The sequence below is a fragment of the Streptomyces sp. NPDC050704 genome (assembly GCF_040654355.1).
Taxonomy (GTDB): domain Bacteria; phylum Actinomycetota; class Actinomycetes; order Streptomycetales; family Streptomycetaceae; genus Streptomyces.
Genome location: NZ_JBFAHW010000071.1, coordinates 1 through 52,548 on the forward strand (window position 1 = coordinate 1; position 52,548 = coordinate 52,548).

The 52,548-nt window shown below is 71.7% G+C and carries 50 protein-coding genes; 23 read left to right on the plus strand and 27 right to left on the minus strand.

The genetic code is table 11. The features are described 5' to 3' along the window. The first annotated feature begins 152 nt into the window (after nucleotides 1-152). Nucleotides 153-1,580, plus strand: coding sequence for an MFS transporter (locus AB0I18_RS33380; protein ID WP_363109394.1), 1,428 nt, complete (start codon nucleotides 153-155; stop codon nucleotides 1,578-1,580). A gap of 74 nt (nucleotides 1,581-1,654) precedes the next feature. Here AB0I18_RS33380 and AB0I18_RS33385 read toward each other — a convergent pair whose 3' ends face one another. The 4 genes from AB0I18_RS33385 to lnt form a co-directional block, all read right to left on the minus strand. Next, entirely contained in the window at nucleotides 1,655-3,580 is a 1,926-nt protein-coding gene (locus AB0I18_RS33385; RefSeq protein ID WP_363109395.1) for a helix-turn-helix domain-containing protein, read from the minus strand. Between the two features lie 58 nt (nucleotides 3,581-3,638). Beyond that, a complete protein-coding gene (locus AB0I18_RS33390) occupies nucleotides 3,639-4,439 on the minus strand; it encodes a 3-hydroxybutyrate dehydrogenase (protein ID WP_363109396.1) in 801 nt (266 codons plus the stop codon). A gap of 61 nt (nucleotides 4,440-4,500) precedes the next feature. After that, a complete protein-coding gene (locus tag AB0I18_RS33395) occupies nucleotides 4,501-4,974 on the minus strand; it encodes an NUDIX domain-containing protein (protein WP_363109397.1) in 474 nt (157 codons plus the stop codon). A gap of 67 nt (nucleotides 4,975-5,041) precedes the next feature. Beyond that, nucleotides 5,042-6,655, minus strand: coding sequence for an apolipoprotein N-acyltransferase (lnt, locus tag AB0I18_RS33400; protein ID WP_363109398.1), 1,614 nt, complete (start codon nucleotides 6,653-6,655; stop codon nucleotides 5,042-5,044). 229 nt (nucleotides 6,656-6,884) lie between these two features. Here lnt and AB0I18_RS33405 point away from each other — a divergent pair, with 229 nt between their 5' ends. After that, complete coding sequence (locus tag AB0I18_RS33405) at nucleotides 6,885-7,970, plus strand: O-antigen ligase family protein (RefSeq protein ID WP_363109441.1); 1,086 nt, start codon at nucleotides 6,885-6,887, stop codon at nucleotides 7,968-7,970. A gap of 89 nt (nucleotides 7,971-8,059) precedes the next feature. On the opposite strand, the gene AB0I18_RS33410 is transcribed toward AB0I18_RS33405, so the two are convergent. Together AB0I18_RS33410 and AB0I18_RS33415 are read right to left on the minus strand one after the other, a co-directional pair. Beyond that, nucleotides 8,060-8,617, minus strand: a complete 558-nt coding sequence (locus tag AB0I18_RS33410; protein ID WP_363109399.1) for a hypothetical protein — start codon at nucleotides 8,615-8,617, stop codon at nucleotides 8,060-8,062. A gap of 96 nt (nucleotides 8,618-8,713) precedes the next feature. Continuing rightward, entirely contained in the window at nucleotides 8,714-9,499 is a 786-nt protein-coding gene (locus AB0I18_RS33415; protein ID WP_363109400.1) for an aspartate/glutamate racemase family protein, read from the minus strand. 58 nt (nucleotides 9,500-9,557) lie between these two features. Here AB0I18_RS33415 and AB0I18_RS33420 point away from each other — a divergent pair, with 58 nt between their 5' ends. Then, nucleotides 9,558-10,733 (plus strand): glycosyltransferase, encoded by a 1,176-nt coding sequence (locus AB0I18_RS33420; protein ID WP_363109401.1) that lies wholly within the window; start codon nucleotides 9,558-9,560, stop codon nucleotides 10,731-10,733. A 16-nt stretch (nucleotides 10,734-10,749) separates the two neighbouring features. Here AB0I18_RS33420 and AB0I18_RS33425 read toward each other — a convergent pair whose 3' ends face one another. After that, entirely contained in the window at nucleotides 10,750-12,036 is a 1,287-nt protein-coding gene (locus AB0I18_RS33425; RefSeq protein WP_363109402.1) for a TerD family protein, read from the minus strand. A gap of 294 nt (nucleotides 12,037-12,330) precedes the next feature. Here AB0I18_RS33425 and AB0I18_RS33430 point away from each other — a divergent pair, with 294 nt between their 5' ends. The 4 genes from AB0I18_RS33430 (at nucleotide 12,331) to AB0I18_RS33445 (ending at nucleotide 17,016) form a co-directional block, all read left to right on the plus strand. Then, nucleotides 12,331-12,765, plus strand: coding sequence for a DUF6643 family protein (locus AB0I18_RS33430; protein WP_363109403.1), 435 nt, complete (start codon nucleotides 12,331-12,333; stop codon nucleotides 12,763-12,765). Nucleotides 12,766-12,810: 45 nt separating this feature from the next. Continuing rightward, nucleotides 12,811-13,635 carry an MOSC N-terminal beta barrel domain-containing protein gene (locus tag AB0I18_RS33435; protein WP_363109404.1) on the plus strand — a complete coding sequence of 275 codons (825 nt, stop codon included), beginning with the start codon at nucleotides 12,811-12,813 and terminating at the stop codon, nucleotides 13,633-13,635. Nucleotides 13,636-13,799: 164 nt separating this feature from the next. Next, complete coding sequence (locus AB0I18_RS33440; protein WP_363109405.1) at nucleotides 13,800-14,405, plus strand: hypothetical protein; 606 nt, start codon at nucleotides 13,800-13,802, stop codon at nucleotides 14,403-14,405. Nucleotides 14,406-14,583: 178 nt separating this feature from the next. Beyond that, a complete protein-coding gene (locus AB0I18_RS33445; RefSeq protein ID WP_363109406.1) occupies nucleotides 14,584-17,016 on the plus strand; it encodes a right-handed parallel beta-helix repeat-containing protein in 2,433 nt (810 codons plus the stop codon). Nucleotides 17,017-17,252: 236 nt separating this feature from the next. Here AB0I18_RS33445 and AB0I18_RS33450 read toward each other — a convergent pair whose 3' ends face one another. Then, nucleotides 17,253-19,643 carry a hypothetical protein gene (locus tag AB0I18_RS33450; protein ID WP_363109407.1) on the minus strand — a complete coding sequence of 797 codons (2,391 nt, stop codon included), beginning with the start codon at nucleotides 19,641-19,643 and terminating at the stop codon, nucleotides 17,253-17,255. Between the two features lie 291 nt (nucleotides 19,644-19,934). Here AB0I18_RS33450 and AB0I18_RS33455 point away from each other — a divergent pair, with 291 nt between their 5' ends. Further along, entirely contained in the window at nucleotides 19,935-20,792 is an 858-nt protein-coding gene (locus AB0I18_RS33455; RefSeq protein WP_363109409.1) for a DeoR/GlpR family DNA-binding transcription regulator, read from the plus strand. A gap of 110 nt (nucleotides 20,793-20,902) precedes the next feature. Next, nucleotides 20,903-21,382, plus strand: coding sequence for an SRPBCC family protein (locus tag AB0I18_RS33460; protein ID WP_363109410.1), 480 nt, complete (start codon nucleotides 20,903-20,905; stop codon nucleotides 21,380-21,382). A 60-nt stretch (nucleotides 21,383-21,442) separates the two neighbouring features. Here the strand turns inward: AB0I18_RS33460 and AB0I18_RS33465 are convergent, their stop codons facing one another. Continuing rightward, nucleotides 21,443-22,576 carry a PLP-dependent cysteine synthase family protein gene (locus tag AB0I18_RS33465; protein ID WP_363109411.1) on the minus strand — a complete coding sequence of 378 codons (1,134 nt, stop codon included), beginning with the start codon at nucleotides 22,574-22,576 and terminating at the stop codon, nucleotides 21,443-21,445. A gap of 333 nt (nucleotides 22,577-22,909) precedes the next feature. Between AB0I18_RS33465 and AB0I18_RS33470 the strand changes: the two genes are divergently transcribed. Both AB0I18_RS33470 and AB0I18_RS33475 read left to right on the plus strand, forming a co-directional pair. After that, entirely contained in the window at nucleotides 22,910-23,233 is a 324-nt protein-coding gene (locus AB0I18_RS33470) for a hypothetical protein (protein WP_363109412.1), read from the plus strand. A gap of 185 nt (nucleotides 23,234-23,418) precedes the next feature. After that, the gene (locus AB0I18_RS33475; RefSeq protein WP_363109413.1) at nucleotides 23,419-23,952 is read left to right on the plus strand and encodes an ATP-binding protein; all 534 of its coding nucleotides are present in this window, start codon (nucleotides 23,419-23,421) and stop codon (nucleotides 23,950-23,952) included. Nucleotides 23,953-24,020: 68 nt separating this feature from the next. On the opposite strand, the gene AB0I18_RS33480 is transcribed toward AB0I18_RS33475, so the two are convergent. Genes AB0I18_RS33480 through AB0I18_RS33490 form a run of 3 tightly spaced genes read right to left on the minus strand, consistent with a single transcriptional unit; the run spans nucleotide 24,021 to nucleotide 27,660 of the window. Further along, nucleotides 24,021-26,582 (minus strand): FtsX-like permease family protein, encoded by a 2,562-nt coding sequence (locus tag AB0I18_RS33480; protein WP_363109414.1) that lies wholly within the window; start codon nucleotides 26,580-26,582, stop codon nucleotides 24,021-24,023. Further along, nucleotides 26,579-27,358 carry an ABC transporter ATP-binding protein gene (locus AB0I18_RS33485; RefSeq protein ID WP_363109415.1) on the minus strand — a complete coding sequence of 260 codons (780 nt, stop codon included), beginning with the start codon at nucleotides 27,356-27,358 and terminating at the stop codon, nucleotides 26,579-26,581. The genes AB0I18_RS33480 and AB0I18_RS33485 overlap by 4 nt, the downstream gene beginning before the upstream one ends. Beyond that, on the minus strand, nucleotides 27,355-27,660 hold the full coding sequence (locus AB0I18_RS33490; protein ID WP_363109416.1) for an SHOCT domain-containing protein: 306 nt from the start codon (nucleotides 27,658-27,660) through the stop codon (nucleotides 27,355-27,357). The genes AB0I18_RS33485 and AB0I18_RS33490 overlap by 4 nt, the downstream gene beginning before the upstream one ends. 178 nt (nucleotides 27,661-27,838) lie before the next feature. Here AB0I18_RS33490 and AB0I18_RS33495 point away from each other — a divergent pair, with 178 nt between their 5' ends. From AB0I18_RS33495 to AB0I18_RS33505, 3 genes are read left to right on the plus strand one after another with little or no spacing between them, the layout of a single operon-like run. Further along, complete coding sequence (locus AB0I18_RS33495) at nucleotides 27,839-28,417, plus strand: TetR/AcrR family transcriptional regulator (protein WP_363109417.1); 579 nt, start codon at nucleotides 27,839-27,841, stop codon at nucleotides 28,415-28,417. A gap of 17 nt (nucleotides 28,418-28,434) precedes the next feature. Beyond that, nucleotides 28,435-29,019, plus strand: coding sequence for a DUF4865 family protein (locus AB0I18_RS33500; RefSeq protein ID WP_363109418.1), 585 nt, complete (start codon nucleotides 28,435-28,437; stop codon nucleotides 29,017-29,019). Beyond that, nucleotides 29,016-29,972, plus strand: a complete 957-nt coding sequence (locus AB0I18_RS33505) for a phosphotriesterase (protein ID WP_363109419.1) — start codon at nucleotides 29,016-29,018, stop codon at nucleotides 29,970-29,972. Before AB0I18_RS33500 ends, AB0I18_RS33505 begins: the two co-directional genes overlap by 4 nt. Before the next feature lie 43 nt (nucleotides 29,973-30,015). On the opposite strand, the gene AB0I18_RS33510 is transcribed toward AB0I18_RS33505, so the two are convergent. Further along, complete coding sequence (locus AB0I18_RS33510; protein WP_363109442.1) at nucleotides 30,016-31,440, minus strand: ketol-acid reductoisomerase; 1,425 nt, start codon at nucleotides 31,438-31,440, stop codon at nucleotides 30,016-30,018. Nucleotides 31,441-31,615: 175 nt separating this feature from the next. Between AB0I18_RS33510 and ilvY the strand changes: the two genes are divergently transcribed. Further along, nucleotides 31,616-32,473: an HTH-type transcriptional activator IlvY gene (gene ilvY, locus AB0I18_RS33515; protein ID WP_363109420.1), complete on the plus strand. Its 858-nt coding sequence runs from the start codon at nucleotides 31,616-31,618 to the stop codon at nucleotides 32,471-32,473. 27 nt (nucleotides 32,474-32,500) lie between these two features. On the opposite strand, the gene AB0I18_RS33520 is transcribed toward ilvY, so the two are convergent. Together AB0I18_RS33520 and AB0I18_RS33525 are read right to left on the minus strand one after the other, a co-directional pair. Continuing rightward, nucleotides 32,501-33,742 (minus strand): ROK family protein, encoded by a 1,242-nt coding sequence (locus AB0I18_RS33520; RefSeq protein WP_363109421.1) that lies wholly within the window; start codon nucleotides 33,740-33,742, stop codon nucleotides 32,501-32,503. 27 nt (nucleotides 33,743-33,769) lie between these two features. Continuing rightward, nucleotides 33,770-34,468: an alpha-ketoglutarate-dependent dioxygenase AlkB gene (locus tag AB0I18_RS33525; RefSeq protein ID WP_363109422.1), complete on the minus strand. Its 699-nt coding sequence runs from the start codon at nucleotides 34,466-34,468 to the stop codon at nucleotides 33,770-33,772. 86 nt (nucleotides 34,469-34,554) lie between these two features. On the opposite strand from AB0I18_RS33525, the gene AB0I18_RS33530 reads away from it, so the two are divergent. Then, nucleotides 34,555-35,706, plus strand: a complete 1,152-nt coding sequence (locus AB0I18_RS33530) for a methyltransferase (RefSeq protein ID WP_363109443.1) — start codon at nucleotides 34,555-34,557, stop codon at nucleotides 35,704-35,706. Between the two features lie 134 nt (nucleotides 35,707-35,840). Here AB0I18_RS33530 and AB0I18_RS33535 read toward each other — a convergent pair whose 3' ends face one another. Further along, nucleotides 35,841-36,617 carry an AraC family transcriptional regulator gene (locus AB0I18_RS33535; protein WP_363109423.1) on the minus strand — a complete coding sequence of 259 codons (777 nt, stop codon included), beginning with the start codon at nucleotides 36,615-36,617 and terminating at the stop codon, nucleotides 35,841-35,843. A gap of 70 nt (nucleotides 36,618-36,687) precedes the next feature. Here AB0I18_RS33535 and AB0I18_RS33540 point away from each other — a divergent pair, with 70 nt between their 5' ends. Both AB0I18_RS33540 and AB0I18_RS33545 read left to right on the plus strand, forming a co-directional pair. Beyond that, nucleotides 36,688-37,518 carry a phytanoyl-CoA dioxygenase family protein gene (locus AB0I18_RS33540; protein WP_363109424.1) on the plus strand — a complete coding sequence of 277 codons (831 nt, stop codon included), beginning with the start codon at nucleotides 36,688-36,690 and terminating at the stop codon, nucleotides 37,516-37,518. After that, entirely contained in the window at nucleotides 37,515-37,790 is a 276-nt protein-coding gene (locus tag AB0I18_RS33545; protein WP_363109425.1) for a hypothetical protein, read from the plus strand. Before AB0I18_RS33540 ends, AB0I18_RS33545 begins: the two co-directional genes overlap by 4 nt. Nucleotides 37,791-37,793: 3 nt before the next feature. Here AB0I18_RS33545 and AB0I18_RS33550 read toward each other — a convergent pair whose 3' ends face one another. Both AB0I18_RS33550 and AB0I18_RS33555 read right to left on the minus strand, forming a co-directional pair. After that, nucleotides 37,794-38,651 (minus strand): class II fructose-bisphosphate aldolase, encoded by an 858-nt coding sequence (locus AB0I18_RS33550; RefSeq protein ID WP_363109426.1) that lies wholly within the window; start codon nucleotides 38,649-38,651, stop codon nucleotides 37,794-37,796. 44 nt (nucleotides 38,652-38,695) lie between these two features. Beyond that, a complete protein-coding gene (locus AB0I18_RS33555; protein WP_363109427.1) occupies nucleotides 38,696-39,580 on the minus strand; it encodes a sugar isomerase in 885 nt (294 codons plus the stop codon). A gap of 125 nt (nucleotides 39,581-39,705) precedes the next feature. Between AB0I18_RS33555 and AB0I18_RS33560 the strand changes: the two genes are divergently transcribed. Further along, complete coding sequence (locus AB0I18_RS33560; RefSeq protein WP_363109428.1) at nucleotides 39,706-40,485, plus strand: DeoR/GlpR family DNA-binding transcription regulator; 780 nt, start codon at nucleotides 39,706-39,708, stop codon at nucleotides 40,483-40,485. Nucleotides 40,486-40,521: 36 nt separating this feature from the next. Here the strand turns inward: AB0I18_RS33560 and AB0I18_RS33565 are convergent, their stop codons facing one another. The 5 genes from AB0I18_RS33565 to AB0I18_RS33585 all read right to left on the minus strand — a co-directional run bounded on the left by AB0I18_RS33565 (nucleotide 40,522) and on the right by AB0I18_RS33585 (nucleotide 43,819). Then, on the minus strand, nucleotides 40,522-40,959 hold the full coding sequence (locus AB0I18_RS33565) for a PASTA domain-containing protein (RefSeq protein ID WP_363109429.1): 438 nt from the start codon (nucleotides 40,957-40,959) through the stop codon (nucleotides 40,522-40,524). A gap of 68 nt (nucleotides 40,960-41,027) precedes the next feature. Continuing rightward, nucleotides 41,028-41,579 (minus strand): SigE family RNA polymerase sigma factor, encoded by a 552-nt coding sequence (locus AB0I18_RS33570; RefSeq protein ID WP_363109444.1) that lies wholly within the window; start codon nucleotides 41,577-41,579, stop codon nucleotides 41,028-41,030. A 176-nt stretch (nucleotides 41,580-41,755) separates the two neighbouring features. Beyond that, entirely contained in the window at nucleotides 41,756-42,583 is an 828-nt protein-coding gene (locus tag AB0I18_RS33575; RefSeq protein ID WP_363109430.1) for an SAM-dependent methyltransferase, read from the minus strand. Nucleotides 42,584-42,674: 91 nt separating this feature from the next. Beyond that, nucleotides 42,675-42,950: a DUF397 domain-containing protein gene (locus AB0I18_RS33580; protein ID WP_363109431.1), complete on the minus strand. Its 276-nt coding sequence runs from the start codon at nucleotides 42,948-42,950 to the stop codon at nucleotides 42,675-42,677. Then, complete coding sequence (locus tag AB0I18_RS33585; protein ID WP_363109432.1) at nucleotides 42,947-43,819, minus strand: helix-turn-helix transcriptional regulator; 873 nt, start codon at nucleotides 43,817-43,819, stop codon at nucleotides 42,947-42,949. Before AB0I18_RS33585 ends, AB0I18_RS33580 begins: the two co-directional genes overlap by 4 nt. A gap of 312 nt (nucleotides 43,820-44,131) precedes the next feature. On the opposite strand from AB0I18_RS33585, the gene AB0I18_RS33590 reads away from it, so the two are divergent. Then, a complete protein-coding gene (locus AB0I18_RS33590) occupies nucleotides 44,132-44,578 on the plus strand; it encodes an ATP-binding protein (protein WP_363109433.1) in 447 nt (148 codons plus the stop codon). Between the two features lie 69 nt (nucleotides 44,579-44,647). On the opposite strand, the gene AB0I18_RS33595 is transcribed toward AB0I18_RS33590, so the two are convergent. The 4 genes from AB0I18_RS33595 to AB0I18_RS33610 form a co-directional block, all read right to left on the minus strand. Beyond that, entirely contained in the window at nucleotides 44,648-45,607 is a 960-nt protein-coding gene (locus AB0I18_RS33595) for a PDR/VanB family oxidoreductase (RefSeq protein ID WP_363109434.1), read from the minus strand. A gap of 256 nt (nucleotides 45,608-45,863) precedes the next feature. Further along, nucleotides 45,864-47,054, minus strand: coding sequence for an acetyl-CoA C-acyltransferase (locus tag AB0I18_RS33600; RefSeq protein WP_363109435.1), 1,191 nt, complete (start codon nucleotides 47,052-47,054; stop codon nucleotides 45,864-45,866). Between the two features lie 31 nt (nucleotides 47,055-47,085). Then, complete coding sequence (locus AB0I18_RS33605; protein WP_363109436.1) at nucleotides 47,086-47,700, minus strand: histidine phosphatase family protein; 615 nt, start codon at nucleotides 47,698-47,700, stop codon at nucleotides 47,086-47,088. Between the two features lie 36 nt (nucleotides 47,701-47,736). Then, entirely contained in the window at nucleotides 47,737-49,281 is a 1,545-nt protein-coding gene (locus tag AB0I18_RS33610) for an AMP-binding protein (protein WP_363109437.1), read from the minus strand. Nucleotides 49,282-49,490: 209 nt separating this feature from the next. On the opposite strand from AB0I18_RS33610, the gene AB0I18_RS33615 reads away from it, so the two are divergent. The 3 genes from AB0I18_RS33615 to AB0I18_RS33625 all read left to right on the plus strand — a co-directional run bounded on the left by AB0I18_RS33615 (nucleotide 49,491) and on the right by AB0I18_RS33625 (nucleotide 52,400). Beyond that, the gene (locus tag AB0I18_RS33615) at nucleotides 49,491-50,756 is read left to right on the plus strand and encodes an acyl-CoA dehydrogenase family protein (protein ID WP_363109438.1); all 1,266 of its coding nucleotides are present in this window, start codon (nucleotides 49,491-49,493) and stop codon (nucleotides 50,754-50,756) included. Between the two features lie 93 nt (nucleotides 50,757-50,849). Next, entirely contained in the window at nucleotides 50,850-51,614 is a 765-nt protein-coding gene (locus tag AB0I18_RS33620; RefSeq protein WP_363109439.1) for an SDR family oxidoreductase, read from the plus strand. 3 nt (nucleotides 51,615-51,617) lie between these two features. Then, nucleotides 51,618-52,400, plus strand: a complete 783-nt coding sequence (locus tag AB0I18_RS33625; protein ID WP_363109440.1) for a ThuA domain-containing protein — start codon at nucleotides 51,618-51,620, stop codon at nucleotides 52,398-52,400. Nucleotides 52,401-52,548 lie beyond the last annotated feature (148 nt).

Sequence of the window (52,548 nt, forward strand, 5' to 3'; positions counted from 1 at the left end):
GCGCAAGCTCGCCCCGGCCGACGCGGTTTGTAGGGGCAACACGCACACCCTGCCCCCAAACTATGGTGTCCCACCACATGTCATGTTGACCTGCTGCTTTCTACCTTGTGCCGGTACGTACACGTCCCCGCCAATGCCTGGAAGTGGTGCACATGGCCTCCGCAGCAACCGCTCCCCCACCACCCTCGAACCTCCGCCGTATCGTCGCCGCGAGCCTGATCGGCACCACCATCGAGTGGTACGACTTCTTCCTGTACGGATCCGCCGCCGCGCTCGTCTTCAACAAGCTGTTCTTCCCCGACTCCGACCCGCTCGTCGGCACGCTGCTGTCCTTCCTGACGTACGCGGTGGGCTTCGCCGCCCGGCCGCTCGGGGCGCTCGTGTTCGGGCACTACGGCGACCGGCTCGGGCGCAAGAAGCTGCTGGTGCTGAGTCTGCTGCTGATGGGCGGGGCGACGTTCGCGATCGGGCTGCTGCCGACGCACGCGACCGTCGGCGCGTCGGCTGCCGTCCTGCTGACCGTGCTGCGCCTGGTACAGGGCTTCGCGCTGGGGGGCGAGTGGGGCGGCGCCGTGCTGCTGGTGTCGGAGCACGGGGACGCGCGGCGGCGCGGCTTCTGGGCGTCGTGGCCGCAGACCGGCGCGCCCGCCGGGCAGTTGCTGGCGACCGGTGTGCTCTCGCTGCTGACCGCCGTCCTGTCGGACGCCGCCTTCATGTCCTGGGGCTGGCGCATCCCGTTCCTGCTGTCGGGCGTGCTGGTGATCGTCGGTTTGTGGATTCGTCTGTCTGTCGATGAATCACCTGTCTTCAAGGCGGCTCTGGCACAGGCCGAGGAGCGCAGGGCGACCCAGGCCGGGGCCGCCGAAAAGCTCCCGCTGGTGTCCGTGCTGCGGTACCACTGGCGGGACGTCCTGATCGCGATGGGCGCACGCATGGCGGAGAACATCAGCTACTACGTGATCACCGCTTTCATCCTCGTGTACGCCACCACGTCGGCCGGCCTCTCCAAGCAGACCGCGCTGAACGCGGTGCTCATCGCCTCGGCCGTGCACTTCGCCGTCATCCCGGCCTGGGGCGCCCTGTCGGACCGGGTGGGCCGCCGGCCGGTGTATCTGCTGGGCGCGGCCGGTGTCGGTCTGTGGATGTTCCCGTTCTTCGCCCTCATCGACACCGGGACCTTCGGGAACCTGATCCTCGCCGTCACCGTGGGCCTGATCCTGCACGGGGCCATGTACGCGCCGCAGGCCGCGTTCTTCTCGGAGATGTTCGCGACCCGTATGCGCTACTCGGGCGCGTCGATCGGCGCACAGTTCGCGTCCGTCGCGGCGGGCGCGCCCGCGCCGCTGATCGCGACCGCTCTGCTGGCGGACTACGACAGTTCGACTCCGATCGCCCTGTACGTGATCGGGGCGGTCGTACTGACCTTGATCGCGGTGGGAGTGGCGAAGGAGACCCGGCACCGCGACCTCACGGAGTGGGAGAGCGACGACGGCGACGGCGACGGCGACGATGGCGACGGCGAGGAGGAAGCGGAGCCCGCGACGGCGTCGGCCCGCGCCGCCGACGCCCGTACCGTCTGAGCCTGTTGCCCGGAGAGCTTCCCGCGGACCGACCCCCGTGCGCCCGTGCGTGCGGGGGTCAGTACGTGCGGCGGTCAGTGCTGCGTGGCGGACGCCAACCGGTGCAGTCGCAGGGCGAGTTGGATCTCCAGTGCGCGGGCCGGACTCTGCCAGTCGGGGCCCAGGAGCCGGCCCACCCGCTCCAGGCGCTGTGCGACCGTGTTGACGTGGACGTGCAGCTCGTCCTTCGTGCGCGCCGGGCTCATGCCGCACGCGAAGTACGCGTCGAGGGTGCGCAGGAGATCGGTGCCCCGTCTCTCGTCGTAGGTCACGACCTGGCCGATGGTGCGCTCGACGAAGCCGGAGATGTCCCGGCTTCCGGCGAGGAGCAGCCCCAGGAACCCGAAGTCCTCGGCGGCCGCACCGTCCCCGGCCCGGCCGAGCAGGCGCAGCGCGTCGAGGCATCGCTGCCCTTCCGCGTAGGCCTCGGCCACGGTGTCCGGGCCGGCGGCGAGGTCCCTCACGGGCGCGGACGCCCCTACGGTGACGGCCTCGTGGACTGCCGTACCCAGGTCTCCGGCCGTGCGCCGGGCCAGCTCCGTCGCGGTGTCGTCCGGGTCCAGGGGCAGCAGCAGGACGGTGCCGCCGTCGCGGGCGGCGGCCAATCCGTGCCGGGTGGCGGCGAGATGGGACGCGGCGGACCACAACCTGCGGCGGGCAGCGGCCTCCTGGTCCGCGTCGGCGGCCATGGCGTCGAGACGGGCGGCCAGCACCACATGGGTGGCGTCGAGGTCCGCGTCCAGTCGCGCGGCGCGCTCCCGCAGCAGCCGGGAATCGCGGTCGCGCGCGTCGAGCAGGTCGTCCAACAGCTCGCCGCGGACCCGCTGTTCGGCCTCGGCGGCCGAGCGGCGGGCCAGCAGGAGGAGCGAGGTGACCATCGCGGCCCGCTCCAGGGTGCGCTGGTCGACGGGGTCGAGCCCCGGATGGCCGCGCAGCACCAGCCCGCCCAGCAGCTCACTGCCCGCGGCGACGGCGGCGACCCAGTCGCTCCCGTGCCGCACGGCGTGTCCTTCCGCGCGTGACACCTCCAGGGCCTCACCGGGTGCGGCACTCGCCTCGGCGAAGTCCACGGTGCCGTCGAGGACCTGGGAGACCGCTGCGGCCACGTCGTGCACCCCGCCGCCGCGCAGGACGAGCTCGGCGAGCCGGTCGTGGACGTCGGAGGCCCGCTCGATGACCCCGCTGCGGTCCCGGATGATCTCGTTGGCCCGCTCCAGGTCCGCCAGCGCTCCCCGGGTCTCGGTGAGCAGGTTGGCCGTGTCGATGGCGGCGGCCGCCAGGGCGGCGAACGAGCCGAGCAGCGCGATCTGCTCCCGCTCGAAGACCCGCGCACGGCGATCGGCCGCGAAGAGCACGCCGATGACATGCGGCCCGAGCATCAGGGGCACGCCGAGGATCGCCACCAGGCCCTCGTCCCGTACACCCGCGTCGATGGCCTTGGTGTGCTGGAAACGGTCGTCCTGGAAGTAGTCGTCGGTGACATAGGGACGGGCGGTCTGCGCGACCAGCCCGCCGAGCCCCTCCCCCATACCCAGCCGGAGCTGCTGGAAGCGCGCCGCCACCGAGCCCTCGGTGACCCGCATGTACGTGTCGCCCTCGGCCGGGTCGTTCAGGCTCAGATACGCGACGTCCGTGCTCAGCAGCGAGCGGGCGCGCTGCACGATCGCCCGCAGTACGGCGTCGAGGTCGCGCAGTCCCGCCAGGTCGTGGGCCGTCTCGAAGAGCGCGGACAGTTCGGCCTCGCGTCTGCGGCGCCCCTCCATCTCGGAGCGCACGCGCAGGGCCAGCGCCTTGGCACGCTCCAGCGCGGAAACCCGGTCGGGCGGCAGCCCGTCGGCACGGGCCAGCAGCACCGGCTGCTCGTACGCGTCGGCGGACGCGCCCCGGGCCAGCAGCTCCAGGAACGGCGCCTCGGCGCTCGCCTCGGAGCGCCCGGCGGACTGCAGTTGATCGCGAGACATGTCCACCAGGATTACCCGCCGCACCGACAGCCTGACCAGCCCTGTGGACAACTCACGCTCAGTGCGCCGTCCAGCCGCCGTCCAGAACCAGTGAGGTCCCGGTGACGAAGGACGCCGACGGGCCGCACAGGTACGCCACGGCCTCGGCGACCTCCGCCGGCTCGATGAGGCGTTTGAGGGCGCTGTCCCGCAACAGGACCTCGGTCAGTACCCGCTCCTCGCTGATCCCGTGGGCCGCGGCCTGGTCGGCGAGCTGTTTCTCGACCAGTGGGGTGCGCACATAGGCGGGGTTCACACAGTTCGAGGTGACTCCGTGGGGTGCGCCTTCCAGGGCGGCGGTTTTGGAGAGGCCCTCCAGTCCGTGTTTCGCCGCCACATACGCCGACTTGAATGCGGAGGCGCGCAGCCCGTGGACGGACGACACGTTGACGATGCGGCCCCACCCCTGCCCGTACATGTGGGGCAGCGCTCCGCGGATGAGCCGGAACGGTGCCTCCAGCATCACGGTCAGCACGGTGTGGAAGGTGTCGGGCGGGAACTGCTCGATCGGGCGCACCAGTTGCAGCCCGGCGTTGTTGACGAGGACATCGGTACCCGCGGCGGCGGACTCCGCGGCGTCCAGGTCGGTGAGGTCCAGGACGTGCGGCTCGACGGTGCCCGCGAGGCCCCGGGCCAGTTCGGTGAGTGCCGCCAGGCCCGCGGCCTCTCTGTCGACCGCCCGCACCTTGGCCCCGGCCGCGGCGAGCCGCAGGGCGCACGCGCGGCCGATGCCGCCTGCCGCGCCGGTGACGAGGGCGGTACGGCCGCCGAGGTCGAGGGACGGGGTGTGGGAGCCCGGAGGGGCGCTGGGCGCGGTCATGCCACCGACCCTAGACAGCAGCCACGCCTCCACCGATGTGGCCGGCACCCACAGTTCGGTGTCAGGTCATGGGTTCGAACCACGTGGGGCCGTCGGTCAGCGCCTGCTTGATCCGCGTCAGCGCGAACTCGTTCAGCTCCGGCAGCGCGTCCAGCCCGAACCAGCCGACCTCCAGCGACTCGTCGTCGTTGACGCACGCCTCGCCGCCGACGGCCCGGCAGCGGAACGTGATGTCCATGTACTGGCAGGTGTCACCGTTGTCGTAGGTGACCGGGTTCAGGGCCTGGACCAGCACGACCCGCTCGACGACGCAGCGCACCGCCGTCTCCTCGAAGACCTCGCGCACGGCACAGACCGCCGGCTGCTCGCCCGGGTCCGGGATGCCGCCGATCACCGACCACTTGTAGTTGTCGGAGCGGCGCCCCAGCAGCACTCTCTGCTCGTCGTCGAAGACGATGGCGGTGACGCCCGGGAGCCAGAGCAGCTGCTGCCCGGCGGTGGCCCGGATCTCGCGGATGAAGTCTGGAGTAGCCATGGTTCGACCCTAACGGCCCGGTTCCGTCACCCCTGACGCGTTCCCAAAGCGCACAACAGGCGTACGGCTACAGATCACCGGCGCGTCGCCCGCGCACCGCCGAGGTCACGGCCCAGCCCAGCCCGCCCGCCGCGATCAGCACCAGGACCATCTCCGGCAGGATCCCGAGCCGCGTGGCAGGGGTCTCGGAGGAACGCAGCGGCACCTTCTGGACCAGGGAGTCCGCCACGAACATGCCGGTCCGCTGAGTGATCTCCCCGTCCGGCATGATCACGGCGCTCACCCCGCTGGTCACCGGAACGGTGACGGTGCGGCTGTGTTCCACGGCGCGGACCCGGGACATGGCGAGCTGCTGGTAGGTCATCTCGCTGCGGTCGAAGGTGGCGTTGTTGCTGGGCACGGAGATCAGCTGGGCGCCGTTGGTGACGGTGTCGCGCACGGCCCAGTCGAAGGCGGCCTCGTAACAGGTCGCGAGGCCGACCTTGGTGCCCGCCATGGTGAACACGCCCGGCTTGCTGCCGCGGCTGAAGTCCTGGCGGACCATGGACGTCCAGTCCTCGTTGATGGCGCCGACGAGCGACCGCAGCGGCAGGTACTCGCCGAACGGCTGGACCTGGCGCTTGTCGTAGGTCTCGCCGGGTCCCTTCTCCGGGTCCCACAGGATCTGCTCGTTGTAGAGCTTGCCGTTCTTCTCGACGACGCCGCCGACCGAGATGGGCGCGGCGATCGCCTTGGCCGCCCGGTCGATGACGGCGCGGGCGTCCGCATTGGCGAACGGGTCGATGTCCGAGGAGTTCTCCGGCCACAGCACGAAGTCGGGCTGGGCGACCTCGCCGGCCTTGATCCTCGCGGCCAGGCGCTCGGTCTCCCGCGCGTGGTAGTCGAGGACGGCGCGCCGCTGGGCGTTGAAGTCGAGGCCCGCGCGCGGCACGTTGCCCTGGATGACGGCGACCGTCGCGGTGCCGTCCTCGGCCTTGTCGCTGACCAGGGGTCGCGCGGCGAAGGCACCCGCCACCGGGAGGACGAAGCTGAGCAGTGCCACCGCGGCCGCCCCGCGGCGTACGACACGGGTGCGCCGCGCCTCGACGGCCTGGCGGACGATCTCGCACAGCCCGAAGCCGCACAGGACGACGGCGAAGCCGAGTACCGGAGTGCCGCCCAGCGCCGCGAGCGGCAGGAAGACCCCGTCGGCCTGGCCGAAGGCGATCTTGCCCCAGGGGAAGCCGCGGAACGGCACACGCGCGCGTGCCGCCTCACCGGCGATCCAGAGGGCAGCCGCCCACAGCGGCCACCCGGGCAGCTTCGAGACCGCCGCCACACCGGCGCCGACGAGCGCGACGAACACCGCCTCGATGACGACGAGCCCCAGCCAGGGCCCGGGCCCGACCTCCACACCGGTCCACACGAGCAGGGGCAGCAGGAAGCCGAGGCCGAAGAGGTAGCCGAGGCCCAGGCCCGCCTTCCAGGTGCGGCCGCGCAGACACCAGCCGAAGGCCGCGAAGGCCGGCAGGGCCAGCCACCACAGGGTGCGCGGCGGGAAGCTGACGTACAGCAGCACTCCGGAGAGTGCCGCGGTGGCGGCCGGAAGGAGCCGCCGCGCCAGCCGGACCCCGCGCGATACGGGCCTGGGCTGCGGTTCGAGCTGATCCGGCTCGTCCACGGAGGTTGCTGTGACGGTCACTCCGGGAGTGTACGGCGCGTGCCCTCGACGCCGACAGCGCGGCCCTCGTCACCGGGCCGGGTCCCCTCCAGCCCTCCGCTCCCCTCTGGTGCATCGTTTCTGCGCAACTCCGCCACAAACCGGCGCATCTCCCGTTACGGTGTGCCGAAGCCTCTGACGTGCGGGTCGTATCCGGCCAGGCGGCGGGGCCCGTCACAGGTCGGGGGGCTACGGGGTGGGGTCCACGGGGATGGCGTCGGCGGCCGGTCCGGTGTCGGCGTACGAGAGACGCAGTGCGTCGGACGCGACCGGCATCGTCGTGCTCGGGGCCTGCGCGGTCTGGTCCTTGATCACGGCCGGGACAAACGGCGGCCGGCCCGAGGGCGTGCTCCTCGCGGTGCTCGCCGTAACCGCCGGTTACGCGTCGGGGCGGATCTGCGGGGCGCTCCTGCCGGTGGCCGCGCCCTGTGCGGGCGCGCTCGCCGGGCTCGGTCTGGCGGTGGCCGCACCGCACACCACCCCGGGCCCCCAGGTCACCTCGTCACCGCTCGGGCAGACCGGCGCCACCGCCGCACTCCTGACCCTCTCCGCCGGAGCCGCGTGCTGCGCGGCCTGGGCGGCCCGCCCGCCGGGCCTGCGGCTCGTACTGCGCCTGCTGGTCGCCGGCATCGCGGTGACGGCGGCCGTACTGGGCTCGACAGCGGGCTTCGTGGCCTGTCTGGGCGTGCTGCTGTGCTCGCTGGCCGCCGACCGTATGCGCCGCCGGGCCCTGGGACTCGGCGGCCTCGCCCTCGCCGCGGCGCTGGTGACCGGAGCGACCTGGGCGATCACCGAGAACCTGCTGCCGGACGGCCTGACCACGTCCCTGGAGGGCCAGCTCACCCAGCACCGGGTTCTGCTGTGGCACGACGCACTCGACATGGTCCGCCAGGAGCCGGGGCTGGGCGTCGGCCCCGGACGGTTCGCGGAGCTGAGCCCGACCGTCACACAGTCGCTGCTCGTCGACGGCAAACCCCACTCGGCGCCGTTCCAGCAGGCGGCCGAGCAGGGCGTCGTCGGCGTGGCCCTGCTGGCCGCGGTGTTCTGCTGGGTCCTGTTCGCCCTGTGGCGATCGCAGCGCCCCACGCCGGTCGTCCTCACCGCGGGCGCCGCCCTGACGGCGCTGGCCGCCATCGCCGCGGTCGGCAACGCGCTGAGCTTCACGACGGTGACGGCGGGCGCGGGCCTGCTGGCGGGCCTCGCCACGGCGCGCCCCCTGCTCGACGAGGCGGACGAGGTGCCGGAGAGCGCGGTGGACCCGGGCGGGCACACCCGCAGTGACCGACTGGCACCGTGAGATTCAGCGCCGATCGGTGTCCTGAGGCGGGCTGAACCGCCTGCGAATCGGTCCCTCGGCGCCCGTGGCCGGCGGGCCGGAACCAGTGGTCAGCGGGCCGGGCCCGGCGCGGCCGCCCGCAGCCGGCCGCGGATGACCCGTACGGCCGCCTCCGCGTTGTCCACCGTGATCGTGAACGTATGACCGTCCCCGAGGCGGAGCACCAGGCCCTCGCCGCGCCGGACGACCACGGCGGTGCCCTGCTCGGGCCGCCAGCGGTAGCCCCAGCCGCCCCACTGCCGCGGGGTGACCCGGGGCGCGAAATCGGCACCGGTGATGTGCGACAGGGGGATGCGGCGGCGCGGCAGGCCCATGTGGCCGCAGCGCACTTCGAGGCATTCCCTGTCGACCTTCACGGCGACGTGCACAAAAGCAAGCGTGCCGAAGAGGACCAGGAGTCCCGCGGCGATGCAGCCGACCACGGCCATGGCGAGCGGGGCGATGCCCGACGTCCAGGCCGAGTCGACCGCCAGTTCAATGCCCAGTGCCAGGCAGGCGGCGCCGCCCGTCGCGAGCAGCCACTGCACACGGTTGGACGCGCGGCCGTGCCAGACCTCGGGGTGCGGGGCGTCGGCAGCGCCCTGTTCGCCGTGGGGGTGGTCCCTCATACCTACGAGCGTACTCACGTTCCGCAGTGCGGGCACCGGGTCGCGGAGTGTTACTGCTCCGGGTGGACGCCGGATGTCCGGTTCGTGCCAGGACGTTCAGCGTACGGGGCTGACCGCCTGCAGCAGCCGGCCCTCCTCGTACGTCAGCGCGGCCGCGGGCAGTGTTCCCTCGCGTCCGCCGAGCAGCACCGTGAGAGCGCCGCCGCCGGGTCCTTCGGGAGCGGGGCGCTCGCCGATCCGGCGCAGTGCCTGAGCTGCCACCGCGCCGGCGGAACCGTGCAGCACCAGCGGCGCGCGACCGGGCCGCTGCACGGCCGCGCGGATGCGCTCGGCGACCAGTTCGTAATGGGTGCAGCCCAGGACGACGGCCCTTACGTCGTCGGGGGTGCGCGCCGCGGCCGCGGCGATCGCGGCGTCGATGGCCGCCTCGTCCGCGTGTTCCACGGCGTCGGCGAGGCCGGGGCAGGCCACTTCGGTGACGGTCGCTCCGTCGGCGAACTCGCCGATGAGACCGCGCTGGTAGGGGCTGCCGGTGGTGGCGGGCGTGGCCCAGATCGCGACGGGTCCGCCGCCCGCCGCGGCCGGCTTGATCGCCGGGACCGTGCCGATGACGGGCACGCCCGGTTCCAGACGGGCGCGCAGTGCGGGCAGGGCGCGCACGGAGGCGGTGTTGCAGGCGACGATCAACGCGTCGGGGCGGTGCGCAGCGGCCGCCTCGGCGACGGCGAGGGCACGCGCGGTCACGTCTTCCGGCGTACGTGGTCCCCACGGCATGCTGCCGGGGTCGGAGGAGAGCACGAGGTCCGCGTCGGGCCGCAGACGACGTACGACCGCGGCCGCCGCGAGCAGTCCGATTCCGGAGTCCATGAGCGCGATCTTCACCCGGTCACCATAGACGATCCGCCTCAACGGGCCGCCGGGGTGGGGCAGACTGCGGCGGATGAGCGCCGTTGCGTGGACCGCTGTGGGATCGCTGGCCGCCTGGTTGTGGCTGCTGCTCGGCCAGGGCTTCTTCTGGCGTACGGATCTGCGGTTGCCGCCGCGCCGGGAGCCGGACAGCTGGCCGTCCGTGTGTGTCGTCGTTCCGGCCCGGGACGAGGCCGCCGTCCTGCCCGACAGTCTGCCCTCGCTCCTCGCGCAGGACTATCCGGGGCGGGCCGAGGTCTTCCTCGTCGACGACGGCAGTTCGGACGGCACCGGGGAGCTGGCCCGTGAGCTGGGGCGCCGCCACGGCGGGCTGCCGCTCACCGTCGGCTCTCCCGGGGAGCCGCCCGCGGGCTGGACGGGCAAGCTGTGGGCCGTGCGCCACGGCATCGGCCTGGCACGCGCGCGTGCACCCGAATATCTGTTGCTGACGGACGCCGACATCGCCCACGCTCCGGACAGCCTCAGGGAGTTGGTGGCCTCTGCGCGCACCGGCGGCTTCGACCTGGTCTCGCAGATGGCCCGGCTGCGTGTGGAGAGCGTCTGGGAGCGGCTCGTGGTGCCCGCGTTCGTGTACTTCTTCGCGCAGTTGTATCCGTTCCGCCGGATCGCCGTGCGGGGGTCGCGGACGGCGGCTGCGGCGGGCGGCTGCGTCCTGCTGCGTACCGACGCCGCCGAACGGGCACGGATTCCGGACGCCATCCGGCAGTCGGTCATTGACGACGTGGCGCTGGCGAGGGCGGTCAAGGGCTCCGGAGGGCACATCTGGCTGGGACTGGCCGAGCACGTCGACAGCGTGCGCCCGTATCCACGGCTGCACGACCTGTGGCGGATGGTCTCGCGCAGCGCGTACGCCCAGCTGCGGCACAACCCGATCCTGCTGGCCGGCACGGTGGCCGGCCTCGCCGTGGTGTACCTGGTGCCGCCCGTGGCGCTCTTCGTGGGCCTCGCGGCGGGCGGCGCCGGGACGGCTGCGGCAGGGGGACTGGCGTGGCTGCTGATGACGGCGACGTATCTGCCGATGCTCCGCTACTACCGACAGCCCCTCCTGCTTGCCCCGCTGCTCCCGGTCACCGCGTTTCTGTACCTCCTCATGACGGTGGATTCCGCGGTGCAGCACTACAGGGGGCGCGGCGCGGCCTGGAAGGGCCGCACCTACACCCGTCCCGACACGGCGTCCGAGCAGCCGTGAGCGAGCCCGTGAGCGGTCACTTCCTGCCGGGGGTCCAGTTCATGCCCCACCCGTAGGCGTAGTCGACGGTGCGCTGCGGGCTCACGCCGCGATCGGGGACGAGGAAACGGGCCTCGCGCTGGACGACGAGGTCGCTGCCGGTGTTGGTGATGAGCGCGAGCGCGCACACCGTCGAGGGCACCGTGCACTCGCCGAGCGAGAAGTCCACGGCCGCGCCGTGCGACGGCTGGAGGGTCACTGTGGCGTCCAGGTCGGCGAAGGAACGCGCACCTTCGTAAATGGTCACGAAGATGAGGATGCGGCGGAAGGCCTGCTGGTGGTCGAGGTTGATGCTCATGTTCTCGCCACTCGCCGAGGCGCCGGTGCGGTCGTCCCCGTCGAGATGGATGTACGGAGGCTGGTGCAGCGCTCCGAAGGCGTTGCCGAGCGCCTGGACGACGCCCTTCTGTCCGTCGGCGAGCTCGTACAGGGCGCACAGGTCGAGGTCGAGGTCCGCGTGCATGGCCACGGCCCGCCCCAGCTTGGCCTGCCAGCCCGAGAACTGCTTGCGCACCTGCCAGTTGAGGTTCACCCGCATCGCCCCCGAGGTGCCGCCCTGCTTGGTCAGCGAGACCGACGGGGCTTCCTTGGTCAGCGTGACCTTGGTCAGGCGCACGGGGGCCGCGGGCGGTGCCGGCGGTGTGGGCGGCGGCGTCACCGGCCGCGCGGCCGTGACGGGCGGGGCCGCGGGCGCGGGTGCGGGAGGGGCAGGGGGCGTCACGGGGGCCGGCGCCGCCGCCTGCTGCGGTTCGTCCACCGAGATCCCGAAGTCCGTGGCCAGCCCTTCCAGGCCGCTGCTGTACCCCTGTCCGACGGCACGGAACTTCCAGGCACCCTGGCGGCGGTAGAACTCCCCGAGCACGAAGGCCGTCTCGACACTCGCGCCCTCGCTGTCGAAGCGCGCGATCTCGGTGCCCTGCTGTGCGTCGAGGACGCGAATGTACAGTCCCGGCACCTGGCCGAAGGCGCCGCCGTCCGAGGAGGCGGCCAGCACGATCGTCTCGATCGCGGGCTCCACGCGCGCGAGGTCCACGAACAGCGTGTCGTTCACCTGCCCGTCGGCGTTCCGCTTGCCCTCGTGCCGCACCGCGCCGGAGGAGTGCGCCGGCTGGTTGTAGAACACGAAGTCCGCGTCGGAGCGGACCTTCCCGGAGGCCAGCAGCAGGGCGGAGGAGTCCGCGTCGGGTACGCCCGGGCCGGCCCGCCACCCCAGTTCGACGCGGAGTCCGCTCGTCGGCACCGGCACGTTCGATCCTTTAGGCATTGACATGTCCGCCCCCATCGGGTGTCTCCGCGCAAGAACGCGCCTCGATACGTTCAGTAGTTCTTCGCCAACCTATGCCCCCGAGTGACGAACGCCCATGACCCGGCAGGGCAGATCATTGGCCAACTCGCCGGTAACCCCTCCGGAACTCGGCTTTTACACGATCTCAACCTCGCCCGTCGTCCTTTTTCACCAAGTTCGCTCGCATTGGGGATCCCACGTCACTGCCGACACGGAAAACAACCCTCTTATCGGTCTCCCCAACCAGCACATCGTGGGCTTAACTTATGTGCCATGACCTCCCCCCGCTCCACCTATGGCGGTGGTTACTATTCCGCCTCCTTCCCGGACACTCCGATCTACGACTCCCTCGTGGCCGAGCGGGGAACCCCGCAGATCGCCCCGATCCGGGTCCCCGCGGCATACGACACGGGCAGTCACCTGCCCGCGCTGCCGGCAGCGCTGCCCGCCCTGCCTGCCGCTCCCTCGCCGCAGTACGGCTACCCGCAGGCCCAGCAGCCCGCCCCGCTCCAGCAGGCCGCCGCACCGTACATCCCGCAACAGGGCGGCGCGCCGCGCGGCTACCCGGGCCCCCAGGCCCCCCAGCCGCAGCGCCCCATGACGGGCGGCACGGGCTACGAGGCGATGCGTCCCGCGGCGCCGCGTCCCGCCCCGGCAGCTCCCTACCAGGAGCAGCCGTACAACAACCAGCAGTACCGCGGCTACTGAGGTTGTCCGGCGGAGGTTGTCGGTGCCCGCTGGCAGGATGACCTCATGTCGAAGCCGGTGCTGCACTCGATCCACATCTATCCGCTCAAGGCGGCCGGGGGCCGGGCCCCGCGTGAGGCGGTCGTGGAGCCGTGGGGTCTGGCGGGCGACCGGCGCTGGGTGCTGATCGACGAGGCGGGCAGGGTCATCACCCAACGCGTCCATCCGCGCATGGCGTTGACCGCCGCCGAGCCGCTGCCCGGCGGCGGAATTCGGCTGTCCGCGCCCGGCCGTGAACCGCTGACCGTCCCCGTGCCCGAGCCGACCGGGACGACGACGGTGGAGATCTGGCGCGACAAGGTGGAGGGAGTCTGCGCCGACGCCGCGGCACACACCTGGTTCAGCGATTTCCTCGGCACCGAGGTGCGTCTCGTACACCTCGACGACCCGGCCACGCGCCGGCCCATCGACCCGGAGTTCGCGCGGCCCGGCGAGACCGTCAGCTTCGCCGACGGCTATCCCCTGCTGCTCACCGCCCTCGCCTCGCTCGACGCCCTCAACGCGCTGATCGCGCAGGGCGACCGGCCCGACGAGGGCCCGCTCCCCATGAACCGCTTCCGGCCGAACGTGGTCGTCGAAGGCACCGACGCCTGGGCCGAGGACGACTGGTCCCGGATCGCCGTCGGTGAGGTCACCTTCCGGGTCGCCAAGATGTGCGGGCGGTGCGTCGTGACCACCACGGACCAGCGAACCGCCGAGCGGGGCAGAGAACCGCTGCGGACCCTCGCACGCCACCGCCGCTTCGGCGACAAGCTGGTCTTCGGCCAGAACCTCGTACCGGAGTCCCCGGGCACGGTCCGCCCGGGCGATCCGCTCAGGATCCTCGAATAGGCCCTCCCGTGGGGAACACCGACGCCCGGCACGGCCGTTGAGCCTGTGCGGGAAGTTCATAAGAGGCCGGCCGAACGAGGGGTGATTTCGCTCTCTCTTCCCCGGCCCCGCGCGTGAACGGCTCCGTTCGGGGTTATCACGGACGCGGAAGGGGGTGCGGGAGAGTGCGGGCAATCAGGGGACTCTGGCGCTGGCGCCACAACCCGCTGCGGCGTACGACGGATCTCGCCGAGGCGTGGCTGGCACTGGCGGCCCTGCTGCTGATCCTCACCGCCGCGCCTCTGATCGGTGTGCTGGTCGGAGGGGTCGCCCAGGACGCCCTGCAGCGGTCCGTGCGGGAGCAGCGCCTGGACCGCCATCCGGTGGTCGCGACCGTCGTCAGGAAGGTCGACCGCACGCCGCTCGACCCCGACCCCGAGACGGCCTCGGGGCGTGACTCCCACAGCCGGGTGCTCGCCGACTGGACGGGCCCTGACGGCACCCCGCAGCACGGCACGGCCATGGCCGCCCTCGCCTCCCCGCAGCGCGGCGACCGCTTCACGCTCTGGACGGACGAGCACGGCCGGATAGTCAGCCGGCCGCTGGACACCGCGACCGCGACGACGCATGCCGTCCTGGCCGGATTCGGCACGGCCGCCGTCTGGGCGGGCCTCGTCGAGGGTTCCCGGCGGCTGCTGGTCTGGCGCATGGTGCGGCGCAGGTACGACCGTTGGGACCAGGCATGGGCGCAGGCCGGGCCGGACTGGGGCAGGACGGGCACGGGCAGCTGACGGCCTCTGTGCTCCGGTCAACCGAGCAGCTCCGCGCACGCTACGGTGGACCGGCCGAAGTGTTCGGCACCGTCGTGAGAGGCTGTTCTCGTTGCCCGCAGGCCGAGTTGATCCGGACCGGTATCGGGAAGCGGCCTCTCAGGACCCGCGTACGACGAGGTGGGGGCACAACAGCGCCATGGCACAGGGCACGGTCCAGGTGACGCACACCGGTACGTCGCGGTGGCGGCGCCGCACGGGTGAGTACGCCTCGCTCGCCGCCGCCCTGGAGGCCGCGGCCGACGGTGACGTTCTCACCGTCGCGCCCGGGACCTACCGGGAGAACCTCGTGGTTCAGCGGGCGGTGACGCTGCGCGGCCCCGAAGGCTCCCCCGGTTCCGTGCGCATCGCGCCCGTCGACGGAGTGCCGCTGACGGTGTGCGCCTCCGCCGTCGTCCAGGACCTGCTCGTGGAGGGCCAGGACTCGGCCGCGCCCGCGCTGCTCGTCGAGGGGGGCACGCCGGAGCTCACGGACATCCGGATCGTCACCCGGTCCGCGGCCGGGATAGAGGTGCGCGGCGGCGCGCGTCCGACGGTCCGGCGCTGCACGGTGGACAATCCGGCCGGCATCGGCATCGCCGTACTGGACGGCGGCGGCGGGGTGTTCGAGGAGTGCGAGGTCGTCGCGGCCGGCCAGTCGGGCATCGCCGTGCGCGGGGGCGCCCATCCGCGCCTGGAGCGCTGCCGGGTGCACCACACCTCGGGCGCGGGCCTGTCGGTGACCGGCGAGCAGTCCGCCCTCGAAGCCGTCGGCTGCGAGGTGTACGAGGTTCGGGGCAGCGGCGTGCAGGTCACCGCCCGGGCCACGGCGCATCTCACCGACTGCGATGTGCACCGCACGACCGCGGACGGCATCACCCTCGACACGGACGCCGTGCTGACGCTCGCCGACTGCCGCATCCACGACATCCCGGAGAACGCGGTCGACCTGCGCTCCCGCTCGGTCCTCACCATGACCCGTTCCACCGTGCGGCAGTTCGGGCGCAACGGCCTGTCGGTCTGGGATCCCGGCACCCGCGTGGACGCCAACCAGTGCGAGATCCACGACAGTACGGGCGACTACCCGGCGGTATGGGTCAGCGACGGCGCGACCGTCGTGCTCGACTCCTGCCGGGTGCACGACGTGCCGGACGCCCTCTTCGTCCTCGACCGCGGCTCGCGCGCGGACGTCGTCGACAGCGACATCTCGCAGGTGCGCAACACGGCCGTCTCGGTGAGCGACGGCGCCACCGCACAGCTCGACGACTGCCGGATCCGGGACGCCGCGACGGGCGCCTGGTTCCGCGACCACGGCAGCGGCGGAACCCTGTCGGGCTGCACCGTGGACGGCACGCAGACGGGCGTGATCGTCACCAAGGGCGCCGACCCCACGGTCGAGCGGTGCACGGTCACCTCCCCCGCCGAGGCGGGCTTCTACGTGTCCGCCGGCGGCCGCGGCAGCTTCCACGGCTGCCGGGTCACGGACAGCGGCGGCTACGGCTTCCATGTGATCGACGGCTCCCGTACGACGCTCAAGAAGTGCCGTACCGAGCGGTGCGCGCGCGGCGGGTACGAGTTCGCGGACGCCGGAGGCCAGGCGTCCGGCACCGGCCCCATGGTCGAGGACTGCACGAGCGACGAGAGCGCCAGTGTGTCGCCGCCCGCCCCGGAGACCGCCGTACAGACCACGAGTCAGTCCGCCGGCCTGCTGGGTACGATCCCGGGCCAGCGCGCCACCGAGCAGGAGCAGCTCGCCGCCTCCCAGGAGCCCGAGCAGCCCGCGCGGACGTCGAAGGCGGTGCTCGGCGAACTCGACGCGCTGGTGGGCCTGGACAGCGTCAAGCGCGAGGTGCGGGCCCTCACCGACATGATCGAGGTGGGCCGCCGCCGTCAGCTGGCGGGCCTCAAGGCGGCCTCCGCCCGGCGCCATCTGGTCTTCACGGGCTCCCCCGGCACCGGCAAGACGACGGTCGCCCGCCTGTACGGCGAGATCCTGGCCTCGCTCGGTGTCCTGGAGAAGGGGCATCTCGTCGAGGTGTCCCGGGTCGACCTGGTCGGCGAGCACATCGGCTCCACGGCCATCCGTACGCAGGAGGCCTTCGACAAGGCGCGCGGTGGTGTGCTGTTCATCGACGAGGCGTACGCGCTCTCGCCGGAGGACTCGGGGCGCGACTTCGGCCGCGAGGCCATCGACACGCTCGTGAAGCTGATGGAGGACCACCGGGAGGCGGTCGTGGTCATCGTCGCGGGGTACACGGCCGAGATGGAGCGGTTCCTGTCGGTCAACCCCGGTGTGGCGTCCCGCTTCTCACGGACCATCACCTTCAGCGACTACGACGCCGAGGAACTGCTGCGGATCGTGGAGCAGCAGGCCGAGGAGCACGAGTACCAGCTGGCGCCCGGCGCGTCCGAGGCGCTGGTCAAGTACTTCACGGCGATCCCGAAGGGGCCCGCGTTCGGCAACGGCCGCACCGCGCGGCAGACCTTCGAGGCGATGGTCGAGCGGCACGCGGGGCGGGTCGCCCAGTTCGCCGAGCCGAGCACCGACGACCTCACCCTGCTGTACGCGGAGGACCTGCCGGAGCTGCCGTGAGGCCCCAGCCCATCGTCGAACCGTCGAACCGTCGGGCTGAGGCCCACGTCGGCTAGGGCGCTTCTGATGGATCTCCGCGGGAGAAGGAGCGGCGTCCGGTGCGTGCTCTCGGCGTGCCGCGCGGAAACCCTCGTACTGGGCGTACTTGGGCTTTCGCGCGGTGCGGCGAGAGGGCGTGCCGGGCGTCGCGACGCCGCGGAGATCCATCAGAAGCGCCCTAGAGGACCGGCCGAGGCTCACGCCGGCGCCGGGTCGAGCTGCGGCTCATGCGGCCCGTCGGACTCGCTCTCCGAGGGGCGCTGCCCCGGCACCTCCGGCCTGAGCCGCGCGAGCAGCTTCTCCCGCTCTTCGGCGAACGCCGGGTCCGCCTGGTAGTCGGAGTGCCCGAGGATCGGCGCGGGCAGCGGGTGCGCTTCCGTGCGGCCGTACGCCAAGGGGTCCGGAAGAGGCTCGCGGTCCACCTGAGGGCCGCAGTCGCCGGACAGTCGTACGGGGCCGCCGATCGGGTCGGTGGCCCGGTACAGGTTGCGCCAGCAGTCGACCTCACGGTGCAGGCCGCTCAGTGCGGCAGGCCCGAAGTGGGCCGGGAACCAGCGCCCGTAGAGCCGCTCCAGGGGCGAGCCGTAGGTCAGCAGCGCGACCCGCTTGCGCACCGACGGCTTGAGCTGCCAGGCCGCGGCGGCCGCCAGCACACTGCCCTGGGAGTGCCCGGAGATGACGAGGCGTCCGCCCGTCTTCCGCGTCCAGGTGGCTATGCGCCAGGTCAGGTCGGGCACAGCCCGCTCGGCGTAGCACGGGGGCGCGAAGGGGTGCGCCGCGCGCGGCCAGAACGTACCGACGTCCCACAGGATGCCTATGGTGCGCCGCGCGGAGGGGTCCTTGTAGGCGCGGCGGCCCCAGGTGACGAACAGTATGAAGCCGACGCCGATCAGCCAGGAGCCGAGCGCCTGTGCGGTTTCGGCCGCGCTCTCCATGAAGTCGTACGCCCCGTGCGCGGCCTTGCCCGGCACCTTCTCGGTGGTCATGGCGCCCACCAGGGCCACCGCGCCCAGGAGCAGCGTCACGGTGGAGGTGATCCCGACGATCAGGGGCGCCCGGTCGGTGAGGGTGGCCATCGCACGGGTGCGCGCGATGCTGCGGGTGCGCGCCGTGTCCTTGGGCTCTCCGCGGTAGTCGAGTTCCACCGCGCCCGTCTCAGCGCGGCGCAGCAGCACGGTGCGCCAGGCCAGCCAGCCGACCAGCGCCAGGACGACGACGATGAGGGGCGGGATGACGGACGCCTGCCAGGTCAGGAGGACCGGCGGGCCCGGGATGGTTCCGCCGGTGCCGTCCAGCCAGTCGGCGACACGCTGGCCCACGCCGCCGGACATCACGCCGCCCAGGGCGCAGGCCAGCATCGCGACGGCTGGTCCGGCGAGGCCGCGCATCGCGGTACGGGTGTCGCGGTGGGCGCGGTACAGCAGGTGCGCCACCACGCCGAGCGCGATCACGAGCAGGCCCTGGACGAGGGCGATGCCGCCGAAGGTCGCGTCGCCCGGCAGCCGGCCGCCCGAGCGCCACTCCGGGCGCGACCAGCCCGCGTACAGGACGGTGAGCGCGAGCAGGATGAGCGAGCCTGCGGGCAGCCAGCGGACCAGGGCCTGGTCGAGCTGCCGGTCGAGCCGGTTCTCGCTGCGGCCCCGGCGGCATACCGCCCCCACCACGACGATCGCGCCGACGACGAGCGTGGCGTCCAGGAGCCGGCCGAGCGCCTCCAGGACGGCCGGTCCGCCGTACTCGCGGTCGTAACGGGCGGCCGAGGTGCCGACCGCGGCGGTGACCGTCAGCAGGCCCGCGGCGGTGTGGGCGGCGCGCAGCCGGGCCACCAGCCTGCGTCCGTACCAGAAGCCGGGGCGGCTGAGCCCGCTGTGGCCGGTGTCCTCCTCGGGGTCGTCCTGGTGGGACATCGGCTGCTGGGACTCGTACGCGCTCCAGGTGCGCTGGGAGAGGTACCACAGCAGGCCGGTGAGGGCGGCGGGCACCAGGGAGGCGAGGGCGAGCCGGCGGCCGGGCTGGCTCCACCAGCCGTCACCGGAGGCGACCGGCGAGAGGAAGCCCAGCCAGGAGTGCTCCTCGGCGCACCTGCGGGTGCCCGCGCACTGCCAGGCGGTCAGGTCGAGGGCGACCTCGCAGGCGGCGGCGACCAGCAGCACCGTGAGGGTCAGGCCGACCAGGCGGACGAGCAGGCCGTAGAGGCGTACCGTCCGCGTCCGGTTGTCGCTCACCGTGGGCCGCATCCAGTGGGCGAGGTTGACCACCATGAACGGAAGGAGCAGTAGCCACAGTGCGCGGGAGCCGTTGCCGGAGGTGAGGTTGCACCAGACGTACGCTTCGGGAACCGTTTTGCCCCGGTTCTCCTCGGGCCGTTCGTTCGCTTCCTTCTCCGCTTCGGCGTCGTCGACGCGCCGGAAGACGGCTGCCGTGTCGTCGCCGGTGATCCGGACGACGCGCGGATCGTTCAGCATGTCCTCGGGCGTCGTGCCGCCGACGCCGTGGACCAGGAGTTCGAGTGAGGTGTCGGCCCCCGCGGGCCGCTGCTCGGAGCCGGTGGCCTCACCCGTCGAGGCATGTTTTTGTAGACGCTCCACTGTTGTGTTCCCCCGTGATGCCCGTATGGCATGTGTGTCATGTTCAAGAACAAGGATGTCCCGTACGGGGCCTGCGCGCACCGCTCGTCACGGAATCTCCCCGATCCGTGTGACAGTGCGGAACGGAGGATGGCAGCGTGACGTGTGCGGTTGGGCACAGGCAGTGGCACGACCTGCGGTGACCCATGCGAGGATGGGGCGTCCTACGGACCGGAGGCGAGAAGAATGTCCTTGTCGGAGGGGGTTCGGGGACGTGTCGGACAGTTCGAGGCGAAAGGAACCGGAGCGGACGTGAGTGAGAATCAGAACCTCCTCGCGGAGCAGCGGCGCGCTCTGATCCTCGACGAGGTCCGGCGGCGCGGCGGGGTCCGCGTCAACGAACTCACCAGGAAACTCGGCGTGTCCGACATGACGGTCCGCCGCGACCTCGACGCGCTCGCCCGGCAGGGTGTGGTGGAGAAGGTGCACGGCGGTGCGGTCCCGGTGGTCGAGGCGAGCACCCACGAGCCGGGCTTCGAGGCCAAGTCGGGGCTGGAACTGACCGCCAAGGAGGACATCGCGCGGGCCGCCGCGGCGCTGGTCGCGCCGGGCACGGCGATCGCGCTGTCGGGCGGTACGACGACGTTCGCGCTCGCCCATCAGCTCCTGGACGTGCCGGATCTGACCGTGGTGACCAACTCGGTGCGGGTGGCCGACGTGTTCCACGCGGCGCAGCGCACGTCGGGGCAGCGGCAGGGCGCGGCGACGGTCGTCCTGACCGGTGGTGTGCGCACACCGTCGGACTCGTTGGTGGGGCCCGTCGCGGACCAGGCGATCGAGGCGCTCCACTTCGACCTGCTGTTCCTGGGTGTGCACGGCATATCGGTGGAGGCGGGCCTGTCGACGCCGAACCTGGCGGAGGCCGAGACCAACCGGCGGCTCGTGCAGTCCGCGCGGCGTGTCGTCGTGGTCGCGGACCACACCAAGTGGGGCACGGTGGGGCTGAGTTCGTTCGCCGCGCTGGAGCAGATCGACACACTGGTCACCGATGCCGGGCTGCCCGCCGAGGCGCGTACGGAGATCTCCGAGCATCTGCGGCGCCTGGTGGTGGCGGGCGAGCCCGACAACGGTACGGACGACGGAGACGACGCGGACGGTACAGACATCTGACGGACCGCCAGTTATGGTGATTCGGCTTATGGTGATTCGGCCCGCACGCCGCCGCTTCGCCTCGGGTTGAGGTTCCGTTCGGATTCGTTCCCGCGAGGGGGTTTTCGTCCATGACTCGCCGACTGCGCCCGGTGGGACTCGACTTCATCGAAACCGCTCCGCTGCGTCTGGTGTTCGCCAGAAAGGTGACCGCGCCCCCTGAGGCGGTCTTCCGGGCGCTGGCCGAGGACGTGGCCGGCTGGCCGGAGTGGTTCTCGGCGGTGACACTCGCCCGGTCGACCGAGGACGGCGCCGGGCGGCAGATCCGGCTCAAGGGCGGGACACGTTTCCAGGAGACCGTCATCGCGGCCCAACCGGCCGAGGTGTACGCGTATCGCGTCGACGAGACCAATGCTCCCGGGGTCCGGGCCCTCGTCGAGGAGTGGCGGCTGACGCGGGACGGGACGGGTACGCGGGTGCAGTGGACCTGGGCAGCCGACGGAACGGCGGCGTTCCGGTTCGCGGTGAAGCTGGGGCGGCCGGGCCTGGGCCGCGCCTTCCGCGACGCGGTGACGAAGCTGGAACGGCGGCTGAGTTCCACGCACGCGTGAGTCCCTGTCAAGGACACGGGACAGTGACAGTCAGCTGCTGTACCGGACTTCCCGCGGATATCAGTCCGGCCAGCCCCCCGTGGCCAGCAACGACTCGATGGTCGCCGCGTACGGGGCGATGTCCAGCCCCTGGCCTGCCAGCCACTCGTCCGAGTAGTACTTGTCCAGATAGCGGTCCCCGGGATCGCACAGCAGGGTGACCACACTTCCCGTACGCCCCGTCGCCACCATCTCGGCGACGATCTTCAGCGCGCTCCACAGACCCGTGCCGGTCGAACCGCCGGCCCTGCGTCCGATGGCCTGTTCCAGTGCCCGTACGGCGGCCACGCTCGCCGCGTCCGGCACCTTCATCATCCGGTCGATGGCGCCCGGCACGAAGCTCGGCTCCATCCGCGGCCGGCCGATGCCCTCGATGCGCGAACCGCAGTCGGTGGTGACGCTCGTGTCGCCCGTGGTCCAGCCCTCGAAGAAACAGGAGTTCTCCGGGTCGGCCACGCAGATGCGGGTGTCGTGCTGCATGTAGTGCACATAGCGCGCGATGGTCGCCGACGTGCCGCCGGTGCCGGCCGTGGCGACGATCCACGCGGGTTCGGGGTAGCGCTCCAACTCCAGCTGGCGGTAGATCGATTCGGCGATGTTGTTGTTGCCGCGCCAGTCCGTGGCCCGCTCCGCGTAGGTGAACTGGTCCATGTAGTGCCCGCCGGTCTCGGCCGCGAGGGACGCCGACTCCTCGTACATCTTCCGCGGGTCGTCGACGAAGTGGCACTGCCCGCCGTGGAACTCGATCAGGCGGCACTTCTCCGGGCTGGTCGTGCGGGGCATGACCGCGATGAAGGGCACTCCGATCAGCTTGGCGAAGTACGCCTCGGAGATGGCGGTGGAGCCGCTGGACGCCTCGATGACGGGGCGGTCGCGGCGGATCCAGCCGTTGCACAGGCCGTAGAGGAACAGCGAGCGGGCCAGGCGGTGCTTGAGGCTGCCCGTGATGTGGGTGGACTCGTCCTTGAGATACAGGTCGATGCCCCACTGCTCGGGCAGCGGGAAGCGCAGCAGGTGGGTGTCGGCCGACCGGTTGGCGTCGGCCTGGACCTTGCGTACGGCTTCTTTGAGCCAGTGCCGGTACTCCGTGTCGCTGTGATCGACATCGAGTGTGGCCGTCGGCTGATGGACACGGGCCTGCTGCGGGGTGGTCACGGCGGGGCTCCTTCGGGTCGCGCCGACGCGGTTCACGCGGTCGGGCACCTCCGATCATAAACACCTTCCGCACGCTTCTCACCTGCATAAACATGCCTTTGAGGACCCCAAAGGAACCCCTGGTGCACATGAGGCCCGGGCGGTGAGGGGGCGCATCCGCGTGAGTGCGCCGGAGGGCATATGTGACGTCGCCATGCGCACTGGTGCTCGAAGCCGGTGGCAGGCAGACTGCACCGCACGGGCCGGCGATCCCTCGCGGGGAGGCACACTGGACCGGGATCCACGCCGGATCACGACAGAGCACCACCGAAGCGCACAAGGGGGCGGGGCACAATGGCGGAGCCGGAGTTCACGGCCACGGGCGTGCGGATCGGAAAGAGGCTGCGCTCGCTCACGCGGGCCGGACAGGTCCGGATCAGCGGCGGCAGGCTGGAGTTGCTCACCAGTTACGGCAGCGAGATCGACAGCGCGCCCGTACAGGCGGTCCGGGCGTCCAAGCCCTGGTTCGCCCATGACGACCGGGCGTTGGCGGACGTCAACGGCACGCGCTATCTGCTGACGCTGGGCGACCACGACCCGGCCCCGGGGGAACCCGGTCCACCGGCGGCTCGCCGGTTCATCGAGGCCGTACGCAAGGCGGCGGGGCGCGGACGCTGAGAGTGCCGCGAGTTGCAGGACCTGATGCCCTGGGTCACTCTGTTCTCACGTCACTCTGGGTTTACCGGCGATAACGCTGCGAACCAGCCCGCCGGTCACCACACAGCAGGCGGCCGTTGCACGCAGGCAGCCCGCTGGATCCGCACTCCGTCTTCTTCCGGACCTCAATTCGGGGAGTCGCAGCCGTGATCAGCCAGCCAACCAGGCATTGCACGGTGGAGCTCCAAGCCCTGCCGTCGCGGATCGGCCAGGTCCGCAGAATCGTCTCTGCGCAATTGCGCTACTGGCATCTGGATCCGTTGATAGACCGGGCCGCGCTCGGCGTGACGGAGCTGTTGACCAACGTCCACCGGCACGCCAGCCCCGACAAGCTGTGCACCGTGGAGATCGAGCTGCTGCTCGACCGGCTCACGGTCTCGGTGCACGACCATGACCCACGCCTGCCCGAGGTGCGGGACGCCGACCCCTCCGAGACCTGCGGACGGGGCCTGGCGATGGTCGCCGCGGTGAGCGAGAGCTGGGGTGTGCGCCCGGACGGCGAGTCGGGCAAGGTCGTGTGGTTCACCCTTCCGGCGTCCTCCTCGACGGTGGCGTTGCCCGCCTGCCCGCCGTACGGCGCGGCTGCGGAGTCTCCTGCCCGCAGCTTCGCGGAGGTGGAGCACGCCGCCGGCGCGCACAAGGCCGGACACGCTCCCGCCCGGTCGGCCGTTGCCGGCTGACCGGGCGGTGACGAAGACCTTCTCCCTCGTACGGGGGCGAGGGCCCTGGACGCGACGGGCGAAGCCCGTCATTCGGTGGCGATGGCACGCAGCACGTCGAGGCGTGCGGCCCGCCGGGCCGGGCGCCAGCCCGCGAGGGCGCCGGCCGCGAGGCCCACCAGGGCGACCACCGTGAGCTGGACCGGCGGCAGCGCGAAGGCGAAGGCGCTGTCGGACGCTCCGTCGGAGGCCTTGACCAGGACCCACCCGAGGAACCCGCCGAGCCCGAGTCCGCCGACCGTGCCGAACGCGGCGACCAGCACCGACTCCCAGCGGACCATGGCACGCAGCTGCGAGCGGGTCTGACCGACGGCCCTCAACAGGCCGAGTTCACGGGTGCGTTCGTGGACCGCGAGCGTCAGCGTGTTGGCGATGCCGAGCAGCGCGATGAGCACCGCGAGCGCGAGCAGCGCGTAGATCAGGGTGAGCATCATGTCGATGCCGCCGGCCGAGGACTGCGCGTACTCGTCCCGGGTCTGCACCTCCGGATTGCCGTATGCCGCCGAGACCTTCTCGACCGCCGTCTTGCCGTCGGCCGCGCTCACACCGTCCTTGAAGGTGACGGCGACGAGAGTGTCGGAGTCCTGGGTGCGGTGCGGGGCCCAGGCGTCGCGGGTGATGACGTAGTCGCCGGCGAGTTCCGACTGGCCGTAGACCGCGCGAACCGTGAACGTCTCCTTCTTGCCGTCGGTGAAGGCGAGTCGGGTGGTGTCGCCGGTCTTGAGGCCCTGCTTGTCGGCCTCGTTCTCGGTGATGGCGATTCCGTCGCTGCCGAGGTTCCGCAGCGAGCCCCGGACCTTGCCCAGGTCGAAGGTGCGGGCGAGCGCGGTCGGGTCGGTGACCGTCAACGCCCTTCCCTTGCCGTCGACTTCGGCCACTCCTCGGCCGAGCCCGACCGCCGTGTCGACCTCGGGCCGCTCGGCGATCGCACCGGCGAGCCCGGGGCTGAGTCCGCTGCCGCCCGCCCCGAACGACGGGGTGCTCACGGCGACATCACCGGCGAAGGACCGGGACACCGTCTGGTCCATGGTGGCCTTCAGCGAGGCGCCGAACACCGTGAACAGCGAGACGACGGCGACGCCGATCATCAGGGCGCTCGCGGTGGCGGCGGTCCGCCTGGGGCTGCGCAGGGCGTTGCGGCGGGCCAGGCCGCCGGTGACGCCGCGCAGCCGGTCGAGGGGACTGCCCAGGACCCGTACGGCGGTGGTCGACGCGACCGGGCCGAGGACCACGAAGGCGGCCAGCGCCAGCAGGGCTCCGGTGCCCGCGAGCCACAGGGAGGGGCTCACGATGACACCGGTCAGGGTGACGGCGACCGCGAGAGCGGCGAGACCGGTGCCGACGACCGCACGGGTGCGGGACGTACCGGACTGGTCGACGGACGTCTCCCGCAGCGCTGCCAGGGGTGCGGTGCGCCCGGCGCGTACGGCGGGCAGCAGCGCGGAGCCGAGGCAGACCACGATGCCGACCGCGAGCGGCAGGATCATCGACAGGCCGCTGATCACCAAGTCGCCCTCGGGGAACGGGAATCCGATGGCCGGGAACAGTATCTGCAGTCCGGCCGCGATACCGATGCCGCCCGCGAGGCCGGCGGCCGACGCGGCCACGGCGACCACGCTCGCCTCGACAAGGGTCGAGGCGGTCACCTGGCGTCGGGAGGCGCCGAGCGCGCGCAACAGGGCGTTCTCGCGGGTGCGTTGGGCGACGACGATCGCGAAGGTGTTGTGGATGGAGAAGGTCGCGACCAGCAGCGCCACGCCGGAGAACACCAGCAGGAAGGTGGTGAAGAGGCTCAGGAACTGCCCGGAGATCATGTCGTTGTTCTCCTCGGCCAGCTCCTGACCGGTGATCGCCTCAATTCCCTTGGGGAGTACGGGAGTCAGGGCGTCGACGAGCTCCTGCTGGCTGGTGCCGGGACCGGCCCGCACCTGGATGCTCGCGGCCTCGCCGGGCTTCGCGGTGAGGTACTTCTCGGCGTCGGCCTGCGTCATGCCGGTGAAGGTCACCTGAGCCATGCCGTCCTCGCCGCCGAAGGTCGCGAGGCCGACGACGGTCACCTTGACCGGGTCGGGCGTACGCAGCGTCGTCGTGTCGCCGATCTTCAGGTCGCCCGTCTCGGCGGCGCCGCGGTTGACGACGACCTCGCCGGACTTCGACGGGGCGCGGCCTTCGGCGAGTTGGTACGAGTTGAGCTTCGGATCGTCGATCCAGTTGCCCGCGAGCGTGGGCGGGCCCTGGCCGCCGATCGGCTTGCCGTTCGCGCCGACCAGTTGGCCCGCGCCCTGGATGTTGGGCACGGCGGCGGCGACACCGGGCGTCTCGTCGATGGTCCTCACCAGGTTCGTGTCGACGGGCTGACGCACGCCCTCGCTCTCGCCGGGTGTGGTGATGGTGTCGGCACTGCGGACGACGGCGTCGGTGCCGCTGGTCGCGTTGCCGAACATCGTGTCGAAGCTGGCCCGCAGCGTGTCGCCCATGACGAGGGTGCCCGCCAGGAAGGCGACGCCGAGCAGCACCGCCAGGAACGTACCGGCGAAGCGTCGTTTGTGGGCGCGCAGCGACGACACGCTGATGCGCACGGCGGCGTTCATGACGGGGCCCCCTTGGTGTCGAAGGCCTTCAGGCGGTCGAGGACCTTGTCGGCCGTGGGGGATTCCATCCGGTCCACCAGGCGGCCGTCGGCGAGGAAGACGACCTCGTCGGCGTGTGCGGCGGCGACCGGGTCGTGGGTGACCATGACGACCGTGCGGTCCATCTGGCGCACGGCCCGGCCCAGGAGGTTCAGGACCTCCTCGCCGGAGCGCGAGTCGAGGTTGCCGGTCGGCTCGTCGGCGAAGACGACGTCGGGCCGGCCGGCGAACGCCCGTGCCACGGCGACGCGTTGCTGCTGTCCTCCGGAGAGTTCGGACGGGCGGTGGTGCAGCCGGTCGCGCAGCCCGACGACATCGACGAGCGCGTCGATCCACTCCTCCGAGCCATCGCCCTTGCCCTTGCCGCCCGCGAGGTCCATGGGCAGCGTGATGTTCTCCGCGACGGTCAGCGTCGGAACCAGGTTGAACGCCTGGAAGACGAAGCCGATACGGTCCCGGCGCAACAGCGTGAGGCGACGGTCGTCGAGCTTGCCCAGCTCGGTGTCGCCGATGAAGGCCGCGCCCGCGGTGAGGGTGTCCAGGCCGGCCGCGCAGTGCATCAGGGTGGACTTTCCGGAACCCGAGGGCCCCATGATGGCGGTGAAGCGCCCGGCCGGAAAAGTGACACTCACTCCGTCCAGGGCCCGTACGGCGGTGTCGCCGCTGCCGTACACCTTCACGGCGTCGGCGACACGTGCCGCGGTCTTCGTGGCCTGTGTGGCGGTCGCGGTGTTCATGCCGCACCGCCCTTGCCCGTACGCCCGAACTGCTCGTCCAGGACGGAGAGCCGACGCCAGTACTCGTCCTCGTCGATCTCACCGGAGGCGAAGCGCCGGCCGAGCATCGCGATCGGCGAGTCGCCGGAGGTGCGGGCCTCGTCCATGCCGCGCCAGTCCGTACCGCGCCACGGGCCGCGGCGGCCTCGCCACACGGTACGGCGCAGGACGGTCACGAAGCCGAACACGACGGCGGCCCAGATCAGCGGGAAGAACAGGATCCACGGGCCGGGCCCGCCGTCCCAGTGCGCCAGGGTCTGCATCTGAAGTCATCTCCTCGAATGGCTGTTTCGGTGCTGCTTCGAGGCTCGCGCCGGGAGGGGGTCCGGGTCGTCGTACGGCCAGCGGCAGTACGCGTACCTCCCCGGGAGTAGGAAGGGAGTTTTCAGCTGCTCCCACACCCTTCCCTGTTCTGTACCTACTAGTATGTACAATGGTTTCATGAGCACCCCGGAGCGACTGATCGAGGCCACCCGCGAGCTGCTGTGGGAGCGCGGCTATGTGGGCACCAGCCCCAAGGCGATCCAGCAGCAGGCGGGCGCCGGGCAGGGCAGCATGTACCACCACTTCACGGGCAAGCCCGAGCTGGCGCTGACCGCGATCCGCCGTACCGCGGAGGAGATGCGCGCTACCGCCGAGGGAGTACTCGGCGGCCCCGGGTCTCCGTACGGGCGCATCGAGGCCTATCTGCGGCGTGAGCGGGATGTTCTGCGCGGGTGCCCCGTCGGGCGGCTGACGATGGACCCGGACGTCGTGGCGAGCGACGAGCTGCGCGCGCCGGTCGACGAGACGCTGGACTGGCTGCGCGAGCGGCTCGCCGGGATCGTCGAAGAGGGCCAGGAGCGGGGCGAGTTCGCGCCCTCCCTGGACGGCGAGGAGATCGCGGCGACGATCGTCGCGACGGTCCAGGGCGGCTATGTGCTGGCCCGCGCGTCGGGATCGACTGCCGCCTTCGACACGGGGGTTCGGGGGCTGCTGTCCCTGCTCGCGCCCAACTCATCCGCACGCACGGGCGACTAGAGCCGCTGGAGACATCGATGCACGCCATGCAGTACGAGATCACGTTGCCCGCCGATTACGACATGGATGTCATCCGCGGCCGGGTGTCCCGGGTGGGGCACCTGCTCGACGACTGGGACGGGCTCGGCCTCAAGGCCTACCTGATGCGCGAGCGCGGGGTGGACGGTTCGCCGGTCAACCAGTACGCGCCGTTCTACCTGTGGCACACGCCCGAGGGCATGAACTCCTTTCTGTGGGGTCCGGGGTTCCAGGGGCTCGCGAACGATTTCGGGCGCCCGGTGGTGCAGCACTGGATGGGTCTCGCGTACGAGGTCGGGGCGGCCGCGGGCGCCGCGCCCGAGGTCGCGGTGCGGCGGCGCGTGAGCGTTCCGGAGGGGGTGCCGCTCGCCGAGGTGACGGCGGAGGCCGTGCGGGAATCGGGGCGGTTGGCCGCGCTGGACGGTGCTGTGTGCGCCGCCGTTGCCGTCGATCCGCGTCACTGGGAGTTGGTGCACTTCTCGCTCTGGGCCCATGACACGCCCAAGGCGGCCGGCGAGGTGTACCGGGTGCTGCATCTGTCGGCGCCGCGGCGTGACCGGCTGCCGCGGGGGCGGCAGTGGTGAGCACGCCCCGGACCACCTCGACCGTCCCCGCCGCCTCTGCCGTCCCTGTCGTTCGTACGGTTCTCGGGGACGTCTCCCCGGCGGAGTTGGGGGTGTGCGACGCGCACGACCACCTCTTCCTCAGCAGCCCTCGACTGCCCGGCCAGGAGTTGCGGGACGCGTCCGCCGCGACGGCCGAGCTGGCCGCGTTCCGCGAGGCGGGCGGCGGCAGTGTCGTGCAGTGGACTCCGTACGGGCTGGGGCGACGGGCCGCCGACCTGCCGTTGCTCTCCCGTGCCACCGGCGTCCACGTGGTGGCCGCGACCGGGTTGCACCAAGCCGCCCACTACGCACCGGAGTTGCTCGATGAGCTGCGGCGGGGCGGGCTCGCCGGTCTCTTCGTGTCCGAGCTGACCGAGGGGCTGGGCACGTCGGGGGTGAAGGCCGGGTTCGTCAAGGTTGCGGGCGGCTTTCACGTACTCGACGCGCACGCCCGCTGGACGATGACCGCGGCGGCCGAGGCGCACCACGCCACAGGTGCGCCCATCGCCGTACACCTGGAACTGGGCACGGGCGCCCTCGACGTACTCGACCTGCTGTGCGGCGAGTTGGCGGTGGCGCCGGATCGGGTGATCCTCGGTCACCTCAACCGCTCGCCCGACCTGGTGGTGCAGCGGCAGGCCGCGGAAGCCGGTGCCTATCTCGCTTTTGACGGCCCGTCACGCGTGAACCACGCGACGGACTGGCGCATGCCCGATGCCGTACGGGCCCTCGCCGACGCCGGTTTCGGCCACCGGCTGCTGCTCGGCGGAGACACCACCACGGCCGGGGCACGGTCCGTGAACGGCGGGCCGGGGATGCCGTATCTGCTCCGCAGGGTGAAGCCGCGTCTCGAGGTCGAGCTGGGTGAGGACCTGGTGAGAACGATTCTCACCGAGAACCCGGGGCGGGCCTTCTCGGTGGACTGGCCCTGATGGTCGACCCCGTTGGCCGTTGTCGGTTGGCCGTTGGCCGCCTCTAGGCCACGGCGATATCCACGGACGGCCGGAGCTTCGCGGCAGCGGCCAGCGCGGCGTGCACGGGATGTGCGACGAAGGCGTCCAACAGGGCCTGGTCCGCCGGATGTCGGGAGGCGGGGAAGGCGATCTGCTCGTACGCCGCCTGGAAGCGCGGTCCCCAGCGGCGGGCGCCGAGTCGGGCGGTGCGGGAGCAGTTGTCGACCATGTACGCCACGTCGCGCGCGTGCATGTACGGCAGCAGGGAGTCGACGGCCTCGATGACCGACTCGTTGACGATCTCCGACCAGGGGTGACCGCGCTCGGCGAACTCGTCGATCTGGGCCGTCATGGTGGCGATGAACACGCCTGCCGTGAACGGGTTGACGGGCAGGGCCCGTTGGGTCCTGCGGGCGCGGACCTCGTCGCCCGCCGCCCACATCGGTGAGCCGCCGATCCCGGTCATCGGACGGCTGCCGAGCCGCCGTTCGGCCAGGATCACGCTGCGCAGTTCGGTGCCGTCGGCGACCTCGTCGTAGATCTCGGCGACGAGGTCGCGGGCGGGGCCGTAGGTGGCCGAGTACGCGCGGTCGAAGACGGCACGCCCGGTCTGGTCGAGGTTCTCGCGTACGGCCCGGAGGCCGTCGGCGGAAATGGTGCGGGCGATCGGGCCGGTGATGTTCTCACAGGACCTCTCGTAGGCCGTCACCGCGTCGTCGCCTTCGAGGCGGAAGCGCGTGTACAGGCTCTCGACGATGCCGTGGACGGCGCCGAGCAGGATGGCGCGCTCGCCGACGATGTCGGAGAGGTACTCGCCGTCGAGCGTGGTGCGGAAGGTGTACGGGGACCCCAACGCGACCGACCAGCCGAGTGCGTGGTCGACGGCCCGGCCGTCGGGGTCGGCGTGGACCGCGAAACTGCTGTTGATCCCGGCGCCGTTGATCTCCGCGCCCTGTTCGTACAGGCGCCGCACCGAGTCGCCCATGCCCTTGGGGCAGACGGCGATCACGCCGTGCCCGGTGGGGAACTCGCCGCCGGTTTCCATGAGATGGCCCAGCAGGAAGCCGTGCGACAGCCCGATGGTGGCGCCCGGCTTGAGCACGGCGAAGAGCTCCTCGTGGTGGGCGGCGAGCGCGGCGTCCGCGATCAGCAGGATCACCAGGTCACTCTCGGCGGTGACGGCGAGCCAGTCGCCGAGCGTGCCGTCCTCCTCGGTGAAGCCGTGCGCGCGGGCGTCGGCGGCCGAGGCGGAGCCGGGGCGCAGGCCGACCGCGACACGGACGTCCGTACCGGCGAGGGAGTCCCGCAAGTTGCCTGCCTGGGCGCGGCCTTGCGGGCCCCAGCCGATGACGCCGATGCGGTGGACGCCCGCGAAGGCCTGCGGGAGCAGGGGGAACAGGTGGCGGCCGCCGCGCAGGATGGTCTCGGTACCGCCGGGGACGGCCATGGTTTCGAGCGGAAAGACGGTGGAGGCGTACGTCGTCGGGGTCTTGGTCGGGGTGCGCGTGGTCGGAGTGCGCGTGGTCGAGGTCATGGTCCGAGTTGTAGGCTCCGCCGCGTGTTGCGACAAGCGCAACTTGTGCAGCGCTGTGTTGCGTGAGGTGAAAGGACCAGGTCAGGGTATGCGTGACGATCATCGGGAGCTGCGTCTCTTCCTCCACCTGGCGCAGACGCTGAACTTCGGCCGGACGAGTCTCGACTGCCATGTCAGCCCGGCGACACTCACCAGGACCGTGCAGCGGCTGGAGTCGGAGCTCGGCCACCGGCTCCTCGACCGCGGTCCGCGAGGTGTGTCGCTGACAGCGGAGGGGCACCGGTTCCGCGAATACGCCGTCCAGGTACTGGAGTTGTGGCGTTCGTACCGCGAGGAGCACCCGGACCCGGCCGAACTCACGGGCCGCCTGGCCGTGTTCGCTACGGTGACGGCCTGTCAGGCGCTGCTGCCCGATCTGCTGGGGCCGTTCAGGGCCGCGCATCCGCAGGTCCGCCTCGATCTGCGCACGGGTGACGCGGCGGCGGCGCTGGCCAGGCTCGACGAGGGCGAGGTGGACGTGGCGCTCGCGGGGATCCCGGCGCGGCTGCCGGAACCGCTGGTCAGCCGGACGGTGGCGACGACCGAGCTGGTCTTCGTGACGGCCCGGGGCCGCACGGACGACGGCCTCGACGGGCCGTTCGTGCTGCCGCACCGCGGGCTGGTGCGGGAGGCGGCGCACCGCTGGTTCCGCGCCCATGGCATCACACCCGAGGTGGCGGCCGAACCCGACGGCCACGAAGGCCTGTTGACCCTGGTGGCACTCGGCTGCGGCACCGGTGTCGTACCCCGCCTCGTCCTCGACCACAGCGCGGTGCGCGACCGTCTGACGGTGCTTGCCGCCACTCCCCCGCCGGAGCCGTTCCCGATCGGCCTGTGCGTACGCCGGAACGATCTGCGGCGGCCGTTGGTCGCGGCGTTGTGGAGCCTGACGGACCCTCAGGCCTGAGTGAGGCTTCAGGCCTGAGTGCGGCTCTCAGACCTGGGCCAGCGCCGCGATCGGATCGTCGAGCACCGGCTGCCACGCCAACTCGGCGGCTCCCACCAGGCTGTTGTAGTCGAGCGTGCAGGCGAGGATCGGAACTCCGCCGCTCTGCCCCCACAGGCTGCGGTCGGCCACGACGGCACGCAGCCGCTCCGGGTCGGCGTCGAGCAGGGTGCGGTGCAGTCCGCCGAGGATGATGCGGTCGGGGTTGAGGATGTTGACCAGGCCCGCGAGGCCGAGGCCCAGGCGGTCGATGAGTGCCTCGGTGGCTGTGCGGACGGTGCGGTCGGCGTACTGGTGGCGGATCAGGTCGTTGGCCTGCTGGAGCAGGGAAACCTCGGGGCCGGGGTCGCGGCCCGACGCGGTCAGGAAGGCGAGGGGGTCCGCCTCGACGTCCAGGCAACCGCGGCTGCCGCAGTGGCAGGGACGCCCCTCCGGGTTGACCGTGAGGTGGCCGACTTCGAGCGCGAGTCCCGAACTGCCCGTGTGCAGACGCCCGTCGAGCACCAGCGCCCCGCCGACTCCCCGGTGCCCGGTGGCCACGCACAGCAGGTCGCGGGCGCCGCGTCCCGCACCGTGCCGGTGCTCGGCGATCGCGGCGAGGTTGACGTCGTTGGCGGCGAACGCCGGTCCGGCGATCCCGGCCGCGCGGACGCACTCCGCGAAGATCCTCCGCACGGGTGCGCCCGCGGGCCAGGCCAGGTGGAGTGGGTTGAGGGCGGTGCCGTCGGGTTCGGCGACGGCCGACGGTACGGCGAGACCGGCACCCACGCAGCGGCGTCCCGTCTCCCGGAGCAGTTCGGCGCCCGCCTCCACGACCGAACCGAGCACCTTCGCCGGGTCGGCGTCGACCGTTTCGCAGCCGGGGGCGGTCGCGACGATGCGGCCGCCGAGACCGACCAGCGCCGCGCGGAAACCGTCGGCGTGCACCTGGGCGGCGAGGACGACGGGGCCGTCCTCGGCGAGTTCGAGGCGGTGCGAGGGGCGGCCCTGCGAGCCGGCGGCCGCGCCGGGGCGCGCGTCGACGCGGATGAGCCCGAGCGCTTCGAGCTCCGCGGCGACGGCGCCCGCCGTCGCGCGGGTGACTCCCAGTTCGGCGGTGAGCACGGCACGCGTCGGGGCGCGTCCCGTGTGGACGAGTTCCAGCGCGGGCCCGAGCGCACCTCGCCCTCGGTCCAGTCGCGTCCTCGTGGTTCTCTCTCCCGCCGCTCCGGGGGCCGCATTGCCGCTCATGAGGCCGAGTCTCCCATGATCCGGACGTCAGGTGACCTGTCCGGCACTCTGGAGGCCACTCACCCGAAGCGTGATGTTCAGGCGGCCGGTCAGTCCCAACTCGGGCGGCGCCGTACCCGCGTGCACGCGCGGCACCCCGTGGTACGCGAGTCGGGCCGCCCCGCCGAACACGAACAGGTCGCCGCTGCGCAGTTCCACGTCCGTGTACGGGCGGGCCCGCGACTCGGTGTTGCCGAAGCGGAAGACACAGGTGTCGCCGAGGCTCAGCGACACCACCGGGGCGGCTGACTTCTCGTCGCTGTCACGGTGCATGCCCATGCGGGCGTCGGCGTCGTAAAAGTTGATCAGCGCGACGTCGTACGGAGCGGTCGCGATCTCGTGGGGAGTGGTCGAGGTGTCGTACGGAGTACCCGCGAAGGCGTCGGCCACCGCGCGCCGGCCCAGCTCCCCCAGCCACGCGGGGAACTCCTTCACGGGCGCCCCGTCGCCGTCGACGACCGTGCGCGCATACCCGTACGGATACCAGTGCCACCCCAGACAGACCTGCCGGGACGTCATGGTGCCGCCGCCCGGTGTGCGCACGGTGCGCAGGCCGGCGGGCGGGCGGGCCCAGTCGCGGCAGGCCCCGATCAGTTCGCGCTGGCGGTCGGGGGTCAGCCAGTCCGGCAGGTGCACGGCACCCGGCGCGATTTCCGTCCGGACCCGGGGAAACAGCTCGGCGTCCATGGCCCCATCCTCGCGCAGACTCACGGAGTGAACGCCGACCCACCCTGATCTGCATGTCAGCTAGCCTGGACCCAATGACCGACCGCATGACGACCCCATCCGCCGAGCTGGCACTGGCCCGCTTCCCCGAGGAGTCCCGCGACCAGCTCCGCGCGTGGGACGCCTCCGACGAGTACCTGCTCAAGCACCTCGCGGAGAGCGACCAGGCTCTCGACGGCACGGTGGTCGTGATCGGCGACCGCTGGGGCGCCCTCACCACGGCTCTCGCGGCCCACCGGCCGGTGCAGATCACGGACTCGTTCCTCGCCCAGGAGGCGACCCGGGCCAATCTGACGCGCAACGGAACCGAGACCGTCCAGGACTCCGTACGCCTCCTGACCACCCAGGACTCTCCGCCCGACCGGATCGACGTACTGCTGGTCCGGGTGCCGAAGAGTCTCGCGCTCCTGGAGGATCAGCTGCTGCGTCTGGCGCCGGCGGTGCAGGAGGGGACGGTCGTCATCGGCACCGGCATGGTCAAGGAGATCCACACCTCCACGCTGAAGCTGTTCGAGCGGATCCTCGGCCCGACCCGTACCTCGCTGGCCGAGAAGAAGGCCCGGCTCATCTTCTGCACGCCGAACCCCGGGCTCGCGAAGCCGGTGAATCCCTGGCCGCACAGCTATACGCTGCCCGACGGCATCGGTCCCGTCTCCGGCCGTACCGTCGTCAACCACGCGGGCGTCTTCTGCGCCGAGCGCCTGGATCTCGGCACCAGGTTCTTCCTCCAGCACCTGCCCGCCGACCACGGAGCCGAGCGCGTCGTGGACCTGGGCTGCGGCAACGGCGTGGTCGGGATGGCGGCGGCGCTGGCGCACCCGGAGGCCGAGGTGCTGTTCGTGGACGAGTCGTACCAGGCAGTGGCCTCCGCGGAGGCGACGTACCGGGCGAACACCGACGACAGCTCGGAGTTCGGCAAGGCGGAGTTCCGGGTCGGCGACGGGCTGGAGGGCGTCCCGGACGCGAGCGTCGATCTGGTGCTGAACAATCCGCCCTTCCACTCTCACCAGGCGACGTCCGACGCCACGGCGTGGCGCATGTTCACCGGGGCGCGTCGCGCGCTGCGTCCGGGCGGCGAGCTGTGGGTGGTCGGCAACCGTCATCTCGGCTACCACGTGAAGCTGCGCCGCCTCTTCGGCAACAGCGAACTGATCGCGAGCGACGCGAAGTTCGTGGTTCTCAAGGCCGTCAAGCGGTAGGAGCCTGTTTCTGAACCCCCGTCGTCCGCGCGGAGCGCGGGCGCACCGACCGAGCCGAGCGAAGCCGGTTCGAGGGTGGGGGCGCGTGCCGGGCGTCGGGGCGCAGGCGGGGGTTCAGAAACAGGCTCCTACGCTCACACCGAGCCGGCCTCGCCGCGCAGGGCCCGTGGAGACGCGCCCAGTTCGCGTCGGCACGCCTTGTTGAAGGCTTGCAGGTCGGGGATGCCGACCGAGGCGGCGACCGCGGGGATCGACAGCGTCGAGGCCCGCAGCAGATGGTGAGCGCGGTCGAGTCGGCGGCGGCGGATGTAGGCGACGACCGTGCCGCCGGTCGTGGCGCGGAAGAGCCGGGTCAGATGGTTGTGCGAGACGCCCGCCGCGCGGGCCACTACCGGCACGGTGAGCGGGGCCGCGAGGTTCGCCTCGACGTACGCGATCGCGGCGGTGACGGCCGGATGCGGGCCGGGCCGTTCGGCGGCCGGAGCCAGGTGGGCGATGCGCCACAGAGCGGTCCAGATCTCGGCCCGGGTGTGTTCCGGTTCACCCGGCACGGAGGCGACCGCCTGGAGCAACAGTCCGGTAAGCATGGGGAGTTCGGGCCCGGCGTCCTGCATCACGGGCACGGTGCGCGGCGGTCCGGCGGGCGCGATGCGCAGGTGCGCGTACAAGTGTTCCGAGCGGCCTTGATACCGGTAGCGGACCGTCGTACCGGGCGGTACAAGACTGACCCGGCCGGGGCGGATGACGTGCGGGGTGCCGTCGACGGTCAGCTCGGCCTCGTACTGGTACAGGTGCAGCTGCCACAGCTCCGGCAGCCGGAAGACGTCCGTGCGGCTCGCGACGCCGTGCACGCCGACGCCCGCGTTGGCGACGACGGGCGGCTCACCGAGGTGGATCTGCGTGTCCCGCATGGTGAAAAACTACCAGCAGTGGTGAAACCGGCCCACGCGCCGGACGGTCCCCGTTCCGTACGTTCGGTCCATGACGATCCCCGAACGTCCCCCTCCCCCGACCCTCCTGAGCTCGGTGCGGATGGCCCACTTCGTGGCCCACGGCTCACTGCGCCTCGACGCGGTGGTCCCGGCCGGGATGAACGCCGAGGCGATCGGCTTCCTGCGGCAGGGCGTACCTGACGTGCCCTACGGCAGCGAGGTCCCGGACGCCTACCCCGACGGCTCCTTCGCCCGGCGCCTCCTCGGCATCCCGGCGGTGGCCGGGGCGCTGCGCAGCCTCGTCGGCCCGGACCCGCGCATCGACCACCACGCCGTCCACGTCCGCGAGCCGCACGAGGGGCAGGCGCAGCCGCTGCACGGTGACGCGATCATCGACGTCCGTACCGACGCCTTCGACGTCCAGCTGATGTACTACCCGCAGGACGTGGCCCTCGACATGGGCGGCACCCTCAGCGTGCCGGGCAGCCACCTGCGGCGCACCAACGAGTCGGACACGGGCCGCTACCAGAACCTGCTCGGCCAGTCCCGGCTCGTCTGCCCGGCCGGTACCGTGGTGTTTCTGCACCACGGCCTCTGGCACGGCGGCCGGCGCAACGACAGCGACGCCGCCCGCTACATGTTCAAGATCCGCTTCAACCCGGCCGTGCGGCAGCGGCGCCTGTGGGACACCTCGGACCTCGGCGACCCTCGGGTGACCGAGGAACTCTCGACGACCTTCCCCTGGTACGAACCGGCCACCGGCCGCCTGGAGTTGTACAACCGCGTCCTGCTGTGGCGGTCGCTGACCGGCGACGCGACCTTCGATCTCGAACACTGGGTGACCCGTGTCTCCAACCGCCCCCAGGAGGAGGTGGCATGAGTTCCCGTCAGCAGGTACTGGTGCTCTACCTGGGTACGTCCGCGCTGGACTCACCGGTGGTCGGCTGGTCGGTGTACGACGGCACAGGGCGTACGTCACCGACGACCGGCGACAGCGACGACCCCCCGTACACGTCGGGAGTCGACGCCCTGCGGGACGGCTGGCGGCTGTTCCAGGCGGCCCAGTTGATCCCGCCGTACCCGGGGAGCGAGTACGACGTGTCGTTCCTGAAACACGAGTTCTTCTTCGAGAAGCTCGTCGAGGTGGAGTGAGGGTCAGCCGGTGGCGCCGAGGACGCCGATGATCCGCGCCACCGTCTCCGCCATCGCCTCCCTGGCCGGCCGGAGGTACTTCCGTGCGTCGACCGCTTCGGGACGGTCGGCGAGGTACTCCCTGATCGCGCCGGTCATCGCGATGTTCAGAGCGGTGCCGACGTTCACCTTGGTGATGCCGCCCGCGACGGCCGCCGTCAGTTCGGCGTCCGGGACGCCGGACGAGCCGTGCAGGACGAGGGGTACGTCGAGAGCGGCGGTGAGGCGTTTGAGCAGGTCGTGGTCGAGGGCGGCGGTGCGGGTGGTCATGGCGTGCGTGCTGCCGATGGCGACGGCCAGGGCGTCCACGCCGGAGTCCGCGACGAAGGCGCGCGCCTCGGCCGGGTCGGTGCGGGCGCCCGCCGCGTGCGCGTCCAGCGGCGGCTCTCCGGTCTTGCCGCCGACCTGGCCCAACTCGGCCTCGATCCACAGCCCCTGGGCATGGGCCCAGTCGGCGGCGGCCCGCGTGGCGGCGAGGTTCTCGGCGTACGGAAGGCGGGCCGCGTCGTACATCACGGAGCTGAATCCGGCGTCGGGAGCCTGGCGCAGCAGATCGTCGCTCTGCACGTGGTCGAGGTGCAACGCGACCGGCACGGAGGCCTGTTCGGCCGCGGCGGTCGCGGCGCGGGCCAGCGGGAGGAGCTGACCGTGGCGGAACTTCACCGCGTTCTCGCTCACTTGGAGGATGACGGGGGCGTGCACGGATTCGGCGCCGGCGATGACCGCCTCGACGTGTTCGAGCGTGATGACGTTGAACGCGGGAACGGCGGTGCGTGCGGCGGCCGCCCGGGCGACCAGCTCACCGGCTGCGGTGAGGGGCATGGCCTCTCCTTCAGAGCGTTGTTCAGGGGACGTCCGGGGATCGTTCAGGGCGTGGTGAGGATGACCGAGCGGGTGAGGTGGCGGGGCTGGTCCGGGTCCAGACCGCGGGCCGCGGCGACGGCCACGGCGAGGCGTTGGGCGCGGACCAGTTCGGCGAGCGGGTCGAGACCGCCCTCGATCCACAAGCCGCCGGTGGCACGCACCTGTTCGGCCAGGCCGTCGGGTGCCCGGCCGAACATCCAGGTGGCGGTGCCCGCGGTGGTGACACTGATCGGGCCGTGTCGGTACTCCATCGCAGGATAGGCCTCGGTCCAGGCCAGCGCGGCCTCGCGCATCTTCAGTCCGGCCTCGTTCGCGAGCCCGACACTCCAGCCGCGCCCCAGGAACGTGAACTGCGTGCAGTCGACGAGCCCTTCGGGCAGCGGTTCGGACAGCGCGGTTCGGCCGTCGGTGACGACCTGGTCGGTGTGCAGGCCCAGGTGGGCTCGCAACAGGGTGAGTGCGGTGGTCGCGAACCGGGTCTGCACGACGGACAGTTCATCGGCGAAATCCAGCACGACGACGTCATCCGCCGTCTCCCGCACGGGAGTTCGCGGATCGGCGGTGATCGCGACCGTGCGTGTGCCCCCCTTCAGCCGGCCGAGCAGGTCGAGCACCTCGGTGGTGGTGCCGGAACGCGTCAGGGCGACCACCCGGTCGTACGAGCGCCGGTACGGGAACTCCGAAGCGGCGAAGGCATCCGTCTCGCCCTGCCCCGCCCGCTCGCGCAGCACCGCGGCGGCCTGCGCCATGAACCACGAGGTGCCGCACCCGACGATCGCGACCCGCTCCCCCGCGGCGGGCAGCACGGACGCGTACGCCGCGGCCTGCTCGGCGGCCCGGACCCAGCACTCGGGCTGGCTCTTCAGCTCGTTCTCGACATGACTCACGTCGTACCTCTCCCCGGCTTCTGCTTATTCTTGCAAGATATAGTGCTCTTTCAAGCATAATCAAGCATCCCCCACGCAGGAGTGTGCGCTAGGCTCGCCGGAAGATCGAGGGACGGAGAGTGCGGATGTCGCGCGACGCCCGTTGGAAGGCGCTGCTGGACCTGCTCGTGGAGCGGGGCCGCCTGGACGTGGAGGAGGCGGCGACCGAGCTGGCGGTGTCGGCCGCGACGATCCGGCGCGACTTCGACCAGCTCGCCGAACAGCAGATGCTGGTGCGCACCCGCGGCGGCGCGGTGGTGCACGGAGTCTCGTACGAGCTGCCGCTGCGCTACAAGACGGCCCGTCGCGCCTCCGAGAAGCAGCGCATCGCCAAGGCGGTGGCGGACCTCGTCGCGCCCGGCGAGGCGGTGGGTCTGACCGGCGGCACGACCACGACGGAGGTGGCCCGCGCCCTGGCCGTGCGCAGTGACCTCACGACCGGCGCGCCCGCCCTCACCATCGTCACGAACGCCCTCAACATCGCCAACGAGCTTGCCGTACGCCCCCAGTTCAAGATCGTGCTGACCGGCGGCGTCGCCCGCCCCCAGTCGTACGAGCTCGTCGGACCCCTCGCGGACGGCGTGCTCGGCCAGATCACCCTCGACGTGGCCGTGCTCGGCGTGGTCGCCTTCGACGCGGCGCACGGCGCGGCGGCGACCGACGAGGCGGAGGCCGCGATCAACCGGCTGCTGTGCGAGCGTGCCGAGCGGGTGATCGTGGCCGCCGACTCCAGCAAGCTGGGGCAGCGGGCGTTCGCCCGAATCTGCGCGACGGAGTCGGTGGACACACTGGTCACGGACGGGGCGGTGAGCGGGGACGTGGTGACGCGGTTCGAGGAGGCGGGGGTCGCGGTCGTCGTGGTGTGAGTCCGCGCGACCGCGCCCCCGAGAGGGCTCCTCAGGTCAGTCGGCGCAGAGCGTCAGGTTGATGGTGTCGCCCTTGGACGCGGTCTCCGGGCTGTGCGGTTCGACCGCGATGACGGAGCCCGGCTTGCCGTGCTTGCCGCAGGGCGTCTCGCTGACCGTGCCGATCTTGAGCTGGGCTCTCAGCAGCTGCTGCTGGGCCAAGTCCAGGTCGAGGCCCGTGAGTTCGATCTTGAACTGGCTGCCTTCCATCGAGATATTGACGTCGTCGTCGGTGGGCGCGGTGGTCGCGGCGGCAGGTTCCGAGGCATTCGAACCGCTGCCGCCGGCGGTGGCCAGGGCGGTGCCGCCGCCGATCACGATGAGGGCGGCGGCCGCGAGGCCCGCCATGGCCGCGGTCCGCTTGCGGCGGGTCCTGCGCACGATGCCGGCCGTGTCGAAGGCGGGGGCGTCGGAGGCGTTCACGAAGTCGTTCATGGCGTGTACCAGTTCCTCTTCGAAGGGTGTGTGACCGGTGCGGCCGGAAGGCCGCGAACTGGACGAAGTCATGGGGTTCCTTCCGTGGACTGCCGCGGTGAAGGGCCGGAGAGTGCGGGGAACTGGCTTCTGAGCTTCTCGATTCCGCGAGCGAGCTGGGACCGTACGGTGCTCGGTGAGATCCCCAGGTCGGCCGCGATCTCGGCATCGGACAGATCGTGGAAGTACCGCAGCACCACAACCGTGCGCATGCGCATCGGCAGCTCCTGAAGGGCGCGGACCAGCTGGTCCCTGCTGTCCACCCGCCCGTACTCGTCCCCCGGAGCCGCGCGGTCGCCGCCGTCCTGGTGCGGAACCGTGCGGCGGAACCTCCGCCACCGGTCGTTGGCCAGGTTCACCATGATCCGCCGCACGTAGGCGTCCGGAGCGTCCTTGGCGGCGATCGTGCGCCACTTGCGGCACGCCCGTTCCAGGGTTTCCTGGACCAGGTCCTCCGCCGCCTCGCGGTTTCCCGTCAGGACGAGGGCGCCGCGGAACAACGCGGCCGATCGGGCGGCGACGAACCCATGGAAGTCAATCTCCGCCTCCGCCGGCTCGGCCCCGCTGAGGCCGGCGCCCAGCTGCCACTCGGTTACCAGATCCACCCGCTCCTCCCTTCCTGTCACCCCTCCTCGACGCGGCGGCCCCCGTATCTGCTGCACGGGCGGGATGAGAGCTGGGTCACAGAGGGTGGGAGGGTCCGGAGCGCGGGGTGAGCCGCTCGGCGGTGGCTCACCCCGCGGACCCGCGGCCTCGGCTACGGCTTGATGCCCACCCCGGTCCACAGGCTGACCTGGGCGTCCGTGAGCGGCTCCGTCGTGGCGGCCTCGCCGGTCGAGGGGTCCGGGCGCCAGCGGTGGCCGACGGTGATGCCGGGATCGAGCAGGTCGAGCCCGTCGAAGAAGCGGGTGACGTCCCGCTGGGAGCGGAACTGCACAGGCGTCCCGGCGTTGGTGTAGATCTCGGTGACCTTCTCCCAGGTGGGCGGGTCGAAGTCGGGCGTACAGTGGCTCAGGGCCAGGGCGCTGCCCGAGGGAAGTACGTCCAGCAGACGGGCGACGATCCCGTACGGATCCCGGGCATCGGTGACGAAGTGCATCAGGGCGTTCAGGGACAGCGCGACGGGCCGGCCCAGGTCCAGGACCTCGGACAGCTCGGGGGCGTCCAGGAGCGCCTCGGGCTCGTTGACGTCCGCCTCGATGTAGGTGGTGCGGCCCTCGGGTGTGCTGCGCATCAGGCGCTCGGCGTACTTGAGGACGAGGGGATCGTTGTCGGCGTAGACCACCCGGGCGTCGGGGACCGCGGACTGGGCCACCTGGTGCAGGTTCGGTTCGGTGGGGATGCCGGTGCCTATGTCGAGCCACTGGCGGATGCCGTGCTCCTGCGCGAGAACCCGGGTGGCCCGGTGCATGAAGGCCCGGTTCTCCCGGGCACACACGAAGATGCCGGGATACGCGGCCGCGACGGTCTCGGCTGCCTGCTTGTCGACCTCGAAGTGGTCCTTGCCGCCGAGGTAGTAGTCGTACATGCGGGCGGAGTGCGGCCTGCTCGTGTCGATGTCCCGGGCGGCGTGGGAGTTGCTCATCAGTCCCTTTCATGGTGTGCGTCGACGTGCCGGGCAGGTCGCGGCCGGGCCGGCCGGCATCCCTCCCGGTCCTGGTCCGTCATGGTCCGGTTCAGCCGGCCGTCAGGTGATCGGCGAGGCCCTGTTTGACCCCCGCGACGAACGCCGTGATCTCCTCCGGCGTGTAGATCAGCACGGGACCGGCGGGATCGGTCGACTGCCGCACGGCCACCCGGCCGTCGGCGAGCCGCTTCATCTCCACGCACTGGCCCCCGTTGGGCCCGCTCCACGGCCGCTCCCAGCCCTGCTCACCGAGATCCGACGCGGACATCCCGTTGTGGGCACTGGCACTGCTGTGGACACTGGCACTGCTGTCCGTGATGGTCATGAGTACTCCTTGCGCATGCGGTGCAGGAGGGCCTTGCTGTCCGCCGAGGAGGCCAGCAGGGACATACGGCTGTGCGCCTCCAGATGGGCGGCGACGTCGGAGCGCTGGTCCAGGTACATGGAGCCGGAGAGGATCTCGCTGTAGACGACGTCGGGCAGTTCCGGCTCCTGGAAGCGGAAGTAGGTGAAGGGGGCGCACGCCCCGACGTGGGCGCCCGCGGTGAACGGCACGATGTCAACACCGATGTGGTCCAGCTCCGAGACCTCCAGGAGCCGGTCGATCTGCTCCCGCATCACCTCGGCGCCGCCCACCACCCGGTGCAGTACCGCCTCTTCCATCACCACCCACAGAGTGGGTGCGTCAGGTCTCTCCAGCAGGCTCTGGCGACGCAGCCGCAGATCGACCCGCCGCTCCAGGTCCTCGTCGCTGTCGTTGGGGAAGCCCCCGCTCAGGACGGCGCGCGCGTATCCGTATGTCTGCAGCAGCCCCGTGACGTACTGGGGCTCATAGGTGCGCAGGGTCCTGGCGCCGGTCTCCAGGCTCACGTAGGCGCTGAACCAGCCGGGCAGCACATCACGGTACGCGTGCCACCAGCCGGGCTCGTTGGCCCGCTCGGCCATCGCGACGAACTCTTCGGTCTCCCGCGGTCCGGCCCCGTACGTCTGCAGCAGCTTCTCGACGTAGAGGGTCTTCAGGGCGACCTCCGCCTTCTCCAGGCGGCGGATGGTCAGCGGTTTCACGTGCAGGGCCTTCGCGGCGTCCTCCAGTGACACCCCGGCGCCACGCCGCAGGTCCTGCAGCCGCCTGCCCAGGATCATGCGGAGAACGGTGGGCGCACTGGTACCGGAGCCCGAACGAGCTTCGCTCACGCCCTACCTCCTGAGAATCCGTCACCGGTACGACTCTGACAGCGACTTGCCGATGGCATCAATCAGATACCGCCTTCCTGAAATTATCAGGGAGCCGGTTGCAGTGTGAACGAAGCTGCGAGCATAGTTACTTGCGGAAACAGTCCCATCGAGCACGAGCGCATCATTCGTCAACTCCCCCCACACATTGTGGAGTTGGCGTGCCCTTGCGTTCGAGCCCAGGCCGTCCGGAGCACCCTTCTCCGGCACAGCCGTTTGCTCACCCCTCCCAGTCCCCCACAGCGCCCCGCCCCTCGCTGGAAGGCAACCACCGTGTCCCCCCACACGACTCCCTCCCCCCAAGTCTCAGACGGTGCGGTCCCGGACAGAGCACACTGGCTCGAACTCCCGGCGGACCGGACCAGCGTCAGAGTGGCCCGTCACACCATGGACGAGCGACTCGCCAGTTGGCAGCTGCCCTGCGAGTTACGCGCGGACGCGGTCCTCCTCCTGTCCGAGCTGGCCACCAACGCGATACTCCACACGGTCGGCGCGCGGATCCTGTGCGGCGCGGGGCTCATCACCGACGGGTGTCTGCGCCTCGAAGTGCACGACCACGACTACACGGGGCGCGGCCTTCCCCCGCGCGACCCGGGCCCGGACGACGAGAACGGCCGCGGGCTGCTCCTGGTGCAGCAGATCGCGGACACCTGGGGAGTCGACCGCTCGACACGCACCGGAGGCAACGCCGTGTGGGCGATCCTGACAACCGCCGTATAGACACGCCGAGTCCGAGCCGTTTGCGTACCGCTTTGCGTACTGCTTCGCGTACCGCCGTGTCGGGCTCGATCACAGGTCGAGGACCAGGCGCGGCCCGCATGAGCGGGAGACGCAGATGAGCATGGTGTCGCCGGCGGCCCGCTCGTCCTCGCTCAGGAGGGAGTCCCGGTGGTCCGGGGTGCCGTCGAGTACGTCGGTCTCGCAGGTGCCGCAGGTGCCTTCGCGGCAGGAGGAGTCCACCTCGACGCCGGCCTCCTGCACGGTTTCGAGCACCGAGCGGTCGGGCGCCACGGTGAGGGTGAGCCCCGCCCGGGCGAGCACCACCTCGAAGGCCTCGGCGGGGCGTGCTTCGGCTGCCCGCACCGGGGCGAACCGCTCGACGCCCAGCGTGCCGGGCGGCCAGTCGGCGCACTGGTCCCGCGCCGCAAGGAGCAGGGGTTCGGGGCCGCAGGCGTGCACCAGGGTGCCTTCCGCGGGCGAGCCGAGGAAGGCGGCGAGGTCCAGCAGGCCGAACTCGTCCTGCGGCCGGACGAGCACGCGGTCGCCGTAGGGCGCGAGGCGGTCAAGGAACGCCATGGAGGTGCGGGTGCGGCCGCCGTACAGCAGCCGCCAGTCGGCCCCCGCGGCCTCGGCGTCCGCGAGCATCGGCAGGATCGGCGTGATGCCGACGCCGCCGGCGATGAACAGATGGCGTGCGGCCGGCCGCAGCGGGAAGTTGTTCCGCGGCCCGCGGACGCGCACGGCGGCGCCTGCCGGAAGGAAGTCGTGGACGTACGCGGAGCCGCCGCGGCCCTGCGGCTCACGCAGGACGGCGATCCGCCACGCGGCCCGGTCGACCCGGTCCCCGCACAGCGAGTACTGGCGGATCAGATCGCCGCCCAGGAGCAGGTCGATGTGTGCTCCCGGAGTCCAGGAGGGGAGCGGCTCGCCGTCCGGGTGGCGCAGGGTGAGGGAGACGACACCGTCGGCGGCGCGGGTACGGGTCGCCACGACGAGGGTCGCCTCGTCCAGGGGCAGCTGATCGGTCATGTGCGTCAACCTGGTCTCGTACGGGGTCGGGGTCGGGGTCTGGGCCGGGGTCGGAGTCGAGATCGGGGCCGGAGTCGGGATCGGGATCGAGGCCGGGGCCGGGGCCGGGATCGGAGTCGAGGCCGGGATCGGAGTCGAGGCCGGGATCGGAGTCGAGGCCGGGATCGGAGTCGAGGCCGGGATCGGGATCAGGATCAGGATCAGGCAAGCCTCGTGCGGGTTCGGGGCAGTCGGACGGGGAGGTGGGAGGCGCGGGTCAGACCCCCGGCGGTACGTGCAGCAGCAGTGCGTCGCCTTGGCCGCCGCCTCCGCACAGGGCGGCCGCCCCGGTACCGCCGCCGCGCCGTCGCAGTTCCGCCGCGAGGGTCAGTACCAGCCGGGCGCCGGTCATGCCGACCGGGTGTCCCAGGGCGATCGCGCCGCCGTTGACGTTCACCTTCTCCAGCGGGATGCCCAACTCCCGTACCGAGGCCAGGGCCACACCGGCGAACGCCTCGTTGATCTCGAAGAGGTCGAGGTCGGCGGTCTTCAGCCGGCCGTCCCGGGACAGGGCGTCACGGATCGCGCCGGCCGGCTGGACGAGCAGGGAGGGGTCGGGGCCCGCGACGGTGCCGTAGGCGCCGATCTCCGCGAGCGGGGTCAGGCCCTCGCGGCGGGCGCGTTCGGCGCTCATCACGACGACGGCCGCGGCGCCGTCGGACAGCTGCGAGGAGTTGCCCGCGGTGATGGTGCCCGCGGCCGAGAAGGCGGGCTTGAGGCGCCCCAGGCTCTCCGCGGTGGTCCCCGGCCGTATGCCCTCGTCGGCCGCCACCACCGTCTCGCCCCGGCGTCCGGCCACGGTGACCGGGGTGATCTCCGCGGCCAGGACGCCGGACTCCTGGGCGCGCAGGGCCCGTTGGTGCGACCGTGCGCCGTACTCATCATGCTCCTCGCGGGTGAAGGCGAACGGCCGCTGGTACCGCTCGGTGGCCGCTCCCATCGAGACTCCGTCGAAGGCGCAGGTGAGCGCGTCACGGTCGAGGGCGTCCTCGGCGGCGGCCGAACCGTATTTCCAGCCGCCACGGGCACCGCGCAGCAGGTGCGGGGCGCCCGACATGGACTCCATCCCGCCCGCGACCACGACTTCGTGGCGTCCGGAGGCGATCATGAGGTCGGCCAGGGCGATGGCGTGCAGACCGGACAGGCAGAGCTTGTTGACGGTGCTCGCCGGTACGGCGAACGGAATGCCGGCGCTGACGGCGGCCTGCCGGGCCGGGTTGGGACCGGCCCCGGCCTGGACGACATGGCCCATGACGACGGCCTCGACCGCGGCCGGGTCCAGGTGCACGGCGGCGAGCGCGGCGCTGATGGCGTGCGCGCCGAGGTCGGCCGCGGACAGCGGACTCAGCGCACCCGTCAGCTTGCCGATGGGTGTTCTGGAACCGGCGACGATGACTGATCCGGGCACGGCCGGAACCTCCTGAGATGGATGGGGCAGGTCAGGCGGCGGCGTTGACGGTGCCGACCGCCCGCTCGGCGACCATGTGGGCGGTCTCGTTCACCGAGTGCAGGACGACGCGCCCGCCCGGAAGCCGCCGCACCCGGCTGACCGAGGTGTAGCCGGGGTGGAACCAGAACATGCGGGACAGGCCGAGCACCGTCGCCAGATAGGTGTTGGTGATGCCGCCGTGGCAGACGACCGCGACCCGCCCGCCGGGATGGGCGTCCAGGATGGTGTCCATGGCCCGGGCCGCCCGCTCCCGGAAGGCGTCCCAGTCGAGGTCGGGTACGAAGTCCTCGTACCGTCCCTCGGCGAGCGCCACCGAGCGGGGATCGTCCGCACGGATCTGCTCCGGCGGCGTGTAGGGGTGCGAGACGTCGGTGTCCCACTCGCGCAGGTCGTCCAGGACGGTGGCGGTCATCCCGGTGACGCGCTCCAGCGGCGCCGCCGTCTCACGGGCGCGCTGGAAGGGGCTGGCGTAGAGGGCGTCGATGTCCTCGTGCACGAGCCAGGCGGCGAGGCGTTCGGCCTGCGCGACGCCCTCCGGCGACAGCCCCGGGTCGTAGACGCCCGCCAGGGGAAGGCCGTGCCGGATGAGGAGGAGTTCGGTCATGAGCGATCCTTCTTACGGTACGAGTGGGGCGGGGGCTCAGCCGGCGATGGTCCGCTCGGAGCGCCAGTAGGGGCGGCGCATCGCGCGTTTGTCGAGCTTGCCCATCGCGTTGCGCAGGAGCCGCGGGACGAACTCGTACGACTTGGGGCACTTGTAGGCGGCCAGCCGGTCCCGGCAGAAACGGTCCAGTTCCTCGGCCGACGGCTCGTCCCCGGTGCCGGCGGCCACGACCAGCGCGCGCAGCGACTCACCGAAGTCCGGGTGAGGCACACCGATGACCGCGACCTCGGCGACCGCCGGATGCCGACGCAGCACCGCCTCGCTCTCGGCCGGGTACAGGTTGACCCCGCCGGAGACCACGACGTCGGCGGCCCGGTCGGTGATGAAGATGTAGCCGCTCGCGTCGACGTAGCCGATGTCGCCGAGCGTGAAGACGCCGGGCGAGACATACGCGGCCTTGGTCTTGTCCGGGTCCGCGTGGTAGCGCACGCCCCTGCCCTCGGGTGCCTGGAACGCCAGCAGTCCCAGCTCGCCGGACGGCAGCGGCCGGCCGTCGTCGTCGGTCACCAGGACATCGAACGGGGGCTGGACGCGGCCGACCGAGCCGGGATGGGCCAGCCATTCGGTGCTGCTGATGCGGGCCACCGTGCCCGCCTCGCTGGCTCCGTACGACTCGGTCAGCACCGGGCCGAACCACTCGATCATGGCCCGCTTCATCTCGGGCGGGCAGGCGGACCCGGTGTGGGAGACCTGGACCAGGCTGGAGACGTCGTACCGGGTGCGCGCCTTTTCCGGCAGGGCGAGCAGCCGCTGGAAGTGGGTGGGCACCATCACCGTGGAGGTGACCCGCCACTCGTCGACGCGGCGCAGGAACGCCTCCGCGTCGTATCCGCCGAGTACGACGACCTGTTGACCGGCGACCAGGTGCCGCAGCGATGTCAGCGGCGCGTTGTGCTGCAGCGGGCCGCACACGAGGTGCGGTCCCGGCGGGAAGCCGGCCCTGGCGGCGATCGCGGCCAGGTAGGCGGAGCTGTCGGCGACCGGACCGTCCACCCAGCGCACCTCGGTGCCGCGCGCCCGACCGGTGGTTCCCGATGTGTAGACGAGGGGCGGCCGGGCGGGCCGGTTCATGGGGAGGGTCCGTCCGGCGGGAACCGCCGCGAGCCACAGGTCCCAGTCGAAGGCGTGCCCGATCGCCGGGGTTCCGTGCATGACGAGCGGCAGGCCCAGTTCGCGGGCCGCCTCCAGGGCCGCGACCGCACCGGCGGGTCCGGAGACGATCCCCGTCGCGCCCGCGTCGATGAGCTGGTCGACGAGCTCGCCCACCATCAGCTGCCGGGAGGTGGCCACGGTCCCGACTCCGGCGCGCAGTCCGGCCAGGTGGGCCACCAGAGTGGGTATCGCGTTGTCCCCGAGGACGGCGATCCGGTCGTCGGGGCCGGGCGCGATCTCCAGCAGACGTGCCGCCGCCCGCGCGACCTGGTCGGCGAGCCGGGACCAGGACAGCGCCTCCCCGTCGTCCACCAGGGCGGGCTCGTCGGGTGTCTCCTGGGCGCGACGGTCGAGTGGTAGCAGGGGCATGGCTCCTCCGGCGGCTGCTCGGTCCTCTCCCGCGTCCACGGGAGAGCCGTTGCCGAGACTGTAGCGTTTATCAAGAAAGTACGGAACACTCTCACCGAGACGAAGGCATTCGCACCTGTTCCATGGGCGGTGTGGCCCCTTTCTCTCCATGGTTACTGAATCTTCCGTCTGGTAAGTGTCGGTCTTGGTAAGCGTCCTGAGGAGGACCCATGTCCCAGCCGGATGTGGACACCTGGCGCACACAGGTCAGGCAGTGGCTGGCCACCGTGCTCGAACCGGTCCGGGAGGCGGAGTCCACCGATGACGCCCCTGATCTCGCCGTGTTCCACAACCTCCCCGACGACGAGGAGCGACTCCTGCTGGAGCGCTGCCGCGCCTACCAGCGCGCCCGCTTCGACGCCGGATACCAGGCCCTCACGCTCCCCCGGGCGAACGGCGGCCCTGGCCTGAGCGCCGCCCACGCGATGGCCTTCGCCCAGGAGGAGGCGGCGTTCCAGGTGCCGCCGTCGACCGAGCTGATCAGCGTCACCGTCCGGCTCGTCGGCATGGCCGTCTCCCTGTTCGGGACCGCCGAGCAACGCGACGTCTACGCACGGGCCTTCCTGCGTACGGATCTGCTGGCCTGCCAGCTCTTCAGCGAGCCCGGCGCCGGATCCGACCTGGCCGCCCTGAGCACCCGCGCCCGACAGGAGGCGAGCGAGGACGACCAGGAGGAGAGCGGGGGCGACTGGGTGATCGACGGTCAGAAGGTGTGGACCTCGGGGGCCCAGTTCGCCGACCACGGGCTGCTGCTCGCCCGCACCGATCCGGACGTCGTGAAACAGGCGGGCATCACGGCCTTCCTGGTCCCGATGGACGCCCCCGGTGTGGAGATACGCCCCATCCGCCAGATGAGCGGCGGCGCCTCGTTCAACGAGGTGTTCCTCAGCGGCGTACGTGTTCCGGACCGGCTGCAGATCGGGCGTCCGGGGCAGGGCTGGGAGGTCGCCACCACCACCCTCGCCTTCGAGCGGACCGCCTCCGGCACCGGCAACCGGCGCAAGGGCGGCACCTTCACGGACGTTCTCGCCCTCGCGCGCTCACTCGACCGCACCGGGGACCCGCTGGTCCGCCAGCGCCTCGCCGACCTGTACATCCGCGCCGCGCTGCGCACGGCCACCGTGGACCGGGTCGCCCGGGCGAGCGCCGCCGGCGGCCGACCGGGTCCGGAGGCGTCGCTGACCAAGCTGATGGCCTCCGACCTGCTCACCCGTACCGGACAGGCCGCCGCCGAGCTGATGGGTGCCCGGATCAGCGCCGACACCGGGGAGCCCGGCACGTTCGCCTGGACCCAACACCTACTCGGCGCCCCCGGCTACCGGCTGGCCGGCGGCACCGATCAGATCCAGCGCAACCTGATCGGCGAGCGCGTGCTGAAGCTGCCGGGCGAACCACGGGTGGACCGGGCGCCGTTCTCCGAACTGTCCGGCAACTGAGCCGTAGGCGGCACGCGTGGGGCGACGCCCGCAACACGAAGCCGCCGAACCCGCAAAACCTCAACAACCCCCAACAAGCTAGGAGTGACATCGATGGATCTGGGACTGACAGGTGCGAAAGCGCTGGTGACCGGTGCGAGCCGGGGTATCGGCCGGGCCATTGCGGGAACCCTGGCCGCCGAGGGCTGCGCGCTGGCGCTGTGCGCCCGGGGCGAGGAGGCGCTGGCCAAGGCCGCGGCCGAACTGCGCGGCGAAGGGGCGACGGTGTTCGCCGAGTCCGTCGATGTCACCGACCCGGCCGCGCTGGCGGGTTTCGTGGAGCGGGCGGCCGCCGAACTCGGCGGTCTGGACCTGCTGGTGTCCAACGTGTCGGCGGGCAACGTCAAGGGCCCCGAGTCCTGGGAGGCCAGCCTGCGCGGTGACCTGATCCCGTTCGCCGGGCTGGTCGAAGCGGCACTCCCCTACCTCGAGGCGTCCGAGCGGGCCGCCGTGGTGGCCATCGGCACCACCAACGCCTCCGACACCGCCCGCCCGGCGGGAGCCAACTCGTACTCCGCCCTCAAGGCCGCGGTCGTCCAGCACGCCTCCGCCCTGGCCCACTCCCTCGCGCCCAAGGGCATCCGCGTCAACACCGTCTCGCCCGGCCCGATCGACTTCCCCGGCGGCGCCTGGGAGACCATCCGCACCAGTCGCCCGGAGGTGTACGAGGAGGTGCTCGCCAAGCTGCCGATCGGCCGCTACGGCACCGCCGAGGACGTGGCCGCGGCGGTGGCGTTCCTGCTCGGACGGACCGGTTCCTTCTGCGTCGGCGTCAACCTCGTGGTGGACGGCGGGCTACTGACCCGCGTCCAGTACTGAGCCGTGGCGGGCCCGGCCGGCCGGCTGGACGCCGTGCTGGTCTGCGGTGGCCGGTGGCACGACTTCGACTACGCGCGGCTCCGGCTGCTGGAACTGCTCGGTGACCACCCGCAGGTGCGCACCACCGTCCACCAGGACTACGACTGCGTCGCCGCACTGGAGAACGCCGACCTGGTGGTCACCTACACCTGCGACGTCCGGCCCCGACCGGAACAGCGGGCCGCGCTGGCGCGGTTCGTCGAGCGGGGCGGGCGTTGGCTCGCCCTGCACGGCACCAACTCGGTGATCGAGGAGCCGGTCCGTGGTGGGCCGCGGGTGTTCACCACTCCGCGACTCCTCGGGGAACTCGCCGAAGTGCTCGGCAGCCAGTTTCTCGCCCATCCGCCGATCGGGCCGTACGAGGTACAGGTGACCCGGCCGGATCATCCGCTGGTCGCCGGGATCGAGCCGTTCTCGGTCACCGACGAGCTGTACGTGTGTGAGCTGCACGGGGAGTTGGAGGTGTTGCTGCATGCGGAGTACTCGGGGCCGTGCCGTGGTTTCGCGGAGGGTGACGCGGGTCTCGACGATGTGCGCCGGCCTGTGCTGTATCTGAAGCGGCATGGTCTTGGCGAGGTGTGCTACTTCACTCTCGGGCATTGTCGGGGGCGCTATGACGTGCAGGATCTCGGTGTGGAGGACACCGGGCGGGTGGACCGGGGGCCGTGGGGGACTGCGGAGTTCCTGATGGTGTTGCGGCGGTGTGTGGAGCGGGTTGTGGGGGTGGGGGGCCCGGCGGGCGGCTGAGCGGACCGGGATGCCGCCAGGGTTTTCGCCCCCGCCGCCCCTACCCGACCCATCCCTGGGGGCTGCGCCCCCAGACCCCCGCTTATCGGCCTGAACGGCCTCGTCCTCAAACGCCGGACGGGCTGGGGGGGCCGGAACCAGGCAGGGT

What these genes read in the sequence shown, in the direction of transcription:
- AB0I18_RS33550 (WP_363109426.1), bottom strand. Translation starts at nt 38,651, where the DNA reads ATGCCCCTCACCGCAGCCGGTGAGCTGGTCGCCCGGGCGGCCGCCGCA.
- AB0I18_RS33470 (WP_363109412.1), top strand. Translation starts at nt 22,910, where the DNA reads ATGGCGGAGCCGGAGTTCACGGCCACGGGCGTGCGGATCGGAAAGAGG.
- AB0I18_RS33610 (WP_363109437.1), bottom strand. Translation starts at nt 49,281, where the DNA reads ATGCCCCTGCTACCACTCGACCGTCGCGCCCAGGAGACACCCGACGAG.
- AB0I18_RS33495 (WP_363109417.1), top strand. Translation starts at nt 27,839, where the DNA reads ATGAGCACCCCGGAGCGACTGATCGAGGCCACCCGCGAGCTGCTGTGG.
- AB0I18_RS33620 (WP_363109439.1), top strand. Translation starts at nt 50,850, where the DNA reads ATGGATCTGGGACTGACAGGTGCGAAAGCGCTGGTGACCGGTGCGAGC.
- AB0I18_RS33420 (WP_363109401.1), top strand. Translation starts at nt 9,558, where the DNA reads ATGAGCGCCGTTGCGTGGACCGCTGTGGGATCGCTGGCCGCCTGGTTG.
- AB0I18_RS33395 (WP_363109397.1), bottom strand. Translation starts at nt 4,974, where the DNA reads ATGGCTACTCCAGACTTCATCCGCGAGATCCGGGCCACCGCCGGGCAG.
- AB0I18_RS33460 (WP_363109410.1), top strand. Translation starts at nt 20,903, where the DNA reads ATGACTCGCCGACTGCGCCCGGTGGGACTCGACTTCATCGAAACCGCT.
- AB0I18_RS33490 (WP_363109416.1), bottom strand. Translation starts at nt 27,660, where the DNA reads ATGCAGACCCTGGCGCACTGGGACGGCGGGCCCGGCCCGTGGATCCTG.
- AB0I18_RS33385 (WP_363109395.1), bottom strand. Translation starts at nt 3,580, where the DNA reads ATGTCTCGCGATCAACTGCAGTCCGCCGGGCGCTCCGAGGCGAGCGCC.
- AB0I18_RS33560 (WP_363109428.1), top strand. Translation starts at nt 39,706, where the DNA reads ATGTCGCGCGACGCCCGTTGGAAGGCGCTGCTGGACCTGCTCGTGGAG.
- AB0I18_RS33380 (WP_363109394.1), top strand. Translation starts at nt 153, where the DNA reads ATGGCCTCCGCAGCAACCGCTCCCCCACCACCCTCGAACCTCCGCCGT.
- AB0I18_RS33605 (WP_363109436.1), bottom strand. Translation starts at nt 47,700, where the DNA reads ATGACCGAACTCCTCCTCATCCGGCACGGCCTTCCCCTGGCGGGCGTC.
- AB0I18_RS33480 (WP_363109414.1), bottom strand. Translation starts at nt 26,582, where the DNA reads ATGAACGCCGCCGTGCGCATCAGCGTGTCGTCGCTGCGCGCCCACAAA.
- AB0I18_RS33500 (WP_363109418.1), top strand. Translation starts at nt 28,435, where the DNA reads ATGCACGCCATGCAGTACGAGATCACGTTGCCCGCCGATTACGACATG.
- ilvY (WP_363109420.1), top strand. Translation starts at nt 31,616, where the DNA reads ATGCGTGACGATCATCGGGAGCTGCGTCTCTTCCTCCACCTGGCGCAG.
- AB0I18_RS33540 (WP_363109424.1), top strand. Translation starts at nt 36,688, where the DNA reads ATGACGATCCCCGAACGTCCCCCTCCCCCGACCCTCCTGAGCTCGGTG.
- AB0I18_RS33525 (WP_363109422.1), bottom strand. Translation starts at nt 34,468, where the DNA reads ATGGACGCCGAGCTGTTTCCCCGGGTCCGGACGGAAATCGCGCCGGGT.
- AB0I18_RS33575 (WP_363109430.1), bottom strand. Translation starts at nt 42,583, where the DNA reads ATGAGCAACTCCCACGCCGCCCGGGACATCGACACGAGCAGGCCGCAC.
- AB0I18_RS33485 (WP_363109415.1), bottom strand. Translation starts at nt 27,358, where the DNA reads ATGAACACCGCGACCGCCACACAGGCCACGAAGACCGCGGCACGTGTC.
- AB0I18_RS33615 (WP_363109438.1), top strand. Translation starts at nt 49,491, where the DNA reads ATGTCCCAGCCGGATGTGGACACCTGGCGCACACAGGTCAGGCAGTGG.
- AB0I18_RS33565 (WP_363109429.1), bottom strand. Translation starts at nt 40,959, where the DNA reads ATGAACGACTTCGTGAACGCCTCCGACGCCCCCGCCTTCGACACGGCC.
- AB0I18_RS33445 (WP_363109406.1), top strand. Translation starts at nt 14,584, where the DNA reads ATGGCACAGGGCACGGTCCAGGTGACGCACACCGGTACGTCGCGGTGG.
- AB0I18_RS33580 (WP_363109431.1), bottom strand. Translation starts at nt 42,950, where the DNA reads ATGACCATCACGGACAGCAGTGCCAGTGTCCACAGCAGTGCCAGTGCC.
- AB0I18_RS33425 (WP_363109402.1), bottom strand. Translation starts at nt 12,036, where the DNA reads ATGCCTAAAGGATCGAACGTGCCGGTGCCGACGAGCGGACTCCGCGTC.
- AB0I18_RS33390 (WP_363109396.1), bottom strand. Translation starts at nt 4,439, where the DNA reads ATGACCGCGCCCAGCGCCCCTCCGGGCTCCCACACCCCGTCCCTCGAC.
- AB0I18_RS33405 (WP_363109441.1), top strand. Translation starts at nt 6,885, where the DNA reads ATGGCGTCGGCGGCCGGTCCGGTGTCGGCGTACGAGAGACGCAGTGCG.
- AB0I18_RS33595 (WP_363109434.1), bottom strand. Translation starts at nt 45,607, where the DNA reads ATGACCGATCAGCTGCCCCTGGACGAGGCGACCCTCGTCGTGGCGACC.
- AB0I18_RS33545 (WP_363109425.1), top strand. Translation starts at nt 37,515, where the DNA reads ATGAGTTCCCGTCAGCAGGTACTGGTGCTCTACCTGGGTACGTCCGCG.
- AB0I18_RS33520 (WP_363109421.1), bottom strand. Translation starts at nt 33,742, where the DNA reads ATGAGCGGCAATGCGGCCCCCGGAGCGGCGGGAGAGAGAACCACGAGG.
- AB0I18_RS33410 (WP_363109399.1), bottom strand. Translation starts at nt 8,617, where the DNA reads ATGAGGGACCACCCCCACGGCGAACAGGGCGCTGCCGACGCCCCGCAC.
- AB0I18_RS33510 (WP_363109442.1), bottom strand. Translation starts at nt 31,440, where the DNA reads ATGGCCGTCCCCGGCGGTACCGAGACCATCCTGCGCGGCGGCCGCCAC.
- AB0I18_RS33430 (WP_363109403.1), top strand. Translation starts at nt 12,331, where the DNA reads ATGACCTCCCCCCGCTCCACCTATGGCGGTGGTTACTATTCCGCCTCC.
- AB0I18_RS33535 (WP_363109423.1), bottom strand. Translation starts at nt 36,617, where the DNA reads ATGCGGGACACGCAGATCCACCTCGGTGAGCCGCCCGTCGTCGCCAAC.
- AB0I18_RS33530 (WP_363109443.1), top strand. Translation starts at nt 34,555, where the DNA reads ATGACGACCCCATCCGCCGAGCTGGCACTGGCCCGCTTCCCCGAGGAG.
- AB0I18_RS33435 (WP_363109404.1), top strand. Translation starts at nt 12,811, where the DNA reads ATGTCGAAGCCGGTGCTGCACTCGATCCACATCTATCCGCTCAAGGCG.